The following is a 44952-nucleotide window of genomic DNA, read 5'->3' as shown; positions in this document are numbered from 1 at the left end:
GCAACATCAAAGCTAACTGATACTAATAAATCGAAAGCTTGACCAGAAATATATACTCTTTAATTAGAGGATTTCAATGAAATATATTACAAAATAAATAAGTATGGCTGTGATAGCTAGGAGGATATACCCGTTCCCATCTCGAACACGGAAGTCAAGCTCTTAAACGTCGAAGGTACTAATACATTTCGTATTGGAAGATTAGAAAACAGCCAAACAAATCAAAATCACTCGAAAGAGTGATTTTTTGTTTTGGTAAGAATATAGAGAAAGCTCAGAGCTTAACAGCAAAATTAAACAAAAAAAGTATGGCTGTGGAAAGCTTAAGAGGATATACCCGTTCCCACCTCGAACACGGAAGTTAATGACCTAACAGCAATCTATGATTGCGTCGTAGGTCAGATGCAAAGAAACTCCATTTGTGAAACAAATGGCAAGTTTCGACTGCGAAAGCTCCTAAACGTCGAAGGTACTAATACATTTCGTATTGGGAGATTAGAAAACAGCCAAACAAATCAAAATCACTCGAAAGAGTGATTTTTTTGTATAAAAATATTGTGAATAATTAATGTTTAAGATATAATTATAAGTAAATAAGAAAAAGGGGTAAATTATGTTTGATATTTATGGATTTTATAATGCTGTTTTAAGTCAAAATGCTTTTGAGATTAAGAAATTTTTTAACGAAAATGCTTATATTTGTTGGCATAATACAAATGAAAAATTTACTGTTGATGAATTTATAAGGGCTAATTGTGAATATCCTGATAAATGGAGTGGAGAAATTGAAAGAATCGAGCAAATAGGTAATTTATTTATTGTGGTTGCTAGAGTTTTTAATGTTTCAAAAACTTCATCTTTTCATGTAAATTCATTTATTGAAATAGAAAACGAAAAAATTTCAAAATTAGATGAATATTGGGGAGATGACGGTAATATTCCTGAGTGGAGAGTAGAAAAAAATATAGGAGTTAGGATAAAATGATGAATACATTTTGTGATTTAAAAATAATCAATTACATAAAACTTTCCATTTTGGGAATTATTTTTGTTTTAGGTCTGTTTTTTAAGGTTTTTGTTGGCGATTATATTTTACTTTTGGTTTTAGTTTTAATAGAATTTGTTTTTAGGCTCGGTTTTAAGTATATAAATTCAGTAAGCTATACAATTTCAAATAAATTTTATAAAAATATTTTAAATATTTTAAAAGTTTTAAATTTTGAGTTTGAATTTTTGTTTTTATATTTATTCTTAGATTATATTTTTAAATTTAATATAAAATATTTTGTTGGAATAATTTTCTTTTTATTATTTTTTAGTATAATTTTCTTTTCATTTTTTATTTCTTTTAATATGAAGTATGAAATTTTAAAATTCAGAATGGCTGATGAAACAGATAGAGATTCTATTTTGGATATCTATCTTGAGGGCTCAAAGGCTTTAAAAGATGATGGTGTTGACCAATGGCAAGGAAAGTATGTTCCAAGTTTTGAAGATATTGATGAACATTTGGGCGTTGATTTGTATGTTTTAGAATATCATAAAACGATAGTTTCTACTGCTTGTTTGGTTGAGGGTGTTGACGAGGACTACGAAAATATAAGTGGAAAGTGGAATACTTCTATTCCTTATCTTAGCATACATAAGGTTGCAACTTCAAATCGTTATAAAAAACAAAGTTTTGGTAAAAAAATGATGTGTTATATAGACAATTTTGCTAAAAGAAAGAAAAGAGATTTAAGGATTGATACTCATAAGGATAATAAAAAGATGAGAAATTTTATTTTATCCTGTGGTTATAAATATACCGGCGAAGTCGTTCTGCAAGGAGAACTTGAAAGACTTGGTTATGATAAAAAGATTATGTAGATTAGAAAATTTAAAACTATTGATATTTTTTATGTCAATAGTTTTTTTAGTGTAAATTGTGAATATATTTTTAAAGGGTAATAACAATTTTTTTAAAAAATAGATATTTATTCGTTAAAAATCACTTTATCAATAGACAAAATAAAATTAATTTGCATAAGTAGTTGACAATTGTTATTTAAAGATATATAATTATGATATACATATTCAATAAAGGAGGTATTTTTATGAAAGCTGTTGTAGTAAATAAAGAAGGAACTTGGATGGAAGTTGTAGAAAAAGACATAAGAAAGCCAGGTTATGGAGAAGTTTTGATTGATGTTGAATACTGTGGTGTGTGCCATACGGATTTGCATGTTGCTAAAGGAGATTTCGGGAAAGTACCGGGACGTGTTTTAGGTCATGAAGGTGTTGGTATTGTTAAAACATTAGGTGAAGGAGTAACTTCTTTAAAAGTTGGAGATAGGGTAAGTGTTGCTTGGTTCTTTGAAGGTTGTGGATGTTGTGATTATTGTAATACAGGAAAAGAAACTCTTTGTAGAACTGTAAAAAATGCTGGATATTCAGTTGATGGAGCTATGGCTACTGAATGTATTGCAACTGCCGATTATGCAGTTAAAGTTCCTGATGGGCTTGATCCCGCTCAAGCAAGTAGTATTACTTGTGCCGGAGTTACTGTTTATGCAGCGATAAAAGCTGCCTGTTTGAAACCGGGTCAATGGATTGCTCTTTATGGAGCAGGGGGACTTGGAAACTTAGCAGTTCAATATGCTAAAAAAGTTTTCAATGCTCATGTTGTTGCCATTGATATTAATGATGACAAATTAGCTCTTGCAAAAGAATGTGGTGCTGATATTGTTCTTAACGGAAAAAATGTAGATCCTGCAAAATATATTCAAGAAAATATTGGAGGTTGTCATAGTGCAGTCGTTACTGCTGTTTCAAAAGTTGCTTTTAATCAAGCCATAGATTCAGTAAGAGCTGCAGGAAAAGTTGTTGCTGTAGGATTACCTTCAGAAACAATGGATGTTCCGATTGTTAAAACTGTATTGGACGGAATTGAAATAATCGGTTCACTTGTAGGAACCAGAAAAGATTTAGCGGAAGCTTTTCAATTTGGAGCTGAAGGTTTAGTTACTCCTGTAGTAACTAAAAGACCGATAACAGATGCGATTGATATTTTTACTGAATTGGAAGAAGGAAAAATTCAAGGACGTATGGTTATTGATATGAAAATGTAATTTGAATATTTAAAAGGCAAGTAAAAACTTGCCTTCAGAATGATGACAAAGGTGTCAATGAGAAATCATTGGCACTTTTTTAGTGGAGAAAAGAGTTAAAAAGTGGTATAATAATATAAAACACATGCAAATAGACATAAGAATATAGAAGTAAAGATAGAAAGAAATATCATAGTCAATTAAATGAAGAAATAAAAAAATATGAGAATTAAAAGGGAAAAGGAATTAAGTCCCACCAATGGAAAAGAAATAATAAAAAAAGTAGAAAGTACAACTGAGAAAGAGAAAGCAAAAATGCAAATAAAAGCTCTCCTAACTTTTGCGTGCCAAAATATGAAAAAATTAGCAAATATGATGAGTAAATTAGGTAGAAAGAGACCTAATTTTTTAATTTTCAGAGAAATTTATATAAAATTTAAGATTTTAATAAATTCTAAAGTAATTTTTAACTAAAAATAAAAATACATAAAAAAAGCACAGACAAAACTAATGTTTTGTCTGCACTTTAAAAGGCAAGTAAAAACTTGCCTTTTTTTTAATGTGTTGCTCCGCCTTCTACCTTTATATCTTCTTTGTTTTCTATAATCGCCTCTATTGCATATTCTAATCCTTTTGCAATCATTTCTAAAGGCATTGATGGCATATTTCTCTTATCTACAACTTGTTCAGGTAAAAATGGAATATGAACAAATCCTGTCTTCATATTAGGATATTTTGTTTTTGCAAGATGAGCCATTCCATAGCAAACGTGGTTACAAACAAATGTTCCGGCTGTGTTTGAAACAGAAGCAGGGATTTTGTTTTCAATTATTTTTTGAACCATTGCTTTGATAGGAATAGTAACAAGATATGCATCAGGTCCATCTTCAGCAATTTTTTCATCAATAGGTTGATTTCCTTCATTATCTTTTATTCTGAAGTCGTCCATATTAATTCCAACTCTTTCAACTGTAATATCAGGTCTTCCACCAGCTTGTCCTATACTTAAAACTACATCTGGTTTTTCTACTTCTATTACTTCTTCAAGTTTTTTTAGACTTTTTCTAGCAACTGTTGGAATTTCAACTTTAATTATTTTTGCTCCCTTAATTTCATCTGGTAATAATTTTACAGATTCAATTGCAGGATTAATTTTTTCTCCTCCAAATGGATCAAATCCACTAACTAAAATTTTCATTTATAACCTCCTAAAATGCCATTACTAACATAAGCACGATATGAACTAAAATCATCGCAAGAGCCATAGGTGCCTGTGTTTTAATAATCGTATATTTATCTTTTGTTTCAAGAATTGCTCCCGGAACTATGTTGAAGTTTGCAGCCATTGGAGTTAATAGTGTTCCACAGTAACCGCAAGTCATACCAAGTGCTCCTACTACTGCTGGGTTTCCGCCTTGAGCGATTACGAAAGGAATACCAACACCGATTGTAATTACAGTAAAAGCAGCAAATGCATTACCCATAATCATAGTGAAGATTACCATACCTAAGCAATATGCTACAACACCGGCAACTCTTCCGCCACCACCAACGATACTTCCTGCAAATTCTCCAATTATATTTCCAACACCTGCTGCTGTAAATACAATACCAAGAGCACCTAAAAGTTGTGGTAATAAGCTTGATGCACCTACTTGCATTAAAAGTCTTGTAGTGTCTTCTTTCATTTCTTCAACTTTAGGTTTTACAATTAGTATCGCAATTATAAAGGCGATAATTGCTGAGAAACCTAAAACTTGAGCAGTTGAAAAACCGAAAATTATATCTTTACCTTTATCATTAGTTCCAATTATGAATTTAAAAGATTTGAATTGTGACATTAAAAATCCAAGAAATGCCATAATTAATGCAGGAATAAATATTTTCCAACCGATTTTATTAGCATTTTTTCTTCTTTCTTCATCTGATGGAGGTGTAAATTCACCGATTTTAACTTGTTTTGTAAGAGTAAGAGCTCCACAAACAAGAAGCATTGCTCCAACAATAACACCACCTTGCTCTGGAAGGTACTTAACCAAGAATCCTCCGAATGCAAAGATAATTCCAACTAAAAACCAGAATAAAAATGTACCAATTCTTGCTTCTTTATTTTTTAAGCCTCTAAAAGCTGTTAAAATTGAAATCAATCCGCAAAGAATGTAAATAAATTCGTCAATAAAAAATGTGTTACTACTTATCCATTTTAACATCTTTTCCACCAACCTTTCTAAGTTTCATTTCAAATAAGAAGCATTGAATAACTGATAAAATTATCATTGCAATACCTATAAATAAAGAATAGTAAGCTATTTGAGCACCTGTTACAGCATGTCCTTTATCGTTAAGTGTAGAAACGATAAGTAAAACACCTGAAGAAACGGGGAATATATTTTGTCCGAAAAAGTTACCGTAATTTTCAACGGCACCCGCTAAACCCTTTAAGTCTTCAAGTTTAGTTTCTGTAAGGTCAACAGTCTTAGTAGCCGCACCTTCTGCCATTGGTAAAATCAAAGGACGAACAAATTGAATATGTCCACCAAGACGTAATGAGAATATTGCTGCAATCCAACGAATGAATAAATACAACCAAATAACCAAACCGGCACTTGCACCTCTAATTTTCTTAATTCCGTCAGCCGCTTTTTCTTTAAGACCATTTCTTTCCATAATGCCTATTACTATAAGTGTAGTAAAAAACAAACTCATATATCTGTTGGATACAAAACCTTTACCTATAATATCCAATATTTCTACGATGCCTTTTCCACCGGCAAGACCTGTTGCGAAGCCTGCAATTAAAACTACAGAAATTACATCAAGTTTTAATACAAAACCAACAACAATAATTACAATACCGATTAAAACTAAATAATTTTGCATATCTTCCTCCTACAATATATTTTAATTACTTATTTTTCAAAAAAAGTTTTTAATACAATAATTAAATAACTTTTTTTGCGATATAAACATATAAGTAATTAAAAATAGTATAGCATAATTTTTAGGATTTTTAAAGAGTATTAAGTCATTATATGAATTCCATTAAAAAATATAATTAATTAATTTTTTCTATATAAATATAATAATTAGCAAAAAATATTTTTTTAAAATCGAGTTATTTCAACGTTTCTAAGAGTCGAAATTTTTGATTATAAAAATTGATTAGTAAATATAATCGATATAGATATTTTTATAGAAATATGTATAAAATTTGACAATACTAACAGTTTAATATATAATTATAATATATATTGATATATTTATGAAATGTTTTGTGATTTTGATAGGGGTGTAATTTTGATTTATTTTGATAATTCGGCTACTACTAAGAACAAGCCTAAGGAAGTTATCGATGCAGTTGTAAATGCGATTAAATATTTTGGAAATTCTTCTCGTGGTGTTCATGAGGAGAGTTTGAGTGCGGACAGAATTATTTTTGAAACTAGAAAGAAAATTGCAAAGATGTTTAATGTGGGTAATTCTCGTCAAGTTGTTTTTACAAAAAATGCAACTGAGAGTTTAAACATTGCTATAAATGGTTTGTTTTCGGGAAACGACCATATTATCACTTCTGTTTCTGAACATAATTCAGTTTTACGTCCTATAAATTATTTGAAACAAAGAGGTGTTACTGTTAGTTATATTGATGTTTTTGAAAATGGAGTGCTTAAGCTTGATGATATTCCAAGTCTTGTTAAGCCAAATACAAAGGCAATCATCTTAACTCACGCATCAAATGTTACAGGAAATATTACCGACTTAAAAAAGGTTGGAGATTTTTGTAAGAGTAATGCAATGCTTTTTGTAGTTGACGCCTCTCAAACTGCTGGTGCTTTTAATATCGATATGCAAGAGATGAATATTGATGTGCTTTGTTTTACGGGACATAAGTCAATGCTTGCACCACAAGGAACGGGAGCTCTTTGTGTTAGAGAGGGTGTTTACATAAGACCTTTTATCGTCGGAGGTAGTGGTACTCACAGTTATGACGAATTTCAACCTGACAAGATGCCGACAAGACTTGAGGCTGGAACTCTTAATGCACATGGGATTGCAGGACTTCACGCATCTATCGACTATATTTTAAGAAATGGAATGGAAAATTTGACAAAAATTTCTACTGGTTTTGCAAAAGAATTTTATGACGGCGTTATAAAATTTCCTGAGGTTAAGGTTTATGGAGATTTTGAAACGGATTTTAGAGCTCCGATAGTTTCTTTAAATATTTCAGATATGGATTCTTCAGAGGTTAGTAATATTTTATATGAAGATTTTAAAATTTCAACAAGACCGGGTGCACATTGTGCTCCGCTTATACATAAGGCGCTTGGTACTGTTGAGCAGGGTATGGTTAGATTTAGCTTTTCTCATACAAATTCTATCGATGAGGTAAGGCTTGCTATAAACGCAATTAAAAAAATTATAGATGATAGGAGGTAGTCAAATGCGTTTTTTTAACACTAAAAAGGGATTGTTGACTTTAGGAATTATTGCAGGTCTTGGCGCTGCTTTACTTGCATATTTAGGCAATCCGAAAAATATGGCTTTTTGTATAGCTTGTTTTATTAGAGATACTGCAGGTGCTATGAAGTTCCAAAATGCAGAAGTAGTTCAATATTTTAGACCTGAAATTGTAGGTATTATTTTAGGTTCATTTTTAATTTCATTATTCACTAAAGAATATAGATCAACTGCCGGTTCTTCACCGGTTATCAGATTTTTCCTTGGTGTAATAATGATGTGTTGTGCTTTAGTATTCTTAGGTTGTCCTTTAAGAATGATTTTAAGAATGTCTGCCGGAGATATTAGTTCATACGTTGGACTTGTAGGCTTTATAGCAGGGATTGCAACAGGTGCATTCTTCTTAAGAAAGGGATTTAGTTTAGGAAGAGCTTATACAATCAAAAAAGAAAATGGATATGCTTTACCAATAGTTGTACTTGTACTTTTTGCTCTATCTATCGCCGTTCCTGCACTTTTCGTTTTCAGTAAAAAAGGACCCGGTAGTATGAGAGCTATTTGGTATGTAGCTTTAGCTGTTGGACTTGTATTCGGTATCATCGCTCAAAAGAGCAGAATGTGTTTTGCTGGTTCAATCAGAGATATTATCTTACTAAAAGACTTTAGATTATTCTCAGTAATTGGCGGAATCTTCATCGTTATGTTAGGATATAACTTAGCTACTAACAACTTTAAATTCGTTGCTTTTGGACCAATCGCTCACGCTCAAACTATTTGGAATATTTTATCAATGTATGCAGTTGGATTCTGTGCAGTATTACTTGGTGGTTGCCCATTAAGACAATTAGTTCTTGCAGGAACCGGTTCATCAGATTCAGTTGTAACTGTTCTAGGTATGTTCGTTGGTGCAGCATTTGCTCATAACTTCAAAATTGCAGCAGGCGCAGCAGCTGTTGAAAATACAGCTAAAGGAATTAAAGCAGCAGCAGGTGGCCCTGGAATAAATGGACAAATATTTGTTATTATTTCAATAATCGCTTTATTCATAGTAGCTTTTTATGGATTAAAAAAGGAAAAAAATTAATTTAAGGAGATAGATATGAAAGAATTAGACGTTAGAGGATTATCTTGTCCGGAACCGGTTTTAATTTTACAAGATGCCCTTAAAGAAAATAAGAACGAAACATATAAAGTATTAGCTAGTGAGGCTCATGTTGTAAGAAATATCGAACATTTCGCTTGTAGTCAAGGAAAGAAAACTTCCGTTAAAGAAGTTGGCTTAGACTTTGAAATTATTGTAGAATAATGAAAGAAACTAAGCTGTATATAACATTTTATACTTCTGCAGAGGCAATGGCAACTGAAAGTGTATGTAAAGAAAATAATCTTTTAGGAAAACTTGTCCCTGTACCAAGAGTTTTATCAGCAGGTTGTGGGATTGCATGGGAGTGCAATCCCATTTTAAAACCCCAGCTTTTAGAACTTTTAGAAAAGGAAGATATAGAATGGGAAGAATGTAAAGAAATATAAATGGAGATTTTTATGAAGAGAAATTTAAAATTAGCTCTTTTAATGGCTTTTTGCTTAACTGCAACTGCTTGTGGTAAAACAGCAGAAAAACCTGCAGAAAAAAAGGTTGAAAAGCAAACCCTAAATTGCAAAAATAAATCGCCACATAAAAATAATTCTCTAGGCGTTTTGTAATTGAATATTTTTTTAGGATAGTCATTAATCCAATTTTCAATAAATGCTACTCTTTGATGAGTAGTATTTTTTGTTCCTTTAGGCAAAAATCTTCTTATTAGTCTATTATGATTTTCATTAGTTCCTCTTTCATAACTTGAATACGGATGAGCATAGTAGATTTTTTCATAGTCAAATACCTCATAAAGTCTTGCAAATTCTAATCCATTATCTGCTGTTATACTTTTTATTTTATATTTTTTAAGGATTTCTTCTAATGCTTTATTTACTGATTTTGATGTCTTATCAGGTATTAATCTTATTATTTCAAATCTACTTTTTCTATCAGTTAGTGTTAGTAAACAATTACCTTTTTCTTTTCTTAAAATAACTGTATCTATTTCAAAATGTCCTATTTCTAATCTATTATTTATACTTTCTGGTCTTTCTTCTATAGATTTTCCTAATACAATACCTCTTTTTCCTTTATACATATTCTTCGATTAACATCTTAGAAATTTTGTTTAATTTTGTTTCTGGTCTCTTTCTTGGCATAAAAATTCCTCCTGATTAGTTTTTCTTTACCCTAATCAGGAGGTTTCTATACACAAAATTTTACACAGTCTCATTCTTGCAATTTAGGAACTTTCTATCAAATAAAAAACATAACTATATTTTTAATTTTTTATCCATTTTCCGTTTTCATCAACTTTATATCCATCTGGTGTTGTTGTATTTACAAGCATTGCTCCATTTGAGCCTACATAATAATTTCCTATCCATTGGCTTTCTAACATATATCCGTCATTTCCAAAATAATACCAACTTCCATTTATCTTTTTCCATTCACTTTGTGGATAACTTCCATCGGCATTTTCATACCACCAACCTGTATCGTTCTTTTTCCACATTGCTTGTCTTTCTTCTATCCACTTTCCGTTTTCATCAACTTTATATCCATCTGGTGTTGTTGTATTTACAAGCATTGCTCCATTTGAGCCTACATAATAATTTCCTATCCATTGGCTTTCTAACATATATCCGTCATTTCCAAAATAATACCAACTTCCATTTATCTTTTTCCATTCACTTTGTGGATAACTTCCATCTGAGTTTTCATACCACCAACCTGTATCGTTCTTTTTCCATTTTCCAATATTGTCTGGTTTAGGTGTTGGTGTTGGTGTTGGTTTTTCCTTTACTGTTAATGTATTTGTTTGTGCAGTTAATGTGTTTGTTTGTCCAGATAACAAATCTTTTGTTAATTTTATGGCTTTTCCATTATCTGCTAATGTTAAAGCTGTTCCAGCTATAGGATTTGTTGTGATTTTATATGTTTCAAAGTCTTTAAATGCTACATCTTTTGTTATTTTGTTTTCGTCTGTTAATGTTACTACAAGTCTTGATAGGTCTAGTTTTGCTCCTTCTGTGTAGTTTAGTTCTGGCTGTTTTATTACTTCCATCTTTTCTACATTATATGGGTTAAATCTTAGCTTTTTGTTTTTACTTATATCTAACTCTGTTAGATTGTTTCCAGAACACTGCAATGTAGTAAGCTCTGTGTTTTTACTTAAATCTAAACTTGTTAGCTTGTTGTTAGAACAACCCAAGTGAGTAAGATTTATGTTTTTACTTACATCTAACTCTTTTAGATTGTTTTCAGAACAATACAATGTAATAAGCTTTGTGTTTTTAGTTACATCTAAACTTGTTAGTCTGTTTCCATAACAATGCAATGTAGTAAGATTTATGTTTTTACTTACATCTAACTCTGTTAGATAGTTTCCATAAAAAATCAATTTAGTAAGATTTTTAAAATATTCAATTCCTTTTAAAGAATAAACTAAAGAAGTGTTGGCTATCTTAATCTCTTCAACCTTATCTAACTCGTACTTACTTAACTTGCCATCTTTATTTGTATCAAACTCACGACTTACATAATTTCTAAAATTTTCATTCGGAAAGTGTGTTTCATCAATGGCGACATCACCTTCTGCTGCATAGGTTTCTATGGTGTTAAGTGGCAGACAACCCATAAACATCACTAGAGCAAGAAAAAATCCCATTATCCTTTTCATTTTCATTTTCATTTTACCTCCATTTTTTATTTTTACATTTTGTCATATATTTAAATTATATGTATATATATATATTGTCAATAGTTTTTTACATTTTTTTATTTTTTATCTATGACTTATTAGTATGGGAGACAAAATTATAATCTTCATTAGCCACGATATGAGGGTGATAAAGTATATTTCAGATGAGGTGTTGATTTTGGATAAGGAAGGTAAGAAGATAGTAAAAGAAGAAAAATTTAATTAAAAACTTTAAATTTATGTAATTTAAGACTTTACTTTTTATCGTTTATCTTATATAATTATCAAGATAAATTTAAGGAGGTATGTTATGACAAATTTAGTTAAGTTTTTTAAAGAAAAAATATATAACTTTTCTAATCCCGTTTTAACGACTTCTTTTTTGAACTTTAAAAATGAACTTTTTGTCTTTAAAAATATTTTTTTCAATTATTAATGAAATAACTTTTGTTATTTCATTTTTTTTATGTTTTTAAAGAGCAAGGTCAAAGGAGGAATTATGAATAATAAAGGTATTATCGGTGTAAGGGACAAGGTTCCTACGGCTATGTTGTTGCCACTTAGTTTGCAACACACTTTCGCAATGTTTGGAGCGTCAGTTTTAGTTCCAATTCTTTTTAATGTAAATCCCGGTATTGTTCTTTTGATGAACGGTATAGGAACACTATTATTTATTTTTATTACAAAAGGAAAGGCGCCAGCTTATCTTGGCTCAAGTTTTGCTTTTCTTGGAGTTGGAACTGTAATTATAAATACAATGGGTTACAGATATGCTTTAGGGGCATTTGCTACGACAGGACTTTTAGGTTGTGTCTTAGCTTATTTGATTTATAAATTTAGAACGGATTGGATAAATATTGTTCTTCCACCAGCTGCCATGGGTGCCGTTGTTTCACTTATAGGACTTGAACTTGCAGGAGCAACAATTAACGGTGGAAAGATAGGAGCAAATATATTAACTCAAAATTCAACAAGTGCTGATGTTTGTGTATTTTTGATTACTATTATAACTGCGATTTTAGGCTCTGTTGTATTTAGAAAATTTTTAGGAACCATTCCAATCCTTATTGCAATTATCGTTGGATATATTTCGGCTTTAGCTTATGGAATGATAGATTTTAGTTCTGTTACAACTACAACATTATTTACAGTTCCACAATTTCAATTTCCAATTTTTGATTTGAAGGCATCTTTGATAATGTTACCTGCACTACTTGTAATAACTTCAGAACATATTAGCCACCAAGTTGTAACAAGTAATATAATAGGACAAAATCTTTTAGAGGACCCGGGGTTACACAGAAGTATCTTTGCAGATAACTTCTCAACTATGTTATCAGCTCTTGTAGGTGGAGTTCCAACAACAACTTACGGAGAAAATATCGGAGTTATGGCAGTTACAAAAGTTTACTCTGTTTATGTAATCGCAGGGGCAGCTGTAATATCAATCTGTATGGCATTTATCGGGCCACTTAGTATGTTAATACAAAGTATCCCGGGAAATGTAATCGGAGGAGTAACATTCTTGCTTTACGGAATGATAGGAACTTCAGGGATAAGACTTTTAGTAGATTCAAAGGTTGATTATTCAAACAGCCAAAATTTAATTTTGACTTCAGTTGTATTCATAACAGGACTTAGTGGAATAGGCATCAACTTCTTTGGAATACAATTAAAAGGAATGGTACTGGCAAGTATGGTTGCAGTAATTTTAAGTTTAACATTCCACTTCTTAAACAAATTTGGACTTACAAATAACAAATAACCTCGTTTTATGATTTGTAAAAAATCTCGGCTTTCATTTGTGATTGGCGAGATTTTTTTAATGTAAAGTTTACTTGACATTTTTGCAATGAGATAGTATAATAAATAAAAAGGAAAGTTTCCTTTACATAAGGAGGTTTTGTTTGGAAAATAAATTAGAATTTCTTAGAAAAGAAAGAGGGATAAATCAAGAAGATTTTGGTAGAGCTGTCGGAGTTAGTAGGCAGACCATAGGAGCAATAGAAAACGGACGTTACAATCCGTCAATTATATTAGCATTTAAAATTGCCAATTTTTTTGAAATGAGCATAGAGGAGATTTTTATTTATAAGGAGGAAGATGATGAAAAATAAATTTTGTTACTTAGGAATTTTGTTTGGACTTGTTATGCTTGTAATTTCTTTTGTCTTGAGAGAAAACAAACCATTACAAACTGTTTTAATAATGTGCTTTTCCTCTATTACAAGTATATCTGTTGTTAATTTATATCATAATAAACTTTTAAAAACAGATAAATTTTATAAGATTAATATGGAAGATGAAAGAAATGTAAGAATAAAAGAAAAAGTGGGAAATGAAGTTCTTAAAATATATATGTATTTGCTTGGAATTATTACAGTTATATTTATAGCTTATGATTACTATATTCCCGCTATTTTTACAGGAGGACTTCTTGTATTTGCTCCAATATTTTTGATTTTAGCGAGTAATTATTTTGAAAAAAGACTTTAGAAGTTTTATATTAAAAAGAAAAAAATCCGAGTTTTACTTGGATTTTTTCTTTTTAATAAATTTTAAGGAAGTTATTTTACTTTATCCTTGAGATAAAATTTTCCTTCTGTATGGAAAAACTCTTCTTTTGCTTTTTTTATTTTGCCACTCATAAGTATTATTCCAATCATATTAGGTATAACTACAAGACCTAGTGTTAAATCTAAAAATACTCCTGCTTTTTCGAAAGATAGAACACCTGCCAATATTATCATAGCTGTTGCAACAAATCTCATAATTTTACCGACTTTTGTTCCAAATAAGTATTCTGCAAGTTTTTCAACATAGAATACAATTACGATAATTGTTGAAAGTACAAATAAGAATAATGATATAGAAACTATGGCACTACCTAGACTTCCAAAAATTGAATTAAATGCTCTTTCTACGGCTATTGATTTGTATTCCGGATTTTTCCAGATGTCAGTTGTTAAAACTATAAGAGCAGACATAGTACAAACTATGATTGTATCAACAAATACTTCGAAAATTCCCCACATTCCTTGTCTTGCAGGGTGGTCTGTAACAGCTGTTGAATGTGCATAAGGAGCAGAACCCATACCTGATTCGTTTGAATAAACTCCACGAGCAACTCCGTTTGTTATGGCTTTTTTTATTGCCCAACCTGCAGTACCACCGGCTATTGCTGTTGGATTGAAAGCACCAACAAATATCATTTTAAAAGCCTCAGGAACTTTTGTTATATTTATTGCAAGAACGATAATTCCAAAAATTATATATATTAGAGCCATAAATGGAACTAACATTTCAGTTACTTGACCAATCCTTTTGATTCCACCATATACAACCAAAACTACTAAAGCAAATACAAGTCCAATCGCTATATATTTGTGAATGCCCAATTGTTCTAATGGGCCACTGGCAGAAAGTGTCTGTAATGTAATTGAAGGTAAAATTTCAATCATAAAGAAAAATGCTACAAGTGAGCCTAAAATTTTACCTGCTTTTCCACCAATACCATGTTGTAAGTAGTAACAAGCTCCACCAACATATTCGCCTTCTTCATTCTTTTGTCTGTAAAGAATACCAAGAACAATTTCTCCAAATTTTGTTGCTTGACCAACTATTGCTGTAAGCCACATCCAGAAAATTGAACCCGGACCTGCGATAAAAATAATGGAAGGGACAACTACAATGTTCGCAGCACCGATTGATGATGCAAGAGCGGCAGTTGCTGCTTGGAATGGAGAAACAGTTCCTTCTCCATCTTTCTTTTTACTAAACATTTTTCCAAATGTCTGACTCATAATATATGGGAAATAACGAAGTTGGAAAAATCCAAGTCTTAAGCTCAAGAAAATCCCTCCACCTACTAACAAAATCATAAGAGGTGGTCCCCAAAGCCAACTGGCAAATTTTGATAATACTGAAATAAATGATTCCATAAAATTCTCCTCAAATAAAATTTTTTGAAACACTATAACGTACTAATGTTTCCTTTAAATATATTATACAACTTTAGCTCTTAAAAATAGGGACATAATGAGAAAATAGTTTTGTAAATATTGATGAATTAAAAGTATAAATAAAGTGTAAAAATTGAATTTTTAATGCGAATTATTTTCATATAATTGGATTTATTATGATAATTAGTTGAACTGATTTTACACGAAAAAACAAGTATATTTTCCATAAAAAAATCTCTTGAAGTAAATCAAGAGATTAAAAATTATTTTATAACTGAATAAGAGTATAGTGGGTATTCTATTTTGTCATTTTCTTTAAAGTAAGCACCGGCACAATAAACCCAGTTAGGATTTTTCAGTAAGGCTCTTCCTTGGTAAATCATATCACAGGCGTTGCTTTGAAGTAAGTATTCGCAAAGTCCATAATCTTCCAAAAGTCCAACAGCGGAAACTACAAGACCGCACTTTTTGATTTCTCTACTTAATTCTGCTTGATAACCCGGATAAACCAATGGACTGCTTGGAACAAGACCACCACTTGAAATGCTGTTGAATACAACTCCATCTTTTTTTGCAAATTGTAAAATTTTTATAATATCATCTAAGCTATTTCCGTTTTCGTCATATTCATTTGCAGAAATTCTAAGATGAATATCAATATCTATGTTTTTTAATTCATTTAAAATTTCTTTTAAAAATCTATATCTATTTTCTACACTTCCACCATATTCATCAGTTCTTTGGTTTGAAAGTGGAGATAAAAATTGACTGATTAAATATCCATGCGCTCCGTGGATTTCTACAAAATCAAAACCTGATTCTTTAGCAAGTTTTACGCTGTTTACAAAATCCGTTTGTAAGGATTTTATTTCTTCTTTAGTCAATTCTCTTGGCGCTTTTTCGTTGGAGAAAGAAATAGGACTTGGTGCAATTATTTCTTCATAAGATGAATCAGCTTTTCTTCCTGCGTGGCTTAATTGGATACCTATTTTACAGTCGTAGCCATGAACTCTATCCACAAGTTCTTTAAATGCTTTCATTTGAATTTCGTTGTATAAGCCTAAATCTACTTTTCTGATACCACCTGTAGGATTTACCATTGTTGCCTCAACGATTATTCCTGAAACGCCACCCAATGCTCTTGCAACATAGTGGTCAAAATGTTCTTTAGTTAAAACTCCATCAACTGTTTTTGAATGGAACATACACATTGGAGCCATAACAACTCTATTTTTAAATATATTTCTACCTATTTTCATAGGACTTAAAAGTTTACTCATAAATACCTCCTAAATTTTATGTTTAATCTATACCCTAAAATTTTTTATTTTAAAATAAATTACTTATTTTTTTAAAGAATACATAACTTTGATATAAAAAGAATAAAAAAATTTTTTGTTTATTAATTATCGATATATTTTTAAGTTTGATTAAAGGTTTGTCGGTTAAAATTAAGATGTAAAAACAAAAAATCTTAAAAAACTTCTGTTGCAAGTTTTGGTATTGGTGGATTGATTGTTAGTTCATTAGCTCTAGTTTTTGTAAATAGAAAGAAAAATAGAAGTAAAAAAGTCTAAAATTATTTAATCAAAAATATTCTTTAATGTAGATATATTGGAATATAATTCGTTTTCTAAATCCGTTTGGGGGAGGTCTTGTATTCCAATGTTTTTTGCAAATGAAAAAGCTGTTGTAAAATCACAACAGCTTTTTTAATATTCATTATTTTATTTTACATATTTTAATACTAAATCTTTAGCGGCTAATGTTTCATCAGGACGTTTAATATCTGTATTATGAGGTGCCGCATGAACTACTTCAGGATTTGTTTCAGCTTCTTTTGCTATTTCAATTAAAGCCTTTGCAAAACCGTCAAGAGTTTCTTTTGATTCACTTTCAGTAGGTTCAATCATCATCGCTTCATTAACAATCAATGGGAAATATACAGTTGGTGGGTGATATCCCATATCTATCAATCTCTTAGCAACATCAAGAGTTACAAGTCCGTTAGGATTTTTAAGTCCTCCAAGTACAAATTCGTGTTTGAATTTAACATTTTCAGGTAAATTGTAGTAATCTTTTAGTTGATTTGCTAAGTAGTTAGAATTTAATACTGCATAATCACTTGATTTTTTAAGTCCGTCAGCACCTAAAGCTAAAATATAAGCATAAGCTCTAACAAGAACACCAAAGTGTCCGTAAAAATCTTTCATCTTTCCTAATGTCTTTGGAACATCATAAGAGAAGTTGTATTTTTCTCCATTTTTAACAACAATAGGAACTGGTAAGAAGTCTTTTAAGAAATCTTTACATCCAACATATCCGGCACCCGGACCTCCACCACCGTGAGGAGTAGAGAATGTCTTATGAAGATTGTAATGGATTGCATCAAATCCCATATCTCCAGGACGTACATGACCTAAAATTGCATTTGCATTTGCTCCGTCATAATAAACTAAACCGCCAGCTTCGTGAACGATTTTTGTGATTTCTTGAATTTCTTTTTCGAATAAACCTAATGTGTTAGGGTTAGTAAGCATAAGACCTGCAGTGTCATCGCCAACAGCAGCTTTTAAGGCTTCAATATCAACTAATCCACTTTCACAAGATTTAATTTCTATAATTTTATATCCTGCCATTGTTGCAGTTGCAGGGTTTGTTCCATGTGCTGAGTCAGGAACTATAATTTTATCTCTTTGGAAATCTTTGTTATCTTCATGATATGCTTTAAATAGCATAATACCAGTGATTTCTCCATGAGCTCCAGCTGCGGGTTGCAATGTGCAAGCGTCCATACCTGAAGTTTCGTTTAATGCTTCTCCAAGTTCGTAAATTAATTGTAGAGCACCTTGAGCGCCACATTCACAAATATTTGGATGAAGATTAGCAAAACCAGGAAGAGCACACATAGCTTCATTAATTTTTGGATTATATTTCATTGTACAAGAACCTAATGGATAGAATCCTGTATCAACACCAAAGTTTTTATTTGAAAGATTTACAAAGTGTCTAACAACTTCAGGTTCAGCAACTTCAGGTAAATCAATTTCGCCGTCATTTAAAAGTTCAGCTGGAATTAGCTCTTTAATACATACATCTTCAACATCTAGTTCTGGTAATTTATGACCAATTTTGCCAGGCTTTGATAGTTCAAATATTAATTTATCGTATTTCATATTATGCTTCCTCCAATACCTTACATAGTTTGTCAATTTCTTCCTTAGTACGTTTTTCAGTAACTGCAAACATAATTACATTTTCTAATTCTGGATAGTGTTTTCCAAGGTCGAAACCACCGATTATTCCATTTTCAAATAATTTTTTATTTAATTCACAAACAGGTTTCTTAGCCTTTAATGCAAATTCTTTATAGAATGGAGCATCAAAAACTTTTTCAAATTTTCCAGTTGCTAAAAGTTTTTCATAAAGATAATGAGATTTCTTTATACATTGTTTTGAAAGTTCTTTAAGTCCAGTTTTACCTAAAAGTTCCATATAAATAGTAGCAGTTAAAACATTAATACCTTGGTTAGAACAGATATTTGAAGTAGCTTTATCTCTCTTTATATGTTGTTCTCTGGCTGATAGTGTAAGAACCCAACATCTATTTCCATCTCTATCAAGAGTTTGTCCAACTATTCTTCCAGGAATTTTTCTTAAGAAATCTTTATTTACAGCCATAAATCCTAAGTATGGTCCACCGAATGAAACAGGAATACCTAATGATTGAGCTTCACCAACAACTACGTCAACATTACATTCAGAAGGTTTCTTTAAAGCTCCTAAAGAAGAAGGATCAACAGAAACTACTGAATAACATTTTTTAAATTCATGAGCAAGTTCGGAAATCTTAGTTACATCTTCAATATTACCGAAGAAGTTAGGATTTTGAACTAAAACAGCTCCAATTTCATCATTTAATTTTTCTTTTAAATCATCGATGCAAGTTACACCGTTGCAAGTTTTAACAACTTCCATTTCAATATGTTGAGCATGAAGATATGTTTTTAAAACTTCTCTTGACCATGGAGCAATAGCTTCAGAAACCAAAACTTTTTTCTTTTTAGCATGATGAGCAGTCATAATAGCCGCCTCTGCTAGACCTGTTCCTTGGTCATATAATGATGCATTTGCGTAATCCATACCAGTTAAGTTTGAAATCATAGTTTGAAATTCAAAAATATATTGTAGAGTTCCTTGGCTGATTTCCGGTTGGTAAGGAGTGTATGAAGTTAAAAATTCACTTCTACCAATAATTGTTGGAATAACAGCAGGAATATAGTGGTCATAAGCGCCTGCACCTAAAAATGTTGGATAATCACTTGAAGATGCGTTCTTTTTTGCTAATTTTGTTAGATAGTTAGAAACTTCTAATTCGCTTTTTGCTTTTGGAATATTTAATTCTCTTTTTAATTTTAATTCTTCAGGAATATCTGAAAATAAATCTTCAACAGAATTAATACCAAGGCTATCTAACATCTCTTTAACATCTTGTTCTGTTAGAGAAATATAAGGATACATATAGAATTTACCTCCTATTTTTAAATTGTTTTTAATTATTTTTTAAGAAATTTTTTACTAATTAATACAGCAGGAACTCTCTTGTTTCTAAGTTCAACTTCAACTTCGTTTCCTACTTCTGCATATTCAGTTTTAACTATTACATTTGCGATAGTTTTTCCAAGTGTTGGAGAAAGGTAACCAGTTGTAACAAATCCAATTTCTTCTTCGCCTTTGAATACTTTTGCTCCATGTCTTGCAATACCTTTGCCTTTTAATTCAAGACCGATTAATTTTCTTGGAACACCTGCCTCTTTCATCTTAGTTAATGCTTCTTTACCGATAAAGTCAGCTTCTTGTTTTAATTTAACGAAATATCCAAGACTTGCTTCAAGAGGAGTGATAACATCGTCCATTTCATTTCCATAAAGAGGAAGAGCAGCTTCGAATCTTAAAGTATCTCTACAACCTAAACCACAAGGTTTAACTCCGTCTTCTTTACCGATTTCAAGGATAGCGTCCCATAATTTATTCATACATTCTCCACAACCGTAGATTTCAAATCCGTCTTCACCTGTATAACCAGTACGAGAAACTAAGAATTTATCTCCACAATCGCCAAGAGTTATATTTTCTTTAAAAGTGAAGAATTTAATGTCATTTGCTAAATCAACATTTTTTGCTAATTTTTGCAATACTTTTTCAGCTTTAGGACCTTGCAATGCAATTTGTGCAGTTTCAGCTGAAATGTTTTTGATTTCTACATCATAATTTCCTTTTTGAGCTAAAAACCAAGCAAAGTCTTTATCTGTATTTGCAGCATTTACTACGATATACATATCATCTTGACCTTTTCTGTAAACAAGTAAGTCATCAACAACTCCACCTTTTTCGTTACATAGTAAAGAGTAAATAACTTGTCCATCACCGATAGTTGTTAAATCGTTAGTAATTAAATGATTTACATAGTCGAAAGCGTCTTTTCCTTTAACAGTAATTTCTCCCATATGTGAAACATCGAATAAACCTGCGTCATTTCTAACAGCGTGATGTTCCGGTGCTAATCCTTCATACTTAACAGGTAATAGCCAACCTGCATAGTCAACAACTTCTCCTCCGTATGAAACGTGTTTTTCGTATAATGGTGTTTTTTGTGCCATATCAAATTCCTCCTTAAATTTTAATAGAAACCAATTATCTAACTTATAAAAGATAATATTTTTCTTTAATGTAATTATATTATAAAAAAATAAAAATTACAATAGTCTTTTTACAAAATTATAAAAAGTATTTTATTGAACTAAAATTTATTTTAACGAAATTAACAAAAAATAAATTTTTTAAAATAAAAACGTTTTAATTTTAACTTATAGATTTATAATATACAAAAAATATACCCCCAAAATTTATTAATTAATTAAAATTTAAAATACTTTTTTTAAAATTTTTTAAAGTACTTTAATTATATCGATATAATTGACAATAAGTAATATAACTACTAATAAAAAAATAAAAAATATTAATTTTTAAAAAATATTTTACAAAAAAAATAAAAAATATTGATTTTTTTATAAAGATTTTTTAATTTTACAAAAAATATGTTATAAACATTGAAATTACTTAAAAATAATGACTAATTGTCAATCTATATAAATTTTGTAAATTTTGTATAGAAAATACTTTTTTCTTAATAAAAACTTTTTTGCATTTTTTAAAATTATAAAAACGTTGGTCAAAAAAATACAAAAAAATTAAATTTTTATAAAATATAACTGTTAAATATATTTAGAATATGATAAAATAATTGTAAATACTTAATTTAAAGGAGTTTTTTTGTAAAAAATTATATGAATAAACAAAATCAAAATGATAAAAATATTTTCACGGCTATTTTTGGGGTATAAAGCCATTGAAAACAAAAATAACTTAGGTAAAGGAGAAAATTATGAAAAAAATTGGACTTTTGGTAAATCCTATTGCCGGAATGGGTGGTAGAGTTGGTCTTAAAGGAACTGACGGAAGAGATGTTTTGGAAAAAGCAATCTCTCTTGGTGCAGTTCAAGAGGCGCCGGAAAAAGCAAAAAAAGCATTAAACAAAGTTGTTGAACTTAAAGATAAATTTAAAATATATACAGCAAGTGGGCTTATGGGCGAGAGTGAATGTGAAGAGCTTGGACTAAATTATGAAGTTGTTTATAACGCATCTGAAAAATCCTCCGTTACAGATTCTAAAGAACTTTTAAAATATTTTTTAGAAAATGATATTGAATTAATCTTCTTTGTTGGAGGAGATGGAACGGCAAGAGATATTTACTCTGTTATTGAAGATAAGATTGCCGTAATTGGAGTTCCTGCCGGAGTTAAGATACATTCTCCTGTTTATGGAAATACACCCGAACAAGCCGGAAGTTTGCTTTTTGAAGTTATAAACGGAGCCCCTCTTCCTGTTATAGAAAAAGATGTTGTTGATATTGACGAAGATGCTTTTAGAGATGATAGAGTAGAGGTTAGGCTTTACGGATATTTAAAAGTTCCGTTCGACCAAAGATATTTACAAAATAAAAAATCACAAACGCCACAATCTGATAATGATGCACAAGTTTCAATCGCCTGTGATATAATTGATGATATGAAGGACGATGTTTTTTATATAATCGGATCAGGAACGACACCTATGTATATTATGAAGGAATTGAATTTGCCATATACAGTTCTTGGTGTTGACATAATAAAAAATAAAAAACTTGTTAAGAAAGACTGTAACGAAAAAGATATACTTGACACAATCGGAGATGAAAGAGCAATCTTAGTTGTAACTCCAATGGGTGGACAAGGCTATGTTTTTGGACGTGGTAATCAACAACTAAGTGCAAATGTATTAAGAAAGATAGATAAAAAAGATATTATCATCATTGCAACAAACGGAAAATTACAAAGTATAACCTCAGGACATTTAGTAGCCTACACAATGGACGAAGAAATCGACAAAAAACTAAAAGGCTATTACAGAGTAAAGATTGGATACGAAAGAGAAAAAATGATTTTGGTTGATAATGAGTAAAAAGAGATGACTTTAAGGATTAGAAAAAGCTAAGTCTGTCGGGAAAAGTGTGATTATTAAATGTGATAAAAGACAAATTGCTACCAGAAAAATTGCAATAAAATGTGGATTTTCATATCAAGGTAATGTTGACAAGCTGGAAGATTTATTTTAAGGAGATTTTAGCTGAAAGAAAATTTTAATAATGAAACTTTGAAAGAGATAGCAGAAATGTTATCTCTTTTTTATTACAAGAAAGGTGTTTTAGAGATTTAATGATAAAATAGGTATCAAAAAGTATAATACAGCTTAAACTATAAAAAGTGGTCTGAGGAATTTGAATCATACAAAATAAAAATTTTAATAATATTTTGTTTCAAGCTAATTTTTCGGTGAAAATGGGGTATAATATAAATACAGATAAGATATAGGCAAGAGAATAATCAAAATAGTTGTATTTGACTTTTGAAAATAATTTTGCTATAATTTCATAAAAGATATGGTGTCCCGCTACCAAAAAGGTGGAACATTAAAGAAGGTGTCTCACTACCTATGTACCAAAGGTGAAGCATTAAAGTTGGCAGAGAGGATAAAACCTCTCTGTTTTTTTAGGAGAACTTATGATAGAAGCGTTAAAGTATGGATTTTATACCGTAGATTCTGATTATCTTGAATATCTAAATAAAGTGGATTCAGAAGTTTATTATAATCTATCATATAGAAATAGCACTAAGCCATTTATTGGTGTGATTGTTGGGATAGAGAACTATAATTATTTTATTCCTGTATCTTCAGCAAAGGAAAAACATAAAAAATGGAAAAATGTGTCTGATGAACATTTTATAATTTATGAAGTTATAGATAATAGTGTATCTATTCAAGGAGACATATATAAATACTATTCTGATACAGAAAAAATGCACATTTTATCTATATTGGATATAAAAAAGATGATACCAGTTCCAACCGGATATTATGAACAGGTAGTTTTTGACGAATTAGACGATGATAGGTATAAGGACTTGTTTAAAAAAGAATATGCGTTTTGTTTATCTATAAAAGATAAGGTATTAAATAAGGTGCAAAAAATATATAACAATCAAAAAGAAACAGGTATTGTGAGAAGGGCAAATTGCAATTTTGAAAAGTTAGAAGATGCAATGAGTAAATGGAATAGTACAAAATAATAAAAAATAGAATATGTGTAGCATTGGAGAAGTAGAAAAAACTACTTCTCTTTTTTTAATTGCAACTAACAGGAGGAAACTAATATGCACGAAAATAAAAATGAACATAATACAGGAACAAAGACTATAAAGAAGATTGGAAAAGCAACTTACGAGGTTGCAGTCCATTTTAATGAAAATGCGACTGAAACCATGCAAGATAAATTTGATATTACAATGCACAAGAATTACAAGCTCTTGGAAGACTATGATAAAAAGAATGTGTTTGATATTGAAGACTATATCAAGAGAAAAGGAAAAGTTAAGATGAATAGAAATACAGTAATTACAAGATTGTAATATTTTCTGTTATAGCTTTATGTGGCATGGGTATATTTGGTATAATAGAACAAATTTGAAGTTGTAGGAGAAAATAAAAAATGAAAGCGGAGTTATATGTAAATAAAGCATCTATGCAAATGAAAAAAGGTGATATAGGGGGTGCTGTTTGTAGTATGAAAAAGGTTATTGAATTAAACGATGATAAAGTTTCAAATGTTCAAGCCCATTGCTTTTTAGGCGAATATTATTTTGTGAATCAGAATTATATTCTTGCTAAAGAACATTTAGATTATATTGTGGAACAGCAAGAAAAATTGGAAAATGAATATGATGATTTGTTAAATGATGAAATAATAAATGCGAGTGTTTTGATAGAACTTATCGAAAAATATTTATTGATATAATAGGTTGACTACTAAATTCCAGTTTGTCGAACTGAATATAAGATATTAAAGACGATAGAAAAGCAACATCTATCGTCTTTTTTTTATGCCTATTTTCAATTTATGTTGCGATCAATAAATAGGGAAAACTTGCAAGAGTTTTTAACTAGTATTTCAAATGCCTCTCTAATATATACACGACAAAATGCCGGCTCCCTTAAATATGTTACAGAAAGTAAAGGAGAAAAGATGATAAGGATAAGAAGTCCTACTCAAAAGACAATTAAATATACAAATACTTGGCGATTAAAATTAACTTTTCAGTCGCTTTTTAATTGGAGGAAAAATGGATAAAGAAATGATTAATGTTAACGCCAACCTGTTAAAAGAATCTACTTTTGGAACTTTTACAAGAAGTGATGAAGAGGTTCAAGTTGTAAATTTTGCTCTTTCGAAAGGATATGGAAAAGGTAGAGAGTATATCAACTGTGTATTGTAAAATAGAGTCTGTTAAACCCGCCTTAGGACTGGAAGATTATTTTTTTGCTCGTTTTGACGCAGTAAATTATGTGATTGAAAGGAATCTGTATTATATGCTATAATTGAGTTGATAATTAATATTGCTTAACATAAAAAGGAGGCAGACTTATGAGCTTAAACAAATGTATCTTAATAGGTCTTTTTGGTTCATTCTTCATGTTTTTGGGAGATATGATTTTATATTATGATCCTAATGATTATGACAGCAAGGATACTATAAATAGTATTATTGGCATAATGAAAACTGTCAGCATAAAAAGATTATACATTGGCGGTCTTTTAGGACCTATTTGTGCCTTTATATATTGTATTGGTTTTTATCATATTGTTTTTGCCATACAAGAAAATTATTTAAATCTTGCTTGGTTTGTATTTTTAATAAATCCTTTTGGCATGATACTAGGTGGAGCTTATCATATGCAGTGTGCTTACTTAGGTCTTTTATCAAGACACGAAAACAATGGAGCTTTTAATGAATTTTTAAAATTTTTAAAATTTCAAGCAAAAATAGTTTTTGGAATTATGGCTTTAGCAAATATAGCAACAGCTTTGGTAATTTTATTTGGTTTCACAGTATTTCCAAGATGGCAGGCCTTATTTACACCCATATTTATTTTAGTTTTTACTCCTCTTGCTGGTAGATTGCCAAAAGGACTACATATGATTATTCGTGGAGGTTGGCTTAACATAATATACTTTATTTACTACTTATCTTTATTGATAAACCATACTAATATGAATTTATAAGATTATAAAGTAAAGGGTTAGAATCATTATTTTAGTTGATAAAGGGGAATTTTATAAAATTTATTATTTAAAGGAGAAATGTTTATGAAACAATTAAATTTTATTGATAACAAGAAAACAAAGCCTGATTATAGAAACTGGGTTCCTGTAAGTTTACTTAGAAATTTTATCGTAGGAACCGTAATTACTTTTATTCTTTTTATAATTTTTGCGGGGACAGACCTTGTTCTTAGCGGAACTGCTAGGATTATCTGTGAAATTATTTTAGGAATTGGAGTCTTAATATTTCTATTTTTCTCAATTATGCTTTCCTTTATGTATCGAGCCTTTGACTATAGGGGCAAGAGGAAACTCGCCAAAACTATTACAGAAGGCGTCGCAGAATATGTTGAGATACCGAACGGTGGAGTTGGACTTGATGTAGGATGTGGTAGCGGTGCACTTACCATAGCATGCGCAAAAAGAAATCCAAAAGCGACCATGGTGGGTTGCGATATTTGGAGTGGATCATATAAAGGGGAGTTTTCTAAAAAGATTTGTGAAGACAACGCAAAGGTGGAAGGCGTTTTAAATGCGAGATTTGAAGTTGGAAATGCGCTAAAGCTTCCTTTTGAAGATGAAAGTTTTGATGTTGTTACAAGCAACTACGTTTATCACAATATTACAGGGAAAAACAAACAAAAACTTTTACTAGAAACTTTTCGCGTACTTAAAAAAGGTGGAGTTTTTGTTATTCATGATTTGATGAGTAAGTCAAGATATGGAGATATGGATAAATTTATCGAAGAACTTAAAAAAGAAGGATACAAAGATATAAAACTAATAGACACGACAAATGGAATGTTTGTCGGACATAGAGAAGCTAAGTTTTTAAGCCTTGCAGGTTCAATGTTGTTCATTGGTAGAAAATAGGTAGGATATTGCAATTAAACCGAAACAAGCAAATATCTTGTTAACTTCTTTATATTGAGGATAGGAGACTATATAAAAAATATTTTTATATAATGAAAAATTGAATGAACTTTATTAGCTACGGAAATTAGAAAAATATCAAAATCAGATTTAAAAGAATTAGCAAAATTAATGGTAAGTGTCTATAATGCTCCACCTTGGAATAATAAATGGACAGTAGAAACAACCCCGGAATCCTTAACTGATATTTCAGATTTCCCTAAATTTTTCGGCAATGTAATTGTCGATGGAAATAAAATAATTGGTGCAATAATTGGTCATATAGTAGGCTAAGTATCTAACGACTTGCATTATTTCTAATGTAGGTTTTTAGATACTCGCCTCCAAACCGTATGTACACCTCTCGATGGATACGGCTTTCCATTTATTCTTCATTTGAGTTATTAATTTTTTCAAAACATTCATTACAAATTACTAGAGTTTTTCTATTAATGCTTTTCATAAAAACATGCCAGGCATATTTATCAGTTAAGTCTTTAAGCTTTTTTTACTTGATACACTTTTAGATTGTTATTTTCTTTCCCGCACCATTCACATTTATTATTTTTCAATCTTAAACCTAGCGTTGGTTTCTTAAGATAGAATTTTTGCTTATGAATCACATCAGCATTTTCACATTGGGGAAATCCTTTTCTAGCCAAGCTGTCTTTCCGAAGTAAACGAGTTTTATTATTACCATTTTTATCTGTATAACTTATACCAAAGTCTTTATCAGTGCGGTATCTAGTTATAATATCCGTTACCTTTCTACCATTTTGCTAAAATGGATTTACTTCGTACCTTATGGACGCACAAATTATATGATTATGGATATGTCCTCTATCGATATGAGTTGCAAGTACAAACTCATAATCTTCTTTTAAAATTTTCTTACATAATTCCATTCCTATTTTGTGAGCTTTTATAGGATTAACCTCTCCTGGAGCAAAAGACTTAATTAAATGCCTAGCTAAAACTGTTGCTTTTGAGTTAGATTCTTTTATTGTTTGTAACATTTCTTAACTTTCAAAATCTTTACTATACATAAAAGTCGATGATAAAAATTTATTGTTTGTAACATTTCTTAACTTTCAAAATCTTTACTACACATAAAAGTCGATGATAAAAATTTATCGTTTGTTTTATCTGGATTTAAAATATAATATATTGCCTTTTTTTAAGTTTTTTATTAATAGATTTATTTTTTTTCAATAAGAGCTGACTTTGAAAACCAATGACTATAAATATGTTTTATATCATCATAATCAGTTTATATTTCAATTATGCATTCAATAGCAAACTCGGTAGATTTTTCGGTATAATATTTTACTTCCTTATTTATATTATATTCTGTAATATCTTCAAAAGAGAGTTCCTTTCTAGTTAATTTATTTGCTGTTTTAATTATACAGGATATTCTATTTTTCACATATATTGTTGACCTACAAATTAAAGTCATTTTTATATTGATTTTTCTTATTTTTAATGGTATAATTGTTAAATAGAAAATTATTGTTATTAGAAGGAGTGAGTAATTGAATAAGGTACTTGTTGAATTTATTAATACTTGACCAAGTTGCGACTCCATAGGGAGAAACGTCAAGGATGTGGCAAAAGAATTTGGGGATAAAGTTGAAGTAAAACTTTATAGTCAAGGCAAGGACATAGAGGCTTTAAAAAAATATGGAATGGTATTTCAAGGAACCATGATTATTAACGAAAAAAAGAAAGTAACTAGATTGAGTGTAAAGAACATAAGAAAAGAGATTGCTCAGGCGGTTGATGATTTAAATGAATAAAAAAAATAGTGGATTTTTAATTAATTTTTTATTAATCATTTCAATAGTCGGAATTGTAGCTCTAATATTTATTTTTCCTAAGAGAGAAGAGACGGGAACTTTAAGGATTGGCGCTGGAGATGATATGGCAGGATCAATTTTAAAAAAAGTTATAAGTCAAAACAGATTTGATTTTGAAATTGAGCCGTACTACTTAAAGGACTGCTGAGCACCAACAGCTCAATGGTCATTGAAATCAAATGTTTATGATGTGGCGATAATATGTACTGACGCCGCAGATAAATTCATAGAAGCTAGCGATGATTTTGTTTTGCTTGGAACCGTAACTGAAAATACAGATGTGTTAATTAAAAAAGATAACAACTTAAAAAAAATAGGACTGACGAGCAATAAAAATTATCTTTCAGATTTTATTAAAGAAAAATATGCTGATGCAGAAATTGAATATATGAGTCCACATAGTTTTGGTTACGCCTATGAAAGTGGTCAAATAGATGGATATGTAATTGATATTGCACTGATTAATTCCTATTTGGAAGGTAAAATTGAAAATGTATCGGACAGTGATTATGGTTCAAATGTAATAATAGCAAATAGAAAAATTCTTAAGGATAAAAAATTTGAAAAGTTTTTAAAAGCTTATAATAAAATGGTTTTAGAATATAATAAAAATCCAAATCCAGATTATTTTGAGTTTAAGTTTGGAAAAGATGAAAGGAGGGATGAAATATGGAAGGTAAAATTAAAGGAAATAGATTTAAAAAAATGATGAAGTCAGATGATTTTAAACAAAAATTATATACATTTGGCTTTGTAATTCTTTTACTTATAGTTTGGCAAATTGCCTCAACCAAAGTAGGCATACCACTGTTATTGCCAACACCAAAATCTACCTTTACAGAATTTTACTCTAACATTACAAATTCACAAGTTATGACAAATATAGGAATAACAATGTCAAGGGTAGTTAAAGGATGGCTTATAGCAGTTCTTGTAGGAGTTCCAATAGGAATGGCCATGGGCCTATCAAAAATATTTGAAGGAATCTTGGGTGGAGTTGTAAACTCTCTAAGGCAAATACCCATGATGGCGTGGGTTCCGCTTTCAATTATTTGGTTAGGAATTGGAGAGGGCCCAACACTATTTATGATTGCACTTAATGGGGTGTTTCAAGTTATTATGAATACATCTTCAGGAGTTGCATCAATAGATAAGGATTATTATAATGCGGCAAAGAGTATGGGTGCTTCAAAGGGAAGTACATTTATAAATGTAGTTGTTCCAGCGTCCACGCCTCATATTCTAGTAGGAGCAAGACTTGCCATAGGCGCTGGCTGGATGTCTGTTATCTGAGCTGAGTTCATCGCGACAAGTGCAGGTATCGGTTATGAAATGATGCAAGCACAGTCAATGATGCAGACCAATAGGTTATTGGCGCTTATGATGTTATCAGCATTAATTGGATTTATTTTGGATAGGTTTTTACTTTTATTAAATAAAAAACTTACCGCATGGAGGTACATAAGTTGAAACTAGAAGTAAAAAACATATGTAAGGGATTTGAAGAAGATCAAGGAACAAGAATAGTTTTAGACAATATAAGTTTTAATGTTAAAGAGGGAGAAATAGTAACATTACTTGGCCCTTCAGGATGTGGTAAGACAACAATGTTAACCACAATTGCGGGTTTTAAAAAGCAAGACAGCGGGGTTATCCTCTTAAATGGAGAACCAGTTACAAAAGCTGGTCCAGACAAGGCATTTATGTTTCAAAATTATGCACTATATCCTTGGAAGACCGTTGAAAAAAATATTCTCTTCCCAATGAAACAGGCGAAGATGAGTGTAGAAGAACAGAGAAAAAGACTGGATTACCTACTGGAAATCTCTAGACTTAAAGAGTATAAAAATCTTTACCCTCATCAAATGTCTGGAGGTATGAAGCAGAGAACTGCTTTAGTAAGAGCTTTGGCAGTTAGACCGGAAATACTTTTAATGGACGAGCCTCTAGGAGCTCTGGACATTGAAATGAGACAAAGCCTACAAAATGAGTTGCTTGATATATTTAGAAAAGAAAATCTTACTGTTATAATAGTAACTCATGATGTAAGTGAAGCGATTTATTTATCTGATAGAGTAATTTTAATGTCTACAAACCATGGAGAGATTATTCTTAATGAAAAAATAGAGTTAGATAGCCCGAGAAATCCAGAGGATGAAAAATTCAAAGAATATGTAGGGCTTTTATCTAATAAATTTATTGAAGCAGGTAGTAGAAAAAAGAAAGAAACGGAGGTGAATTTTGAAAATAAATAATGAAAACATCTATTGATATAAAAGGCGTTGAATGTAATGAAGAGATTTTAACACCTGAAGAACGCAAAGACAGAATTGGTGTTTTAAATCTTATGGTGGATGAAGGAGGAACACTTCCGATTTCAAAATGTTCAAAGTTTAAAACGCTGGACAGTTTGATAAAAAAGAGGAAGCTAATATTAGACGAGGAAGACAAAGAGATACAATTTGCGTATCCAGTTTCAGGACTTCCAACACCTCATCACATTACATTGGAAGATGGAAGAGAGTACTACTCAATGTGTGCCATAGACTCTCTTGGATCCTATTTTACATTCTGGCAGGACTTGGAAATTGATTCCGTATGTTCCACCAGTGGAGAACCGATTAAAGTAGTGGTAAAAAATGGGGAGATTGTTTATAAAAGCAGTCCAGATATTCATTGTATCCATGTGGATTTAAACAAGTTTGATGATTGGTCAGCATCTTGCTGAAACGTAATGAACTTTTTTCTGGATGAAAAAAAGATGAAGGGTTACTTTGTAGACAATGAATTAGACAATGAAATAACCTATGGATTAAGTCTAGATGAGGCTTTTAAAGTAGGCAAAAAAATATTTTATAGTGAGGTATTGAAATGAGAGTAGCTTATGTTGTTAGTTCAAGCAATTCCAGAAAGATTTTAAGGGATATGATTATTCCTCAAATGGAAGCTGGAGAACATGTTGCAGAAGTCGTAGGAATGTTCTTTGTTTTTGACAATACATTTATGTTGTTAGACAACACCGACTTGGGAGAAAGAATTCAAAAGTTAATTGATGAGAAGGACATGGTAGTATTAGCATGTGATCAATGTGTCTATGAAAGAGAAATTGAAGACAAGCTAATCAAAGGAGCACATATAGGTTGTTTCCCTATGTTATATGGACTTTTGAAGGATGCAAATTTAGATCAAGTTATAACTATATAAGAGCTTGACAGAATTAAAACCGGTGGTACGGTTTTTAATTCTAAACAACATTGAAGTCAACTTCAGAGTTTTGAGAGATAGATGTTTGATTATATTTTAGATTTAGAATTTGGAGAAATATATGTTTGATTATATTAAAGAGATAATTTTAAGATCTGTGGAGTTACTTAACGGAGCCTCAACATGGCTTGTAATTAGTTTATTCATAGCAGGTCTAATGAGAAATATAATTTCACCAGTAAGACTGCAAAAGTCACTGGGAAATAAAAAGATATCCTCAATATTTAAAATAACTGGATATTCATTGCTACTTCCAGTATGTAGCTGTGGTTCTGTTCCCATAGGAATAAGTCTTTACTATTCGGGAGCGTACGCTGGACCAACTTTAGCATTTTTAGCTTCGTCACCGGTGTTAAACCCTGCGGCATTAATACTTAGCTTTGGACTACTGGGAAAGCAACTAGCTCTAATCAATATTTTTGCAGGAATTACATTACCTATAATAATTGGAATTATAGGCAATTTAGTTGCAGGTAAAGAGCTTAGAAATGAAATGGTTGCAGAAGAGATAAGCCATATAGATTTAGAAGAAGAAAAGAAAAAAAGCATTAAGACAAAAATATCAGAAGGAATGGAATGGGTAAGAAACGACTTTGCCATAACACTTAGTAAGTATGTTGTATATGGAATGTTGTTTGGAGGTTTTGTATTAACAATTTTCCCAGAGTCATTTATACAAAAATATCTAGGTGACCCGGGACTGTTATCGCTTTGGAATGTTGCAGTACTTGCGTCCTTAATGTATGTGTGTGCAGTTGGTCATATACCTTTAATTGCAGCACTAATTGCATCTGGAGCATCTCCCGGGGCGGCAATAACATTCCTAATGGCAGGAGCAGCAACAAATATTCCCGAAATAATAAGTATTGGTAAAATGATTGGAAAGAGAACGGCAACGATTTATACTGTGGTTATTTCTGCATACGCTATGTTTATCGGATTTATGACTAATAAGTTATTAATGCCGGGTTTTCAAAGGCAGATGAAATATGATGAAGTTACAAATGCTATAAACTACGCGAACAAGATGATGTTATCATTCCCGGAATGGTTTAAGTATGTTTGTTCGGCCATTGTTTTTTATTTTTTCTTAAAATCTGCATTCTTTAAATTAAGAAATTACTATTATAGGAAAAAGGAAAATTAAAATGGAGTCAAAAAAAAACAAAAGCATAATTTTAATAAAGGTTTCAATTATAATTCTTGCTTTGCTTTTAGGTTATTTTGGATACAGGAACAATATAAAATATAAAAAGGTTGACTTTGGAGTTGAAAAAGATCATTACTTGTTGCAGGCGTTTTATGATAAATTTCCAGGAAAAGAAGTTGTAAAATGTAAGCTTGGAGATGTATCAGGCAACGGCAAAGATGACCTAATTATTATTTTCAGAAAGACTAAAGAGCTAAATCATTTAGTAGTAGCTATAAATTCAGGAAAAGAAATCTATTTTTCAGAAGAAAGTAAAGCACCTTATGAAAATCAAAAAATTGAAATTAAAGACATAGATAATAGTCCGCCAAATGAATTTGTTGTAAGTGGTTCAAAAAGAGGACAATATGGTTATGGTGTCTTTAGAATTGAAGGTAAACATCTTCACAATTTATTTTCAGAAGGCATGGGCATATGCTGATAGTTTTTTTTTTACTTGGGTCAAGTAAGGAGATATTATGAAAGTTAAAGAGGTATGCGAATTAACGGAACTTAGTGACTCTGCAATAAGATATTATGAAAAACAGGGGTTACTAATGGATGTTAAAAGATTGGATAATGGTTATAGAGATTACGATGAGTCCCATGTGGAAAATTTAAATTTTATAAAAAAAGCAAGAAATTTAGGTTTTAGTCTGGATGAAATAAAAGATATTATTATGCTTAAGAGAAGTGGGAATTCAACTTGTAGCTATGTAACTAGCCATATGCGAAGAAAGATTGAGGATATTGATAAAGAGATAAATAGATTAAAGCAAGAAAAGAAACTTTTAATAGAGCATCTTTTAGAAGGAGATACAGTAAGTTGTTGTAAAGGACATTTTTGTCATTATATTGAAGGATTAGATGAATAAATCTTGACATTTAAGGTTAGTTAAAGGTTTATAATAAAAATATAGATATATCAAATAAAAGGAGGATTTAAAATGAAAAGAAAGATTTTATCTATTTTACTTATTTCATCTATGCTATTTCCATTTACAGCATGTAAAGGTGGTTCAGGTGGAAATGTTGAAAAAGTAGCTTATGATGCAAAGGCTGTAGCGGCAAAGTATAACTTGCCAGAAATCCCTGAGGCCGACAAGAATTTAAAGGTTCAAATGGGATACAATGACTGTGACCACATGGTAGGAGCTATCATCGGGGAAAAAGCGGGAATTTATAAAGCTTTAGGATTAAATGTTACAGTTACAAAGACAAATAATACAAACATAGCACAGGCCATGACAACAGGCAAAATGCATGTTGGATACATGGGTATTGAAGGTGCACTAAATGCAAGATCTGAAGGAGCTCCAATAATTATGGCTGCTGCTAATCACCTTGGAGGATCTAGTTACTTAGTTGTTGCAAATGATATTAAAGATCCTAAGGATTTAGTTGGTAAAAAGTTAGCTATAACTGCAAATCCCGAAAACAATCCTCAATGGATTAAATGGGCAACAAAGCTTGGCTTACCAATTGAAAAGGATAATTATGAAATCATCAAGATGTCACAAAAAGATTGCCCAATGGCACTTAAATCCGGAAAAATTTCAGCTTTCTCATGTTGTGACCCATTTGCATCACAATGTGAATATCAAGGACTTGGAAAAGTTGTTGCTGTTGGTTGGGGCGGACTAATTGATGAAGCTAAGAAAGAACATGATCATAAACATGGTTGGGGAATGTGCTGTATATATGCAATGAATGAAAACTTCAAAAAGGAACATCCAGAAGTTGCACAAAGACTTCTAGTAGCACATGCAATGTCACTTAAATACTTATACGACCATCCATATAACGCTGCAATGATGTTTGCCGATGGATTTGGTACAGCTCCTGAAGTTGGTCTTATGACAATCTATATGAAGACTATTGCAGAAGGTAGAACACTTACTTGGGAATTTAATCAAGAAAATATTGATAACTTTGTAAAAGAATACGATGAATACAAGATTGATAAAAAGTTTAGACCAAGAACTGATAAACTAAATGAATTTGTAAATCTTAACTTTGTTAAAGAATCAGGAATAGAATCCTTCAGTGATTTTACAAAAGAAGATAAAATCGATGAAAAATTCCCTATAGGTATTAGTTTTAAAGATTGGTTAAAGAAAGCTAAGGAAATTGATGGAATTGACAATAAAGTTGGAAACGACATTAAAATTCCAGAAATTTATAAGAAACAAAAATAATAAGTCGGAGGAAACTCCGATTTTTTATTTTATATATATATTTGATATCATATTAACATAAGCAATAAGGTTCCCGGTATGCACTCGTGTTGAACAGTTTGGCGGGTAAGACGAGAAGTATTGAAAATAGGACTATCTAAAAAATACTAACGCAAGCACAAGTATAAAATAGACTAAAATGAATTATCAGCCTATTTATGATATAATAAATACAGTTTTATGGTTATTGTATAAAAGTGTATTTATTTCATCATATTTACCATTTAAAGATTATCTAAATTGGAAATATGATATAATATATCTTAACAATAAAACGAATAAGGGGTAATAATATGGCAATTTCTTATAAACCATTATGGCACTTATTGGTAGAAAGAGAAATGAACAAAGAAGACTTAAAAAGAGCTGCAAACATAACAAGCAACATAGTTTCAAGAATGAGCAAAAACTCTTATGTGAACTTAGAATCATTAGAAAAAATTTGTCTGGCATTGGATTGCAGAATTGAAGATGTTGTTGAAATTCATAGAAATGAGGTGGAATAAAATTGGGAAATCTATCACAAAAAAGAAGAGATGAAATGCTTGAATACCTAAATCATCTTAAAGAAATTCATACAGATGATGAAAGTAGGATTGCACTTGGCAAGATTGAAACAGCCCTGACTGAGAAAAAATATGGATTAGTATGGGAAGAACACGAAGAAGAAGTAGACAAACAACTCGTTCATAACATACCAGTTTTTAGAGAGATAGAAGATAAAAAGATAGTATGGGATAACACCAAAGATTTTAATTTTCTTTTAGAGGGGGATAATCTACATTCCCTTAAATTACTAGAAAAGACTCACAAGGGGAAAATCGATGTTATCTACATTGATCCACCTTATAATACTGGAAATAAAGATTTTATATATGATGATAATTATATTGGGTCTGACGATGGATACAGACACTCTAAGTGGCTTTCATTTATGGCTGAGAGATTGAAAATTGCTAAGGAATTGTTATCTGATGAGGGAGTTATTTTTATTTCCATCGATGATAATGAGTATGCACAATTAAAACTTTTATGTGATGGTATATTTGGAGAGAGTAATTTCCTCGGGACATATATAAAACAATCAAAAGTTGGTGGTGGTAATGATAGCAAATTTATGGTTAAAGAACATGAATATTGTTTATGTTACACAAAAAATATAAACTCAACAAAACCAATGTATATAAAACATAGTGATGAGTACTTAAAAAGATACAAAGAAGAAGATTCTAATGGAAGATTTTTTTGGGACACTTTTGCAAGACCAGGATTAAAGAATCCAATAATTTATGATATTATCGCACCTGATGGAACTGTTATAAATAATGGTTGGATTAGATCAAAAGAAAGATTTGAAAGGGAATATTCAGAAGGAAAGATTAAAATTGTAAAGAAAAAAGATGGCAAATGGAGTGTTCAATTTAAACAATATTTAAATAAAAGCGGAAAAACTCCTAGAAGTATGACAATGGATTTTGGAGGAACAACAGAGGGCGATAAGGAATTAAAAAATATATTTGGGAAAAAAGTATTTAATTATCCCAAATCAATCAAATATTTAACAACTCTGATATCAACAATAGATAACAAAAACGCTACAATTTTAGACTATTTCGCTGGAAGTGGAACAACGGGACATGCAGTTATGGAATTAAATAAAGAAGATGGTGGAAATAGGAAATATATTCTTTGTACTAACAATGAAAATAATATTTGTGAAGAAATCACTTACCAAAGAATGAAGAATATCCAAAAAGAACTTCCTCATAATCTTAAATACTATAAAACAGAATTTATCCCAAAACTTTCAGAAGATGAGGAGATTTTATCCTCCAAACTTCTTGATTATATCAAAGAAATGGTCGAGCTTGAAAATATGTGTGAGATTGACGGGGATAGTAGAAGAATCATTTTATCTGATGAAGATTTAAAGATAGCACTTTCTGAAATGAAAGAAGGTGGTGTTTTATATATTCCATCATTCATATTACTAACTAAAGAAATCAATGATAGTATCGAGGAAAGAAAACTTGAAGCTGTAACAATCCCGGATTATTATTTCACGGAAGAATTAAGAGAGGTGAACGAATTATGATGTTAGATTTATTTGATTTTCAAACAGATGCCAAAAACTATCTTTTGGATAAAACGACAGATCCAAATGCAAAAAGAAAAATTATTGTAAAAAGTCCGACGGGTTCCGGCAAAACAATAATTCTACTTTCTTATATCTATGATTATCTTCTATGGCAGGACCCTAACAAGATATTTATCTGGCTTACTCCGGGCAAGGGAGATTTAGAGGAGCAGTCCAAGGAGAAAATGGACGAATATATTCATCATGCAAAATCTGCTAATATACATGATGCCTTACTTCAAGGTTTCAAGGGTGGTTATACCTATTTCATAAACTGGGAAATGATAACCAATAAAAAGAATAATGCACTTAAAGATAGTGAAAAGAAAAATCTTTTTGAAAGAATTGCTGAAGCACATAGAGAACAACTTTCTTTTATCACAATTATTGATGAGGAGCATTTGAATAACACTTCAAAGGCAGATGATATATTGTTTGCCCTTAATTCTGATAGAGAAATACGAGTATCAGCAACAACTGTCAAAAACCCTATGGCAGAATTTTATGAAATACCGGAAGAAGAGGTAATAAATTCAGGTCTTATAACAAAGGCACTTTACATCAACCCCGGTCTTGAAGCAGAAGAGATGGACGACCTTGAAAGCGAAACTATTTATCTAATACAAAAAGCAGATGAAAAGAGAAAAGAAATCAAAGCCGAGTATGAGAAAATAGGAGAAAGGATCAATCCTTTAGTAATTATACAATTTCCAGATATGAGTGAGTCCTTAGTTACTTTTGTAGAAGAACATCTAACAAACATGGGTTACACCTATAAAAATAAAATGCTTGCTAAGTGGTTAAGTGAGGAGAAGATAAATACACTTGATGTTACAGAGGAAAATTCTAAGTCAAATTTTTTAATTATGAAACAAGCTATATCGACTGGTTGGGATTGTCCGAGAGCAAAGATACTTGTAAAACTTCGTGAAAACATGACAGAAACCTTTGAAACTCAAACAATAGGACGCATAAGGAGAATGCCAAGAGCAAGACACTATGACAACGACCTATTAGATTTTTGCTTCCTCTATACATTCGATGAAAAGTACAAAGAGTCTGTTATACAGGGTGGAAATACCTATGAAGTTAAGAGGTTATTTTTAAAAGACAAGTGTAAAAATTTTGAACTTGTAAAAGAATATAGAAATAAAGACTATCAGTTTGTAGATGAAGTAGTAGTTAGGGATAGAGCTTATGATTATTTTAAAGATAAATATAAACTAACTAATATAAAAAAGGACAACGAAAAATTATTAGAGTCTTATGGTTTTATAATGGGAACAAAAGTTATATCTACCTTTAGGACTGGTAAGTTTATAAAACTTAAAGATATTGTTGATGAAAAACAAGGTGAAAATAGGGAGATAGCCTATGAGGTATCAACTCACGATCATGGAATTGATTGTTTGCACGCGGTTGATATGATAAAAAAAGTTACGGGCGTTCCATCTAAAAGGATGAGGGTAATTCTTCAACATCTTTTCCATAAAAATATACCATCAAACAAGAAGCTGTTAAATCTTTCTAATCGTGAGTGGTACGCTTTTATGATAAATAATGCTTATAAACTCAGAGATGACTTTTTAGATTTAGCTGCAATTTCTAATGGAAGACAAATGCAATTCTTGGATAAGAAAACTGAAAAATGGAAATTGCCATTAGAAGATTTTTATAAGTATCTTCCGTATGAAACAGAAGTAGTCGAGTATAAGAAAAATGCTTATAAAGAATACAACACATCTATGACAACATCTCAGTTTAGATCAACTTCAGAACAACTCTTAGAAAACTATCTTGAAAGTAGAGATGATGTAGATTGGTACTATAAAAATGGAGATAAAGGACAGCAATACTTATCGGTTGTTTATGGCAATAATCTAAGCAAAGAATATCTTTTTTATCCAGACTATATAATTAAAAAGAAAAATGGAGAAGTATGGATAATTGAAACTAAAGGTGGAGAAAGAAAAGCTGTAAGTAAAAATAGAGACAAGCAAATCGAAAATAAATTTTATGCTTTTAAGGAGTATTCAAGCAGATATAAAATAAATTGGGGTTTTGTTAGAGATAAAGATACAAGACTTTATATTAATAACACAACCTACACAGGAGATATGAATAATGAAAATTGGAAAAGACTAGAAGATTTATTTTAAGGAGATTTTAGCTGAAAGAAAATTTTAATAATGAAACTTTGAAAGAGATAGCAGAAAATGTTATCTCTTTTTTAATACAAGAAAGGTGTTTTATATGAAAAATTAGATCAACTAAGACAAGGGTCAAAAGAAATAAAAGATAAAATTGACGATACAGAAGAAAGATTAGGCAACTAAAAAATCAAGAAAAGAAGATATTAAAACAAGACATAATAAAAAGCCGAAAGTGAAGATCTTTTTGAAAAACCTAAAGATGATTATACAAAATATCTTATGGATTCTACACTTGTGTAAAAGAAATGTTTAGGCATTTCTTTTTTTGCTTACAAATTTTTTGTTTGTAGGGTTTCTGGAGATGTGAATAATAGATATAGATATTGAAAAATCAATATTTATATCTATTTTTTTTATAAAATAAATGCTTTAAAACTCGCTAGAGCAATGTAAACTATAAAAGTAATAGACATAAGTATTGAATCAATATTTATGTTTGTTACTTGAAAAGTTCATATTATTTTTTATACTAAAAAATAAAAAAATCAAGTATAAAAATATTGTGGGGTAAGAACATTTAGAGATACTTCAGTCTGGCTGGTAACGGGGACTGCTCGGGAAGAACTTCGGAGAGCTGAAATGCTATGTAAATTTTATTTTTTAATAAAATTTGATTACCAACAATTTAATAAAAAAAAGAAAAATTAAAAAGATTATAATTTAAAATTAATATATAAAAACAAAGGAGTAGATATTACATATATTTGCTCCTTTTTGTTTTTTAAAGGAGAATTTATGGATAAAAATTTAAAAAATTTTATAAAGAAAAATAAATCAGGAGTTATAAGGGTAAATTCTTTTGAATTTGATGATTTCTTTTCTGCTATTTTTGAAATTTGCGAAAATGAAAAAGATATTATTTTTTTAGAAAGAGAATTAAAGAAAATAATATCAGAAAGTGCTGGAGAGAAAAAAACACTTTTAACTGAAGCAAAAAATATTAGAAATGAATATTAATTTTTTTCTTTTTAATCAATAAAAAGGAGTTTAGAAAATGAAAGTTATAGATTTTAAAGACTTAGAGTATAAAGATTTACAAAATGATTTAATAAAATATGTATATATTGAAAGACTGGAATTAGGTCAAGAATTATTAAATATTAGAAGTTCATCAAAATATGTAAGTGAGCTTAGATTTGTAGTTCCTGATTTTGATTATGATGTTGGTGATTATTTTGTTGCAAAGTTTGAAAATGAAGAAGAAATGAATAATGCTGTTCTCGGATTATTAAATAATAGAGAATATAATGATTGTAATTGTATTAAATTATGTAATGCAAATACTAATTTAACTGAAGAAGAATTTAATAATTTAAAAGAAATAGAAGATAATGGAACAGTATTTGAATATGATGACTATTATTTAGAACATTATGAAAATTTTAAAGAAGAAATATTTAAAAAATATTTTAAAAGAGATTTAGATGATATTTTAGAAAATTTAAGAGATTCTTTAAAAATAAATTACTTAGATGAATTAGATAACTATAAAGAAGATTTTGAAGATGTAAAAAGTCAACTATCTAATGTAACTTTATACAATGATAGAAAAGAATATCAGGTTGATAGAATAGATTTTTCAGAATATATAAAAAATAATGATTGTATAAAAGAAATAGAAAAAACTTTTAATTTTCAAAAAATAAGAGAAATGAATGTTGATGAATTTTCATCACTAAATGAAGTTTCAGCAGAAACTGGAGATTTTGAGGGAACAGATATTTTTTATACAAGTAAAGAAGATAATATACAAGTCTTTATTCACTTATATGAAGAAGATAATATACAAGTCTTTATTCACTTATATGAAGAAGATAATAGAACTATTGAAGAAATTTGTGAAGATAAAGAACTTATGCAAGAGTTAAAAGACCTTACAATAGAAGCATATAAGGAAGAATTAGACTTAAAAATAGAAGAATTAGAGCTAGATGAAGAAATGGAAATGTAACAAAATTCTATTTCTTTTTTTATTAAATAAAAAATAAAAGGAGAAGAATGTTGATTTTAGAAAATGTAAATTCAAATAAGAGTTCTTTAAAATCTTTAAGAGATTTTAGAAATTTAAAAGATTTTAAAAGAGAAAATTCTTATTACAGAATACCACAGATATTTTTCAACAAAGAAAAATATAAATTAACAATAGGAGCAAAGCTCTTATATGCTGTTTTAAGAGATAGAATTAATCTATCTATGAAAAACAAATGGACTGATGAAAAAGGAAATGTATATTGTGTTTTTTCTGATGAAAACTTGTCAAAATTATTACAAGTTACAAAGAGAACAATACAAAATTGGAAATATGAATTGGTAAATAATAACTTGTTATTTATAGAAAAACAAAGGGATTTTACTTTAGCTCCAAGACTATTTTTATTAAGAGTAACAAAAGATAAAAATAATAAAATGTTTAGATTAGATAGTGTAGATGAAAGTTTTAAATATTATAGAATAGCTAAAAAATTATTTGTAGATAATGCTTTTAAAGTTCTTAACTTTAAAGAAAAGGTGTTTTTTCAAGTTGTAGAAAATAAATTTTTGCAAAATAAAAAACACTCTGACACAGTGTTTTTTACAAATTCTGATTTAGTTAATGATTTAGGAATTTCTAAACCAACTATAATCAAATACAAAAATAAAATTGTTGATTTAGGACTACTTAACAAACAAGATAATAAACTTGTTGTAAAGAAAGTCTATTTAAAATCAATAAAATCAACTTATACCGATAGTATAAATGATTTTTACGATAAAGTCAACAGTTTAGGAGTAAAAAATAAAAAAAAAACTAAGTTTTTCTCCCTTTTGAATAGAGTTATTGAAAATAAATTAAAAAACTTAAATTCAAAAGATAAATTTAGATTTATTGAAAAAATAATTAATCTAAAGGGAAAAGATATAGTTGAATTGGTAAAAAAACTATGTAAAATTGATTTTTCTTCTGTAACTAATATAGTTGAATATATTTCTAAAATACTTTTAAATACAGCTAAAAATAGGCTGATTTTAAGTGATATAGATGTAGCTAATCAACTTTTTGAAAAAAGAGAAATTGAAGAAGAAAATCTTTTAATTCAAATAGAAAAACTAAGAGAAGAAAAATTAACTGAAGAAGAAAAAAATAAAATAAAAGATTTTATTTCAACAAAGAAACAATATAAGGTAGCCTTTGATGAAAGACTATTCCTTATAGCGACAAAATATGCTCATATTTTTAACAAAAAGAGCATTAGCTATATAATTGGTATAGTTAGAAATTGGTCTTTAGATAATATCAAAAAATTCACAGATTTAACTAAAGATAATTTCACTTTAGAATATCACAAATACTATCCGTCAAGACTTACAATCTTTAAAGATTGGTTGAAATTTAATTATCAAATATCTATCTAAAACTTATTCACAAAATGAGTTTTATTTTTTTATTCAAAGGTAAAAAAATTTCCTGATGTAGTAAATTTTTTTCTACCTAGAAAGAAATATATTAATAATTTTATATATAAAAGATATATAGTACATTCATATATATTATATATAAATACAAAATGATAAAAGATAAAATGTGTTTTGCTAACGCAAAACTTTTAAGATGAGAATAAAGATAATTTTTTGGAAAAGTAAAATCAAAATTTTAGAAAAAAATATCTTCAGAAAACTAAAATATCAAAAAAATTACACAAAAAATTCTCTTTTTTATTTAATATTTATTAAAAAAGAAAAACTTTGATATTTTATTAACAATACAAACAAAAGGAAATGGAGAAAGAATATGAAGAAAATAATAACGATAGGTAATCAAAAGGGTGGAGTTGCAAAGACAACAACTACAATGAATCTGGGGGTAGCACTAGAAAGATATAATAAAAAAGTTTTACTTATAGATTTTGACCCTCAAGCAAGTTTATCTGTTTATCTTAATCATAGTATAGATGACAAGTTTACTATTGATAGATTAATCGATGAATTTATAAATTCTGAAATTGAAGATATAGAAAAATATATAAAAATAAGTGAGAGTGATAATATTGACTACATACCAAGTAGAGCAAGATTATCAGCTTTAGAAAAAGAAATGGATACAAGATATTCAAGAGAATTTATACTTAAAGAAATTTTAGAAAATGAATTTTTTGATAAATATGATTATATCCTGATTGATACTTGCCCAAGTTTAAATATTCTTTTAACGAATGCTTTAACTTGTAGTACTGATGTAATAATCCCGGTACAATCACAATTTTTTACAATGGATAGTTTAAATTTAATGTTAGATACAATAACTAAAATAAAAAAATATGTAAATCCAAAACTTAACATTTTAGGGATTTTACCGACAATGGTTGATAATACTAATATGAGTAAAGAAGTAATAAGATATTTAAGTGAAAGTTATAAAAATAAGCTATTCAAAACACAAATAAATAGACTTATAGAAGCAAGTGAAAGTACAGCAATGAAAATATCACTTGTTCAAATGGATAAAAAGTTAGGTAAACAATATTTAGAACTTGCAAAAGAAATTTTAGAATTGCATTAGACAATTTGTCTAATAGAGAAAGGATATAAAAAATGAGTTATGAATTTTTTAGGGATTATATATATATCCACTTCTAGTAATGGCGATTGTAGAAATATTATTTATTTTTTTCTTAAAAAGAAAAAATAAATAAAGAAAGGTAACTTAAATTTATGTGTTTTATTATAATAGCAGAAATTGTATTTATTATATGTATTCTTGCTGAATTTGAAGTAAAAATAAAAAAATTAAATGAAGAAATTACCAATTTAAAAGAAAAAATTGAATTGATAGAAGAAAAAGTTGAAAATTAGAAAGGATATAAAAATGGGAAGTTTTAAAAATTTTGATTTTTCTTCATCTGTAAGAACAAAAAATAATTTTGATGTTTTGATAGATGAAAAATATAATGTTAATTATATTGATATTAAAGATATAAGATTAAGAGAAAATCAAGTCTTTGAATTACAATCTGAAGATTATATTAATTCTTTAGCAGAACCCATATTGTAAAATTAAGTTAGCCAGTAAGAATAGAAAAAAACATCTCAAAGAGGTATAATAGTAATTGACA

The 44952-nt window shown here is 29.7% G+C and carries 48 protein-coding genes, 1 rRNA gene and 7 pseudogenes; 44 read left to right on the top strand and 12 right to left on the bottom strand.

Annotated elements, in window-relative coordinates:
- Positions 1 to 102 precede the first annotated feature (102 nt).
- From rrf to IBJ83_RS06030, 5 genes are all read left to right on the top strand, one after another.
- Positions 103 to 218: ribosomal RNA gene (gene rrf, locus IBJ83_RS06050) — 5S ribosomal RNA — on the top strand.
- A gap of 395 nt (positions 219 to 613) precedes the next feature.
- Complete coding sequence (locus IBJ83_RS06045) at positions 614 to 985, top strand: nuclear transport factor 2 family protein (RefSeq protein WP_201275764.1); 372 nt, start codon at positions 614 to 616, stop codon at positions 983 to 985.
- On the top strand, positions 982 to 1869 hold the full coding sequence (locus IBJ83_RS06040) for a GNAT family N-acetyltransferase (protein ID WP_231698885.1): 888 nt from the start codon (positions 982 to 984) through the stop codon (positions 1867 to 1869). Before IBJ83_RS06045 ends, IBJ83_RS06040 begins: the two co-directional genes overlap by 4 nt.
- 227 nt (positions 1870 to 2096) lie before the next feature.
- Positions 2097 to 3110 carry an alcohol dehydrogenase AdhP gene (gene adhP / locus IBJ83_RS06035; protein ID WP_201275763.1) on the top strand — a complete coding sequence of 338 codons (1014 nt, stop codon included), beginning with the start codon at positions 2097 to 2099 and terminating at the stop codon, positions 3108 to 3110.
- A gap of 201 nt (positions 3111 to 3311) precedes the next feature.
- On the top strand, positions 3312 to 3563 hold the full coding sequence (locus IBJ83_RS06030) for a hypothetical protein (RefSeq protein ID WP_201275762.1): 252 nt from the start codon (positions 3312 to 3314) through the stop codon (positions 3561 to 3563).
- A gap of 82 nt (positions 3564 to 3645) precedes the next feature.
- On the opposite strand, the gene pcp is transcribed toward IBJ83_RS06030, so the two are convergent.
- From pcp to IBJ83_RS06015, 3 genes are read right to left on the bottom strand one after another with little or no spacing between them, the layout of a single operon-like run.
- The gene (pcp, locus tag IBJ83_RS06025) at positions 3646 to 4287 is read right to left on the bottom strand and encodes a pyroglutamyl-peptidase I (protein ID WP_201275761.1); all 642 of its coding nucleotides are present in this window, start codon (positions 4285 to 4287) and stop codon (positions 3646 to 3648) included.
- Positions 4288 to 4297: 10 nt separating this feature from the next.
- Positions 4298 to 5299, bottom strand: coding sequence for a DUF979 domain-containing protein (locus IBJ83_RS06020; protein ID WP_201275760.1), 1002 nt, complete (start codon positions 5297 to 5299; stop codon positions 4298 to 4300).
- Positions 5280 to 5969, bottom strand: a complete 690-nt coding sequence (locus tag IBJ83_RS06015; protein WP_201275759.1) for a DUF969 domain-containing protein — start codon at positions 5967 to 5969, stop codon at positions 5280 to 5282. The genes IBJ83_RS06020 and IBJ83_RS06015 overlap by 20 nt, the downstream gene beginning before the upstream one ends.
- Before the next feature lie 417 nt (positions 5970 to 6386).
- Between IBJ83_RS06015 and IBJ83_RS06010 the strand changes: the two genes are divergently transcribed.
- The 4 genes from IBJ83_RS06010 to IBJ83_RS05995 are packed head-to-tail and all read left to right on the top strand — an operon-like array spanning position 6387 to position 9080.
- On the top strand, positions 6387 to 7529 hold the full coding sequence (locus tag IBJ83_RS06010) for an aminotransferase class V-fold PLP-dependent enzyme (RefSeq protein ID WP_201275758.1): 1143 nt from the start codon (positions 6387 to 6389) through the stop codon (positions 7527 to 7529).
- 4 nt (positions 7530 to 7533) lie between these two features.
- Positions 7534 to 8634, top strand: a complete 1101-nt coding sequence (gene yedE / locus IBJ83_RS06005) for a YedE family putative selenium transporter (RefSeq protein WP_201275757.1) — start codon at positions 7534 to 7536, stop codon at positions 8632 to 8634.
- A 15-nt stretch (positions 8635 to 8649) separates the two neighbouring features.
- Entirely contained in the window at positions 8650 to 8856 is a 207-nt protein-coding gene (locus tag IBJ83_RS06000; RefSeq protein ID WP_201275756.1) for a sulfurtransferase TusA family protein, read from the top strand.
- Complete coding sequence (locus tag IBJ83_RS05995) at positions 8856 to 9080, top strand: DUF3343 domain-containing protein (RefSeq protein WP_068474646.1); 225 nt, start codon at positions 8856 to 8858, stop codon at positions 9078 to 9080. Before IBJ83_RS06000 ends, IBJ83_RS05995 begins: the two co-directional genes overlap by 1 nt.
- A 140-nt stretch (positions 9081 to 9220) precedes the next feature.
- On the opposite strand, the pseudogene IBJ83_RS05990 reads toward IBJ83_RS05995, so the two are convergent.
- Together IBJ83_RS05990 and IBJ83_RS05985 are read right to left on the bottom strand one after the other, a co-directional pair.
- Positions 9221 to 9715: pseudogene (locus tag IBJ83_RS05990) on the bottom strand (IS30 family transposase); the annotation flags it as partial.
- A 195-nt stretch (positions 9716 to 9910) separates the two neighbouring features.
- Positions 9911 to 11323, bottom strand: a complete 1413-nt coding sequence (locus IBJ83_RS05985; RefSeq protein ID WP_201275755.1) for a leucine-rich repeat domain-containing protein — start codon at positions 11321 to 11323, stop codon at positions 9911 to 9913.
- A 112-nt stretch (positions 11324 to 11435) separates the two neighbouring features.
- Between IBJ83_RS05985 and IBJ83_RS08520 the strand changes: the two genes are divergently transcribed.
- From IBJ83_RS08520 to IBJ83_RS05970, 5 genes are all read left to right on the top strand, one after another.
- A complete protein-coding gene (locus tag IBJ83_RS08520) occupies positions 11436 to 11558 on the top strand; it encodes a hypothetical protein (RefSeq protein ID WP_269902525.1) in 123 nt (40 codons plus the stop codon).
- Between the two features lie 84 nt (positions 11559 to 11642).
- Positions 11643 to 11768 (top strand): hypothetical protein, encoded by a 126-nt coding sequence (locus IBJ83_RS08515; protein ID WP_255353741.1) that lies wholly within the window; start codon positions 11643 to 11645, stop codon positions 11766 to 11768.
- Positions 11769 to 11831: 63 nt separating this feature from the next.
- The gene (gene uraA, locus IBJ83_RS05980) at positions 11832 to 13097 is read left to right on the top strand and encodes a uracil permease (protein ID WP_068474648.1); all 1266 of its coding nucleotides are present in this window, start codon (positions 11832 to 11834) and stop codon (positions 13095 to 13097) included.
- Positions 13098 to 13239: 142 nt separating this feature from the next.
- On the top strand, positions 13240 to 13449 hold the full coding sequence (locus IBJ83_RS05975; RefSeq protein ID WP_201275754.1) for a helix-turn-helix transcriptional regulator: 210 nt from the start codon (positions 13240 to 13242) through the stop codon (positions 13447 to 13449).
- A complete protein-coding gene (locus IBJ83_RS05970) occupies positions 13439 to 13828 on the top strand; it encodes a DUF2178 domain-containing protein (protein ID WP_057257220.1) in 390 nt (129 codons plus the stop codon). The genes IBJ83_RS05975 and IBJ83_RS05970 overlap by 11 nt, the downstream gene beginning before the upstream one ends.
- Positions 13829 to 13899: 71 nt before the next feature.
- Here IBJ83_RS05970 and IBJ83_RS05965 read toward each other — a convergent pair whose 3' ends face one another.
- From IBJ83_RS05965 to gcvT, 5 genes are all read right to left on the bottom strand, one after another.
- The gene (locus tag IBJ83_RS05965; RefSeq protein ID WP_201275753.1) at positions 13900 to 15273 is read right to left on the bottom strand and encodes an alanine/glycine:cation symporter family protein; all 1374 of its coding nucleotides are present in this window, start codon (positions 15271 to 15273) and stop codon (positions 13900 to 13902) included.
- Positions 15274 to 15557: 284 nt separating this feature from the next.
- On the bottom strand, positions 15558 to 16574 hold the full coding sequence (locus IBJ83_RS05960; protein WP_201275752.1) for an oxidoreductase: 1017 nt from the start codon (positions 16572 to 16574) through the stop codon (positions 15558 to 15560).
- Between the two features lie 447 nt (positions 16575 to 17021).
- Positions 17022 to 18470, bottom strand: coding sequence for an aminomethyl-transferring glycine dehydrogenase subunit GcvPB (gene gcvPB / locus IBJ83_RS05955; RefSeq protein WP_201275751.1), 1449 nt, complete (start codon positions 18468 to 18470; stop codon positions 17022 to 17024).
- Position 18471: 1 nt separating this feature from the next.
- Complete coding sequence (gene gcvPA, locus IBJ83_RS05950) at positions 18472 to 19815, bottom strand: aminomethyl-transferring glycine dehydrogenase subunit GcvPA (RefSeq protein ID WP_201275750.1); 1344 nt, start codon at positions 19813 to 19815, stop codon at positions 18472 to 18474.
- Between the two features lie 35 nt (positions 19816 to 19850).
- Entirely contained in the window at positions 19851 to 20954 is a 1104-nt protein-coding gene (gcvT, locus tag IBJ83_RS05945; RefSeq protein ID WP_201275749.1) for a glycine cleavage system aminomethyltransferase GcvT, read from the bottom strand.
- 785 nt (positions 20955 to 21739) lie between these two features.
- Between gcvT and IBJ83_RS05940 the strand changes: the two genes are divergently transcribed.
- The 9 genes and pseudogenes from IBJ83_RS05940 to IBJ83_RS05905 all read left to right on the top strand — a co-directional run bounded on the left by IBJ83_RS05940 (position 21740) and on the right by IBJ83_RS05905 (position 27257).
- A complete protein-coding gene (locus IBJ83_RS05940) occupies positions 21740 to 22855 on the top strand; it encodes an ATP-NAD kinase family protein (RefSeq protein ID WP_201275748.1) in 1116 nt (371 codons plus the stop codon).
- A 599-nt stretch (positions 22856 to 23454) separates the two neighbouring features.
- Positions 23455 to 24021 carry a type III toxin-antitoxin system ToxN/AbiQ family toxin gene (locus IBJ83_RS05935; RefSeq protein WP_201275747.1) on the top strand — a complete coding sequence of 189 codons (567 nt, stop codon included), beginning with the start codon at positions 23455 to 23457 and terminating at the stop codon, positions 24019 to 24021.
- Positions 24022 to 24105: 84 nt separating this feature from the next.
- Positions 24106 to 24213, top strand: a pseudogene (locus IBJ83_RS08510) (hypothetical protein); the annotation flags it as partial.
- Positions 24214 to 24360, top strand: a pseudogene (locus tag IBJ83_RS08580) (conjugal transfer protein); the annotation flags it as partial.
- A gap of 80 nt (positions 24361 to 24440) precedes the next feature.
- Entirely contained in the window at positions 24441 to 24746 is a 306-nt protein-coding gene (locus tag IBJ83_RS05925) for a tetratricopeptide repeat protein (RefSeq protein ID WP_201275745.1), read from the top strand.
- Positions 24747 to 25071: 325 nt separating this feature from the next.
- Positions 25072 to 25215, top strand: a pseudogene (locus IBJ83_RS05920) (single-stranded DNA-binding protein); the annotation flags it as partial.
- A 158-nt stretch (positions 25216 to 25373) separates the two neighbouring features.
- Entirely contained in the window at positions 25374 to 26012 is a 639-nt protein-coding gene (locus IBJ83_RS05915) for a DUF6796 family protein (protein WP_201275744.1), read from the top strand.
- Between the two features lie 84 nt (positions 26013 to 26096).
- Positions 26097 to 26924, top strand: coding sequence for a class I SAM-dependent methyltransferase (locus IBJ83_RS05910; protein WP_201275743.1), 828 nt, complete (start codon positions 26097 to 26099; stop codon positions 26922 to 26924).
- A 171-nt stretch (positions 26925 to 27095) separates the two neighbouring features.
- Positions 27096 to 27257: a hypothetical protein gene (locus IBJ83_RS05905; RefSeq protein WP_197415938.1), complete on the top strand. Its 162-nt coding sequence runs from the start codon at positions 27096 to 27098 to the stop codon at positions 27255 to 27257.
- 91 nt (positions 27258 to 27348) lie between these two features.
- Here the strand turns inward: IBJ83_RS05905 and IBJ83_RS08620 are convergent.
- Positions 27349 to 27459 (bottom strand): annotated as a pseudogene (locus IBJ83_RS08620) (HNH endonuclease); the annotation flags it as partial.
- Positions 27460 to 27757: 298 nt separating this feature from the next.
- Positions 27758 to 27979, bottom strand: a pseudogene (locus IBJ83_RS05900) (relaxase/mobilization nuclease domain-containing protein); the annotation flags it as partial.
- Between the two features lie 519 nt (positions 27980 to 28498).
- Between IBJ83_RS05900 and saoT the strand changes: the two are divergent.
- From saoT to IBJ83_RS05800, 21 genes and pseudogenes are all read left to right on the top strand, one after another.
- Positions 28499 to 28762 (top strand): thioredoxin-like (seleno)protein SaoT, encoded by a 264-nt coding sequence (saoT, locus tag IBJ83_RS05895; protein WP_308577102.1) that lies wholly within the window; start codon positions 28499 to 28501, stop codon positions 28760 to 28762.
- Entirely contained in the window at positions 28755 to 28970 is a 216-nt protein-coding gene (locus tag IBJ83_RS05890; RefSeq protein WP_068474711.1) for a hypothetical protein, read from the top strand. Before saoT ends, IBJ83_RS05890 begins: the two co-directional genes overlap by 8 nt.
- A 21-nt stretch (positions 28971 to 28991) precedes the next feature.
- Entirely contained in the window at positions 28992 to 29531 is a 540-nt protein-coding gene (locus IBJ83_RS05885) for a substrate-binding domain-containing protein (RefSeq protein ID WP_201275742.1), read from the top strand.
- Positions 29492 to 30292, top strand: coding sequence for an ABC transporter permease subunit SaoP (gene saoP, locus IBJ83_RS05880; RefSeq protein WP_369817074.1), 801 nt, complete (start codon positions 29492 to 29494; stop codon positions 30290 to 30292). The genes IBJ83_RS05885 and saoP overlap by 40 nt, the downstream gene beginning before the upstream one ends.
- Positions 30289 to 31077, top strand: coding sequence for an ABC transporter ATP-binding protein SaoA (gene saoA, locus IBJ83_RS05875; protein ID WP_156436002.1), 789 nt, complete (start codon positions 30289 to 30291; stop codon positions 31075 to 31077). The genes saoP and saoA overlap by 4 nt, the downstream gene beginning before the upstream one ends.
- Complete coding sequence (saoL, locus tag IBJ83_RS05870) at positions 31077 to 31697, top strand: MerB-like organometallic lyase SaoL (RefSeq protein ID WP_408635038.1); 621 nt, start codon at positions 31077 to 31079, stop codon at positions 31695 to 31697. Before saoA ends, saoL begins: the two co-directional genes overlap by 1 nt.
- Positions 31694 to 32026 (top strand): DsrE-related protein SaoD, encoded by a 333-nt coding sequence (saoD, locus tag IBJ83_RS05865; protein ID WP_002840428.1) that lies wholly within the window; start codon positions 31694 to 31696, stop codon positions 32024 to 32026. The genes saoL and saoD overlap by 4 nt, the downstream gene beginning before the upstream one ends.
- A gap of 121 nt (positions 32027 to 32147) precedes the next feature.
- Entirely contained in the window at positions 32148 to 33233 is a 1086-nt protein-coding gene (gene saoE / locus IBJ83_RS05860) for an efflux transporter SaoE (protein ID WP_201275740.1), read from the top strand.
- 1 nt (position 33234) lies between these two features.
- The gene (gene saoC / locus IBJ83_RS05855; RefSeq protein ID WP_068474724.1) at positions 33235 to 33717 is read left to right on the top strand and encodes a Cys-Cys-COOH (seleno)protein SaoC; all 483 of its coding nucleotides are present in this window, start codon (positions 33235 to 33237) and stop codon (positions 33715 to 33717) included.
- Positions 33718 to 33754: 37 nt separating this feature from the next.
- The gene (locus IBJ83_RS05850; protein ID WP_068474727.1) at positions 33755 to 34150 is read left to right on the top strand and encodes a MerR family transcriptional regulator; all 396 of its coding nucleotides are present in this window, start codon (positions 33755 to 33757) and stop codon (positions 34148 to 34150) included.
- A 72-nt stretch (positions 34151 to 34222) separates the two neighbouring features.
- Positions 34223 to 35473, top strand: coding sequence for an ABC transporter substrate-binding subunit SaoX (gene saoX / locus IBJ83_RS05845; protein ID WP_201275739.1), 1251 nt, complete (start codon positions 34223 to 34225; stop codon positions 35471 to 35473).
- A 332-nt stretch (positions 35474 to 35805) separates the two neighbouring features.
- A complete protein-coding gene (locus tag IBJ83_RS05840) occupies positions 35806 to 36018 on the top strand; it encodes a helix-turn-helix domain-containing protein (protein ID WP_201275738.1) in 213 nt (70 codons plus the stop codon).
- Positions 36019 to 36020: 2 nt separating this feature from the next.
- Positions 36021 to 37607, top strand: a complete 1587-nt coding sequence (locus IBJ83_RS05835) for a site-specific DNA-methyltransferase (RefSeq protein ID WP_231698884.1) — start codon at positions 36021 to 36023, stop codon at positions 37605 to 37607.
- Positions 37604 to 39808 (top strand): DEAD/DEAH box helicase, encoded by a 2205-nt coding sequence (locus IBJ83_RS05830; protein WP_201275737.1) that lies wholly within the window; start codon positions 37604 to 37606, stop codon positions 39806 to 39808. Before IBJ83_RS05835 ends, IBJ83_RS05830 begins: the two co-directional genes overlap by 4 nt.
- A 132-nt stretch (positions 39809 to 39940) precedes the next feature.
- Positions 39941 to 40035, top strand: a pseudogene (locus tag IBJ83_RS08650) (DUF3847 domain-containing protein); the annotation flags it as partial.
- Between the two features lie 562 nt (positions 40036 to 40597).
- The gene (locus tag IBJ83_RS05825) at positions 40598 to 40819 is read left to right on the top strand and encodes a hypothetical protein (RefSeq protein WP_201275736.1); all 222 of its coding nucleotides are present in this window, start codon (positions 40598 to 40600) and stop codon (positions 40817 to 40819) included.
- Positions 40820 to 40856: 37 nt separating this feature from the next.
- Positions 40857 to 41813: a hypothetical protein gene (locus IBJ83_RS05820; protein ID WP_201275735.1), complete on the top strand. Its 957-nt coding sequence runs from the start codon at positions 40857 to 40859 to the stop codon at positions 41811 to 41813.
- Between the two features lie 47 nt (positions 41814 to 41860).
- Positions 41861 to 43255 (top strand): DnaD domain protein, encoded by a 1395-nt coding sequence (locus IBJ83_RS05815; RefSeq protein ID WP_201275734.1) that lies wholly within the window; start codon positions 41861 to 41863, stop codon positions 43253 to 43255.
- Positions 43256 to 43631: 376 nt separating this feature from the next.
- The gene (locus IBJ83_RS05810) at positions 43632 to 44399 is read left to right on the top strand and encodes a ParA family protein (RefSeq protein ID WP_201275733.1); all 768 of its coding nucleotides are present in this window, start codon (positions 43632 to 43634) and stop codon (positions 44397 to 44399) included.
- Positions 44400 to 44551: 152 nt separating this feature from the next.
- Positions 44552 to 44692, top strand: coding sequence for a hypothetical protein (locus tag IBJ83_RS05805; protein ID WP_201275732.1), 141 nt, complete (start codon positions 44552 to 44554; stop codon positions 44690 to 44692).
- Positions 44682 to 44891, top strand: coding sequence for a hypothetical protein (locus IBJ83_RS05800; RefSeq protein WP_201275731.1), 210 nt, complete (start codon positions 44682 to 44684; stop codon positions 44889 to 44891). The genes IBJ83_RS05805 and IBJ83_RS05800 overlap by 11 nt, the downstream gene beginning before the upstream one ends.
- Positions 44892 to 44952 lie beyond the last annotated feature (61 nt).

This window comes from Parvimonas parva, from assembly GCF_016552165.1.
Lineage (GTDB): Bacteria > Bacillota > Clostridia > Tissierellales > Peptoniphilaceae > Parvimonas > Parvimonas parva.
Note: the sequence above shows the minus strand (reverse complement) of the source record. Positions and strands in the feature narration are given on the sequence as shown.

What these genes read in the sequence shown, in the direction of transcription:
- IBJ83_RS06045 (WP_201275764.1), top strand. Translation starts at nt 614, where the DNA reads ATGTTTGATATTTATGGATTTTATAATGCTGTTTTAAGTCAAAATGCT.
- IBJ83_RS06040 (WP_231698885.1), top strand. Translation starts at nt 982, where the DNA reads ATGATGAATACATTTTGTGATTTAAAAATAATCAATTACATAAAACTT.
- adhP (WP_201275763.1), top strand. Translation starts at nt 2,097, where the DNA reads ATGAAAGCTGTTGTAGTAAATAAAGAAGGAACTTGGATGGAAGTTGTA.
- IBJ83_RS06030 (WP_201275762.1), top strand. Translation starts at nt 3,312, where the DNA reads ATGAGAATTAAAAGGGAAAAGGAATTAAGTCCCACCAATGGAAAAGAA.
- pcp (WP_201275761.1), bottom strand. Translation starts at nt 4,287, where the DNA reads ATGAAAATTTTAGTTAGTGGATTTGATCCATTTGGAGGAGAAAAAATT.
- IBJ83_RS06020 (WP_201275760.1), bottom strand. Translation starts at nt 5,299, where the DNA reads ATGTTAAAATGGATAAGTAGTAACACATTTTTTATTGACGAATTTATT.
- IBJ83_RS06015 (WP_201275759.1), bottom strand. Translation starts at nt 5,969, where the DNA reads ATGCAAAATTATTTAGTTTTAATCGGTATTGTAATTATTGTTGTTGGT.
- yedE (WP_201275757.1), top strand. Translation starts at nt 7,534, where the DNA reads ATGCGTTTTTTTAACACTAAAAAGGGATTGTTGACTTTAGGAATTATT.
- IBJ83_RS06000 (WP_201275756.1), top strand. Translation starts at nt 8,650, where the DNA reads ATGAAAGAATTAGACGTTAGAGGATTATCTTGTCCGGAACCGGTTTTA.
- IBJ83_RS05995 (WP_068474646.1), top strand. Translation starts at nt 8,856, where the DNA reads ATGAAAGAAACTAAGCTGTATATAACATTTTATACTTCTGCAGAGGCA.
- IBJ83_RS05985 (WP_201275755.1), bottom strand. Translation starts at nt 11,323, where the DNA reads ATGAAAATGAAAATGAAAAGGATAATGGGATTTTTTCTTGCTCTAGTG.
- IBJ83_RS08520 (WP_269902525.1), top strand. Translation starts at nt 11,436, where the DNA reads ATGGGAGACAAAATTATAATCTTCATTAGCCACGATATGAGGGTGATA.
- IBJ83_RS08515 (WP_255353741.1), top strand. Translation starts at nt 11,643, where the DNA reads ATGACAAATTTAGTTAAGTTTTTTAAAGAAAAAATATATAACTTTTCT.
- uraA (WP_068474648.1), top strand. Translation starts at nt 11,832, where the DNA reads ATGAATAATAAAGGTATTATCGGTGTAAGGGACAAGGTTCCTACGGCT.
- IBJ83_RS05970 (WP_057257220.1), top strand. Translation starts at nt 13,439, where the DNA reads ATGAAAAATAAATTTTGTTACTTAGGAATTTTGTTTGGACTTGTTATG.
- IBJ83_RS05965 (WP_201275753.1), bottom strand. Translation starts at nt 15,273, where the DNA reads ATGGAATCATTTATTTCAGTATTATCAAAATTTGCCAGTTGGCTTTGG.
- IBJ83_RS05960 (WP_201275752.1), bottom strand. Translation starts at nt 16,574, where the DNA reads ATGAGTAAACTTTTAAGTCCTATGAAAATAGGTAGAAATATATTTAAA.
- gcvPB (WP_201275751.1), bottom strand. Translation starts at nt 18,470, where the DNA reads ATGAAATACGATAAATTAATATTTGAACTATCAAAGCCTGGCAAAATT.
- gcvPA (WP_201275750.1), bottom strand. Translation starts at nt 19,815, where the DNA reads ATGTATCCTTATATTTCTCTAACAGAACAAGATGTTAAAGAGATGTTA.
- gcvT (WP_201275749.1), bottom strand. Translation starts at nt 20,954, where the DNA reads ATGGCACAAAAAACACCATTATACGAAAAACACGTTTCATACGGAGGA.
- IBJ83_RS05940 (WP_201275748.1), top strand. Translation starts at nt 21,740, where the DNA reads ATGAAAAAAATTGGACTTTTGGTAAATCCTATTGCCGGAATGGGTGGT.
- IBJ83_RS05935 (WP_201275747.1), top strand. Translation starts at nt 23,455, where the DNA reads ATGATAGAAGCGTTAAAGTATGGATTTTATACCGTAGATTCTGATTAT.
- IBJ83_RS05925 (WP_201275745.1), top strand. Translation starts at nt 24,441, where the DNA reads ATGAAAGCGGAGTTATATGTAAATAAAGCATCTATGCAAATGAAAAAA.
- IBJ83_RS05915 (WP_201275744.1), top strand. Translation starts at nt 25,374, where the DNA reads ATGAGCTTAAACAAATGTATCTTAATAGGTCTTTTTGGTTCATTCTTC.
- IBJ83_RS05910 (WP_201275743.1), top strand. Translation starts at nt 26,097, where the DNA reads ATGAAACAATTAAATTTTATTGATAACAAGAAAACAAAGCCTGATTAT.
- IBJ83_RS05905 (WP_197415938.1), top strand. Translation starts at nt 27,096, where the DNA reads ATGGTAAGTGTCTATAATGCTCCACCTTGGAATAATAAATGGACAGTA.
- IBJ83_RS05890 (WP_068474711.1), top strand. Translation starts at nt 28,755, where the DNA reads ATGAATAAAAAAAATAGTGGATTTTTAATTAATTTTTTATTAATCATT.
- saoD (WP_002840428.1), top strand. Translation starts at nt 31,694, where the DNA reads ATGAGAGTAGCTTATGTTGTTAGTTCAAGCAATTCCAGAAAGATTTTA.
- saoE (WP_201275740.1), top strand. Translation starts at nt 32,148, where the DNA reads ATGTTTGATTATATTAAAGAGATAATTTTAAGATCTGTGGAGTTACTT.
- saoC (WP_068474724.1), top strand. Translation starts at nt 33,235, where the DNA reads ATGGAGTCAAAAAAAAACAAAAGCATAATTTTAATAAAGGTTTCAATT.
- IBJ83_RS05850 (WP_068474727.1), top strand. Translation starts at nt 33,755, where the DNA reads ATGAAAGTTAAAGAGGTATGCGAATTAACGGAACTTAGTGACTCTGCA.
- saoX (WP_201275739.1), top strand. Translation starts at nt 34,223, where the DNA reads ATGAAAAGAAAGATTTTATCTATTTTACTTATTTCATCTATGCTATTT.
- IBJ83_RS05840 (WP_201275738.1), top strand. Translation starts at nt 35,806, where the DNA reads ATGGCAATTTCTTATAAACCATTATGGCACTTATTGGTAGAAAGAGAA.
- IBJ83_RS05830 (WP_201275737.1), top strand. Translation starts at nt 37,604, where the DNA reads ATGATGTTAGATTTATTTGATTTTCAAACAGATGCCAAAAACTATCTT.
- IBJ83_RS05825 (WP_201275736.1), top strand. Translation starts at nt 40,598, where the DNA reads ATGGATAAAAATTTAAAAAATTTTATAAAGAAAAATAAATCAGGAGTT.
- IBJ83_RS05820 (WP_201275735.1), top strand. Translation starts at nt 40,857, where the DNA reads ATGAAAGTTATAGATTTTAAAGACTTAGAGTATAAAGATTTACAAAAT.
- IBJ83_RS05815 (WP_201275734.1), top strand. Translation starts at nt 41,861, where the DNA reads ATGTTGATTTTAGAAAATGTAAATTCAAATAAGAGTTCTTTAAAATCT.
- IBJ83_RS05810 (WP_201275733.1), top strand. Translation starts at nt 43,632, where the DNA reads ATGAAGAAAATAATAACGATAGGTAATCAAAAGGGTGGAGTTGCAAAG.
- IBJ83_RS05805 (WP_201275732.1), top strand. Translation starts at nt 44,552, where the DNA reads ATGTGTTTTATTATAATAGCAGAAATTGTATTTATTATATGTATTCTT.